The sequence below is a fragment of the Lentzea aerocolonigenes genome (assembly GCF_000955955.1).
GTDB classification, from domain to species: domain Bacteria; phylum Actinomycetota; class Actinomycetes; order Mycobacteriales; family Pseudonocardiaceae; genus Lentzea; species Lentzea aerocolonigenes_A.
This window is the reverse complement of sequence record NZ_JYJG01000022.1, coordinates 1-44,704: the sequence shown is the minus strand read 5'-3', so window position 1 is coordinate 44,704 and position 44,704 is coordinate 1. Positions and strand designations below refer to the sequence as shown.

The window sequence follows — 44,704 nt, the reverse complement described above, 5'->3', positions numbered from 1 at the left end:
ACTACCCGCACATGATCGAGCGGATCCGGAACGAGGGCCACGTGACCTTCACCGGCAAGATCATCGCGCACGAGGACGCCAAGCCCGCTCCGTCGGAGCTCGCGGCCTCGGCGATGAAGTCGGGCACGGCCTCCGAGAAGGACGACTCGGACCACAAGTAACCTGCGAGTAACAGGTTCAACGATGAGCCCCGGCAGCTGCCATGCTGCCGGGGCTCATTGCGTCTGACGAGGAGACGACGACGTGAAAACGCCCGTGCTGATCACTGTGACCGGCCCCGACAAGCCTGGCGTCTCCTCGGTGTTGTTCGCCGTGCTGACCAGGCACGGAGTCGAGGTGCTGGACGTCGAGCAGGTCGTGATCCGGGGCCGGCTGGTGCTCGGCGCGCTGGTGTCGACCGACCACGACCCCGAGGGCCTGCAGGAGTCGATCGAGCAGGCCATGGCGACCGTCTCGATGCACGTGGAGATCGAGATCGGCGCCGACTCGAAGCGCACCGCCCGCCTGGAGTCCTCGCACGTGCTGATCGTGCTGGGCCGCCCGGTGACGGCGAAGGCGTTCACCGAGGTCGCGCGCCGGCTCGCGTCGCTCGGCGTGAACATCGACGCGATCCGCGGGGTCGCCGACTACCCCGTCACGGGCCTTGAGCTGCGGGTTTCGGTCGCGGACGACACGATGGAGAACGACGCGGAGCTGCGTTCGGCGCTGGCGGACGTGTCGGTGCGGGTCGGGTTGGACATCGCGGTCGAACGGGCCGGGCTGACGCGGCGGGCCAAGCGGCTGATCGTGTTCGACGTCGACTCCACGCTCATCCAGGGCGAGGTCATCGAGATGCTGGCCGCGCACGTCGGGTGTGAGGAGCAGGTGCGCGAGATCACCGAGGCCGCGATGCGCGGTGAGCTCGACTTCGAGCAGTCGCTGCGGCGCCGGGTCGCGCTGCTGGAGGGCCTCGACGAGAAGGTGCTGGACGAGGTCGGGGCGTCGCTGGAGCTCACGGCCGGTGCGCGCACGACGATCCGCACGTTGAAGCGGCTCGGGTTCTACTGCGGTGTGGTGTCCGGTGGGTTCACGTCGGTGATCACGCCGTTGGCCGACGAGCTGCAGCTGGACTTCTGCGCGGCGAACACCCTCGAAGTCGTGGACGGCAAGCTGACCGGTCAGGTGATCGGTGAGATCGTCGACCGGCCGGGCAAGGCCGTGGCGCTGCGGCGGTTCGCCGAGGAAGCCGGTGTGTCGCTGGCGCAGTGCGTGGCTGTCGGTGATGGTGCGAACGACATCGACATGCTCGGAGCGGCCGGACTGGGCATCGCGTTCAACGCGAAGCCCGCGTTGCGCGAGGTGGCGGACACGGCGCTGTCGCACCCGTTCCTGGACGCCGTGCTGTTCATCCTCGGCGTGACGCGCGCCGAGGTGGAGGCCGCGGACGCCGCGGACGGCCTGGAGCTGACCCGGCTGTGATGATCCTCGACCTGATCGCTTCCCGGAACTACGCCGAGGAGTCCGAAGTCCGCGCGATGCCGATGGTGTTGCGGATCGAACGGGTCGATCCGCCCGCGCGGACGGCGTTGCTGGAGGCTGCGGCGGCTTCGGCGGTCGCGGTGTGCCTCGACCCGCGGGCGGATGTCGGCGGTGAGTGGCACGAGGCCGTGCGGGCGTGGGTGGCCGGGCGGATTCGCAAGGTGTCGCGGCGGGCCCGCGGTGTGCAGTGGGACGCGGTGCAGTCGTTGCCGGGCGTGACGATCACCGTCGACGGCGCTTCCGTGCGGTCGTTGCTGCCGGTGCTGGTGTCCGAGACGCCGCGTGAGGTCGCGAAGCTGCAGATCTCGGGCTCTGACCTGCCGGAGGACTCGCCGGGGCCGGTGCCAGAGGGTGCGCGGCTGCTGTACGTGAACCCGCGGGTCGAGATGTCCGCTGGGAAGCTCGCGGCGCAGGTCGGACACGCGTCGATGTTGCTGGCGCCGCATCTTTCGGTGTCCGAGCTGAAGGCGTGGGCCGCGTTGGACTACCGGTGTGCGGTGCGGACACCGTCCGTGGCCGAGTGGGACTCGTTGATCCACCGCGGCGACGTCGTGGCCGTGCGGGATGCGGGTTTCACGGAGGTGGAGCCGGGTACGACGACCGTCCTGGCTGTTTGAGAACGGTCTGAACGGGCAAATCCCCGGCTCGTGGGCTTACTCGACGTGCTCGACGCGCGGCTCGGTGACGGGCTGGAGAACGTGCTGTGCTCCCATCACGGTCGCCGGCTGCGGCGGCTGGGGTGGGGCGAGGTGCTGGACAGCGGCGACGCGGGGTGGTTCACCCCGCGCCGGCCCGTCCAGCACGGCAACAAGATCGAGGTCCTGATCGACGGCGCGACGGCGTTTCCCGTTGTGGCGGAGGCGATCGAGAACGCGCAGAAGTACATCCACATCGCGAACTGGCACGCCTCGCCGGACTTCCAGCTGACCCGCGAGCCGGGTGCACCGCAGCTGCGTGAGCTGCTTTCGGCTGCGGCGGAACGGGTTCCGGTGCGCGTGCTGCTGTGGGCGGGCCCGCCGATCCCGTTCTTCGAGCCGACCCGCAAGCGGGCACTGGCCGCGCAGAAGGCCTTCTGGGACTGCGGCGCCGTCCGGTGCGAGCTCGACGCACGCGAGCGAACCCTGCACTGCCACCACGAGAAGGTCGTGATCGTCGACGACGTGGCGTTCGTCGGCGGCCTGGACATGACCGCCGTCGAGGGCGACCGGCACGACTCGCCGGAGCACCCGCCGCGCGACCTCGGCTGGCACGACCACGTGGCGCGGCTGGAGGGGCCGGTCGTGGCGGAGGTGGCCGGGCACTTCGCCGCGCGGTGGCTGGAGATCGCGGGGGAGACCCTGCCCGCACCCGAGGTTCCTCCCGAGGCCGGGCCGTCGTCCGTGCAGCTGGTGCGGACGGTTCCGGAGAAGACCTACGATTTCGCACCGCACGGCGACTTCAGCCTGCTCGACTCCTACCTGCGGGCGCTGCGGGCGGCTCGGTCGTTGATCTACCTGGAGAACCAGTTCCTGTGGTCGCCGGAGATCACCGAGGTGCTGATCGACAAGCTGTGCCGGCCGCCTTCGCCCGAGTTCCGCATGGTGCTGCTTCTGCCGCAGAAGCCCAGCAACGGCGCCGACACCACCCGCGGGCAGCTGGGCCGGTTGATCGACGCGGACGTCGACCGGCGGCTGGTCGCCGCAACCCTTGTCGCACACGGTGATGCTCCGGTCTACGTACACGCCAAACTGGCCATTGTGGACGATCAGTGGCTCTCGGTCGGCTCGGCGAACCTCAACGAGCACTCGCTGTTCAACGACACCGAGGTCAACGTGGTGACCGACGACGCGGCGGTGGCGCGTTCCACCCGGCTGCGGCTGTGGGCCGAGCACCTGGGCGCGGACGTGTCCGGTCCGGTGGACGAGGTGGTGGACACCGTGTGGAGGCCCGCTCTGGAGGGGCGCTCGCGGGTCACCACGCTGCCAGGGGTGTCGAGGCGGGCCGGAAGGCTGCAAGGACCGTTACGTGGATTGCTGGTCGACGGCTGATCTCTGGGTCTAGCGTGGCTGCGTGGCCAACGAGGTGACGATCCCGCTGCTGCCGTGCGCCTCCATCGACGAGGTGGCCGAGTTCTACGTGATGCTCGGGTTCACGGTCACGTATCGGCAGTACCGGCCGAACGCGTACCTCTCGGTGCGGCGCGAGGAGATCAACCTCCATTTCTTCGGCATCCCGGGGTATGAACCTGCTGAGTCGTACAGCTCGTGCTTGATCCAGGTCGAGGATCCGCGGGAGCTGTACGAGGCGTTCGCTCTGGGGATGCGCGCGGTGTACGGGCAGGTTCTGCTGACGGGCATTCCGCGGATGACCCGGCCGCGGCGGGACGGGTTCCTGTTCGTCGATCCCGGGGGCAACTGGATCCGGGTGGTCCCGGCGGTGCGGGAGCGGGAGCCTTCGCGGAACGGGCTCACGCGGGCGTTGCGGAACGCGGTGACGCTGGCCGGGTCGCACGGGGCTGAGCGGCAGGCGTTGAAGATCCTCGAAGGGGCGTTGGTGCGGGAGACGCACGCCTCGGAGGAGGAGCGGGAGTCGGCGCTCGAGTTCCGCGACGAACTGCTTGAAAGGCTGGGCCTGCACGGCTGACCGGCGCCTGCAAGTACCGCCAACTCAACATCAACAGGCACTTTTCCGCACCCAAAATGTTCGTCGATCGACGAACAGGTTGGGTGTGGTTGTGGGCGATTCGATCATGAGTTGGTGGTACTTGCAGATGCTTAATCTACATAGGTAGTATTGGTGGTGTGGAGCCACTGCAACGCATCGGCAAGGCCACCGTCGACGTGCTCGAAGTGCTGCTGGGTGCTGATGAGCCGCGGTGGGGGCTGGAGATCATCAAGCTGACCGGAAGGCCGTCGGGCAGCGTTTATCCGTTGCTGGACAGGCTGGAGCGCGCGGGCTGGGTCACGTCGGAGTGGGATGACGACGCGGAACGGCGGGGGCCTCGGCGGCGGATGTACCGGTTGACGGCGGACGGGGCTGCTGAGGCGCGGAAGGTCGTTGCGCGGGCTGCTCCGGAGCCTCGATTCGTGCCCAGGACCGCGCAGTGAGAGCGGCCCAGATGAAGGTCGGACTGTTGGTGGTGCGGTTCGCGGCGGCGGTCCTTGGTGATGAGCGCTATCGCGAGCAGTGGGAAGCGGATGTTGTCGGGGCGCGCGAACTCGGCATGTCGCCGTTGATGGTGGCGTTCGGGGCGTTGCGCGCTGTTGTCGCTATGCCGTCGAAAGGGGCTGTTGTGGCTGGGATCGGGCCGTTGGGCATGGCGTTGAGGCACGCGGGGACGCCGCGTGGGCGGGTGCTGGCGATTGCCGTGGTGTCGGCGTTGCTGATGCTCGGCGGACTGGCACTGCTGTTCGCTTGAGCAAATTGCTCGGTGTCGTTTTGGCGTGACCGGGCTTAGCTTCGGGCGGTGGCGAACGAACTGACGATTCCGCTCCTGCCCTGCAATTCCATCGACCAGATGCAGTCGTTCTACGAGATGCTCGGCTTCTCGGTCACGTACCGGCAGATGAAGCCGAACCCGTACGTCGCGATGCAGCGCGAGGACATCAACCTGCACTTCTACGGGATGCCCGGTCACGTTCCGGAGCAGTCGCACAGCACGTGTGTGGTCATCGTGCCGGACACGAGCGAGATGTACGAGGCCTTTGCGGCGGGCATGCGGGCCGTGCACGGCAAGGTGCTCGTCACCGGCATACCGCGGATGACCCGGCCGCGGCTGCGCAACGACAGGTACACCGGATTTGTCGTCGTCGATCCCGGCGGCAACTGGGTTCGGTTCAGCCGTGCCACGCAAGAGCCCGAGGCGACGACCAAGCTCGCCAAGGCCATGGAGAACGCGGCACGGCAGGCTGACGCCCGCGGTGATGAGCGGCAGGCGTTGAAGATCCTCGAAGGCGCGTTGAAGCACGCCGACGGATCGGAACCGGAATTCGTGGAAGCTCAGGCGTACCGCGACGAGTTGGTCGAGCGGATCACGGGGTCTGAGCCGCGTCCAGGCGTTTGAGGGCGGCCCTGACCACGTCGGGGTCGTAGGTCGTCCAGAACGGGGGGAGTGAGGCGCGCAGGAAGCCGCCGTAGCGGGCCGTGGCCAGCCTCGGGTCGAGGATGGCCACGACGCCCTTGTCCGACATCGAGCGCAGCAACCGGCCGGCGCCCTGGGCGAGCAGCAGGGCGGCGTGCGTGGCGGCGACGGTGAGGAAGCCGTTGCCGCCACGTGAGTTGATGGCCTTCTGGCGGGCGGAGGCGAGCGGGTCGTCCGGGCGCGGGAACGGGATGCGGTCCATGATCACGAGCTGCAGGGACGGGCCGGGGACGTCGACGCCCTGCCACAGCGACAGGGTGCCGAACAGGCACGTGCGCTCGTCCTCGGAGAACTTCTTGACCAGCAGGCCGGTCGCGTCGTCGCCCTGGCACAGGATCGGGTAGTCGAGCTTGTCCCTCAACGCTTCCGTGGCCGCTTTGGCCGCGCGCGTCGAGGAGAACAGGCCGAGTGCGCGGCCGCCTGCCGCGTTCACCAGGCCCTCGATCTCGTCGAGGTACTCCGGGGGCAGGCCGTCGCGGCCCGGTTGCGGCAGATGCCTTGCCACGTAGAGGATGCCGCTGCTGCCGTGTTCGAAGGGGCTGCCGACGTCCAGGCCGGTCCACTTGGGACCGTCGATGTCCTTGTCCGTGGCCGCGCCCTCGATCTTGCGGACCTTCTCCGACGGCGGCAGACCCCACTGGCGGGCCATCGTGTCGAACGCGCCGCCCAGCGTGAGTGTCGCGGAGGTGAGGACAGTGGTGCGCTTGGCGAACAGGCGTTCCCGGAGCAGCCCGCCGACGCCGAGCGGCGCGACCCGCAGCACCGGTGACTTCTGGTTGAAGTCGCCCGACACCCACACCACGTCGTGTTCCTCGCCGAACGCGTCGAGGATCCGCACCGCGCAGTCGTGGACCTCTTCGAGCAACGCCAGCGCGAGCTTGCGCGCCGTCGCGCCGTCCGGGTCCTCCTTGCGCTCGGACCCCAGCGCGGACATGCAGTTGTGCGCGGCGTCGCGGGTGGCCGCGAGTGCGCCGGAGAGCGCTCGCGGAAGTGCGTCCAGGCGGCCAGACGGCATGTCCTCGAGGATCATCGCCAGGCCGTCGCCGGCCTCGGCGAGGCGGTCCGCGACGTCCTGGTCGATCAGCCGGCCGCACCTGCGCGCCGCCATCGCCACGGATGCGCCGCTCAGCTCCTCCGTGGCCACCGACGTGACGCGGTCGACCAGGTCGTGCGCCTCGTCGATCACCACCACGTCGTGGTCCGGCAGAACCTGGTAGCCCTCCAACGCGTCGATGGCGAGCATCGCGTGGTTCGTGACCACCACGTCCGCCTTGCCGGCCTGCGCCCTCGCCTTCTCCGCGAAGCAGTCGGCGCCGATCGGGCACTTCGACACACCGAGGCACTCGCGCGCGGTGACGCTGACCTGCCGCCACGCCTGCTCGCTCACGCCGGGCACGAGCTCGTCGCGGTCGCCGGTCTCGGTGTCCGACGACCACTCGTTCAGCCGCTTCACCTCACGCCCGAGCTTCGACATCGCGAACGGGTCGAACAGCACGCTGTCGTCCGGCTCGTCCGGCGCGCCGTTGTGGACGCGGTGCATGCACAGGTAGTTCCTGCGGCCCTTGAGGATGGCGAACGTGGGCTCGCGGCCGAGCTCCTTCTTGAGGGCCTTGGCGAGGCGTGGCAGATCCCGGTCGACCAGCTGCCGCTGCAGGGCGATCGTGGCCGTGGAGACGACGACCGTCTCGGCCTCCGCCACGGCGTGCCTGATCGACGGCACCAGGTACGCGAGCGACTTGCCGGTACCCGTGCCCGCCTGCACCGCGAGATGCTCGCCCGTGCGGATGGAGTGGTCGACGGCCTCGGCCATCTCCACCTGGCCAGGGCGCTCCGCACCACCGACGGCGTGGACGGCGGTCTCGAGGAGGCTCAGGGTGGGGGGAACTTCAGGCACGAGACAGACCGTACCCGGCAGGTCCGACAGTCTCCGCCAGACACCGCGGACACAGACCCGCCCAGTCGGCGCGGACTCAGTCGCCGCCGCCTCCACCGCACCCGCCGCCGCAGCCGCCTCCACCGCAGCCGCCACCGCTGTCACCGCTGCCGCACGAGCTCGACGAACAGCCACTGCCGCAACTGCTGCTGGACGAGGTGTCACGCGCGGGCAGCAGCCCGACCATCACCGGCGTCAGCCCCAGCATCCCGGCGATCGCGACCCGGCCGACCTTGCCGCGCAGTCCGCGAGACGCGACCGCGCCCACCGGGTCCTGGGTGCTGACCCGCAGCTGTGCCCGCTTCGCCAGCTGGTAACCGGACCTGGTCCGCAGCCGGCCGGGGTCACGCGCCTTCAGCACCGAAGCCCAGACGAACACCACCACGCCGGCCGCGAAGAAGTACCAGGGCGGGTACTCGGTGATGTCCGGCACCGGGAGCTCCCGCAGCAGGTCCGGCACCACGATCCGGAAGAAGCCGGTCAGCACGAGCGCCGCCCCGAGCAGGAACAGCCACGGGTACAGCCTGGGACGCCACGACCGGTGGTGCCGCAGCAGGCCGCGGTCCGCGAGGTGGTGGCGCAGGCCCTCGGCCTCAGGTGAGGTGGCCGTCTCCCGCAGCACGTCGTGCAGGTACCTGCCCACCTGGACGCTGTTCAGGATCCGCGCTTCCAACGGCGTGAGGCGGCCCGGGTTGCGGTGGACCGCCGTCACCACGCCGTCGCGGGAGATCCGGACCGCGCCGGCGTGCAGCAGACGGGCCAGGGCGACCTCGGCGGCGCGGGAAGGGCCGCCGACGAGACAGCCCAGCTCTTCCGGGGTATGCGTCGTCACGCGGATTTCTCGGGCGAAAGCCTCAGGTCGTTACGTCGGCCAGGATTCGGTCGAACAGCTCCAGCGAAGCCCGGCCGTGGTCCACGGTGAGCTGGACGTCCCCGCCTCGGCGCGACGCCACCAGGTCGAGGATCGGTGGCGCGAGGTCGGGCCACCGCTTGGCGGCCAGCTCACCGGCGCGGGACTTGCCGATGATCTCGCCGGTGTGAATGGTGTGCCAGAGCCGCGCTGGTCCGAGCCCGACCCACAGCAGTGCGTCCCGCGGTATCACCTTGCGCGGGTCCAAGGTGGGCAGAACCTCGCGGAACCGGTCGAAGTCCAGCTTCCAGTAGCTGACGAGGTTGTCGCGGCAGTACGCCTCGACGTCAGCAGCAGTGCCCGGACATGTGGGGCGTGCGCCGCGCACGGTTTGACCGACGGTTCGCAGCTGTTGCCACAGCACCGGAGTGATCTCGCCGGCCAACGGCGTCACGTCGAAAACCGGCTTCTCCAGCGACCCGGCCAGAACCACGGCGACGTCGGCACCTTCGAACGACGGCAGCTCGGCCGGCGAGGACAGCTCGATGACGATGTCCAGGTCCGAGTCCGGAACGACGTCGTCCAGCACGCGCGAGCCATGAAGATGCGCGCCCACCACGAGACCTGGCAGGCGCGCGTCCAAGAACGACAGATATTCCCCAGGCGTGATCACCTGGTCCAAGCTACCGACGACGGACGAGTGCCCAGGCTCCCGGCAGCACGCCGGCCGCCAGCGCGATCTTCAGGGCGTCGCCGAGCAGGAACGGGACCACGCCGACGGCCACGGCCTTCGAGAGGGACATGCCGGTCATGGCCATCAGCCACGGCACGCCGACGGCGTAGATAGCCAGGTTGCCGAGCACCATGGTGCCGACCACGCGCAACGGCGTGCGATCACCACCGCGCCCGGCAAGCGCACCAACGAGAGCACCCGCGAACACGAAGCCCACGACGTAGCCCAAAGACACCGGCACGCCCGACGAACCGCCCTGGAACCACGGCACGCCCGCGACGCCCGCGATCAAGTACAGGAGCATCGAGGTCGCGCCGCGCTGCCAGCCGAGCGCAGCGCCGACCAGCAACGCGGCGAACGTCTGGCCGGTCAGCGGCACCGGGCTGCCGGGAACCGGCAGGGCCACCTGGGCGGCGAGGCCGGTGACGGCGGCGCCGCCCACCACCAGGGTCAGGTCGCGGACGAGTGCGCCCGGCACGAAGTCGGCGAGCACGGTGCGACGGGGCGCGAGTGCGAGAGCCACGTTCCCTCCCTGGCGGATAGGCGAGTGAACTGAGGTTAACCAGGGCGGCTCGAGAACGTCTTCGTCCGCTGTCCACAAAGTGACAGGTCACACATCAGCGGTGACCTCGCCGGCACCGGCGACTAGGGCGTCCGCAGGATGTTGCACTGCTGCGTGGATCCGTCGGGGATGCTCTTCTTGAGATGACAAGAGCCTTCCAAGCCGGCGTTGGTGGCCGAGATGTAGATCTTCAGCCACTGGTCCTTGGCCCAGTAGGCGTCCCTCGACGGATGGCTTCTGTAGTCCCGCACCTCCAGGCATTCCGATGGCAGGAGCCGGAGCGCGGGGCCGACGCGCATCCACTTGCCGTTCACGTTCAGTCCGCCGACCTCGGCGCCCGAGTCCTTGTTGGTCTTGTTGCAGAGTTTGACCTTGATCCCAGTGGGAGCCGCCCCGGCCGATCCTGGCGCCACGACACCGGTGACCATGATCGAACCAAGCAGTGCCATGACGGCGGCACGCCCGAATCTGTACATTGTGGACTCCTTCGCTGCGCGGGTGGGTCCGTCCGCATCCGCTCGACCAGTAAAGCTGCGGCTCTGTCCCGGATCCACCCTGAGTCCGCCGTTTCCTCCGGTCAACCAAGAGGTTTCATCACTTCGACGATGGCCGGGTCACGAGTCCAACGCGACCTTGCCCGCCGCCCTCTCGGTGTTGCGGCGGGTCTTGGTCCAGCCGTTGTTGCCGCGCACCAAGCGGATCAGCGCGCGCCACGACGTGATGTAGAAGGTGTAGATGTACAGCGCGTAGCCGAACCCGTACCCGATGGACTTCCAGAACGACACCGGCACACAGCGCGCGCGGTACACCGGTCCCCACAACACGAACGGCAACAGGCCGAACGCGCCGTACACGGTGAAGAGGATCCACGCGCCGTCGAAGAACCACGCGACGACTTCACCAGGCGACACCACGAACCGGTACGCCATCATGGCCATCGGAATCGGGTAGATCAGCGTGCCGAGCAACTGCATCCACGGTTGCGCCAGGTAGTACATCATCTCGGCGGCACCGAGGGTCGTCAGGTGCTCGGAGTCCCAGATCCGCCGCAGGTACCGCATGCACTGCATTGTTCCCTGGCCCCAACGGGTGCGTTGGGCCAAGAAGCGGCGCAACGAGTACAACGCCTCCTGGTTCACGTGCGTGTCCAGCGAGAAACCGGTGTGCCAGCCCGCGGTCAGCAGGTGCACGCCGAGCTCGAAGTCCTCCAGCAACGAGCCGCGCCACGGCGAACCAGTGGGTCCCGCGATCGAGTCCAAAGCGGACAGCCGGGTGAACTGACCGTTGCCGCCCATCGAAATCGTGCCGGTGGCGCCGCGCGACATCTGGATCGCCGCGATGGCCGTCCGGAACTCCAGGTCCTGCATCCGCACCAGCGCGGCACCGAAAGTCCGCCGCCACAAGGAAACCCCGGGCTGGCGCAGGCCCGCGTTGATCATCCGCACATCCACCTGCACGGCACCGATCCGCGGGTTGCCGAAGAGATGAGCAGCCGCACAGACTTCCAGACAGTTAGGAGCAGGCCGTCCGTCAGCGTCCACGACCACGATGATCGCGCGGTCCGTGTCCGCCCGGCGGCCCATCCACAGCTTCAACGTCCTGTACGCGTCGTTCAACGCGTTGCCCTTGCCGGTGCGGGCATAGGGACGTTGGCGTTGCACGAGGTGGATGTGTGTGTCGCGCACACCGCCGTTGCGCTTCAGCGTGCGCACGACACCGGCCGTGCGGTCGTCGGAGTCGTCGTCGATCACCCACACGTGTGCGATGGGGAAAGTGCCTCGCAGATACCTGATCGTGTCACCGATGACGGCCTCTTCGTCGCGGCACGGCACGAAGAAGTGCCACTCCAACGACGAAGGATCACCCAGAGGCGCCGGTTTGCGCCGCAGGTACGGCACCACGATGAAGAACACGTACGTCACGAAGGCGACGCTCATCGTGAGAGCGAGCGCCTGCGTGAACCCGAGGACGAGGTCGAGGCTCACTTGCGCGTGGCCAGCCAGACGAACGCGACCAACGCGGCCGCGCCACCGAAGACGCTCACCATCGAGCCCAGCAGCGTGTGACCCCAGTAGTAACCGGTGTCGACACCCAGCCACTGCACGAGCCCGACCAGGGTCAGCACGCGGAACTGGTTCACGATCACGACCGCCAGCGCCGCGACCCCGAGTGCGAACAGCACGCGCGACTGGATGCGAGGCCTGAGAGCGATCATCACGGCGCCGACGACGATCAGCGGCAGCACCAGGAACGCGGACGTGCACTCCGGCGTCATCCGCAGGCCCAGCGGCGTGTCCGAGCCCAGTCCGAAGTAGACGGTCTGCCGATCCGGGATCACGTCCACGCCGTAGGAGCTGATGACGCTGAGAATCGCGCCGGACAGCGAGATCTCCGCCGTGCGGTACAGGCGGTGTGCGAACACGAGTCCCGCGGCAACCCCGAGCAGGACGGCCACCGTCACCCGGCTCGGGAATGCGGTGCGGCGCACGGCAAGCGTCACCCTTGGATCCTTTCCACCGATTGAGGGAGCGCCCAGACGGGCTACCTGACGTTCCATCGGTAGACGCAACGTCAGCCCTCACCCCCGGATCGGGTGACGCCGTAACCGGAAATTGATCAAAAAGCACACGATGAGTGGCGCCGACTGGGCGAGTTGGGTGGTCGTGTCGCCCGATACGGGGAGTAACCCTCAGTTCCCTCGAAAGAAAGCCGATGCCGGTAATTGCCCCCGGAAAGCGTGAAACCAGATTGGTATCGGCGCGCCCTGGGGCCGGAGGAATCAAGGGAAGGAGTTTCATGCGTGTCCGAATGACGGGACTGGCAGGAGTCATCGCGATTGCCGCACTCCTGGTCGGTGCCGCACCTGCTTCGGCCGCTCCGGGGGACGCCTCGGCATACGGTGCGAGGCTCGACGTGACGCTGCTCGGCAACCCGGCGGTCCACGCCGAACCGTTCGCCGCCGCCAATGCGAACGGGCCGACCCAGAACACGTTCGTCGGCGTTGACCTGCCCGGGATTCTGAAGACCGGTGTCATCAACGCCTCCGCGTCGCGGGACGACAAGTCCGGCGGCGTGTACTCGCGGGCGAGCACCGCGGACGTCCGGGTCGACCTGCTCTCCAAGGTCACCGGCAAGATCTCCGCCGAGCTGGTCGAGGCGGAGTGCGCGGCGACCCAGAAGGGGCTCGTCGGCAAGTCCAAGCTCGCGGGCGTGAACCTCGGCAAGCTCGGCCAGGTCAACGCCGACCCGGCGCCCAACACGGTGCTGAACGTGGAACTGGCGGGCATCAAGATCGCCGAGGTCATCTTCAACGAGCAGTACAAGAACAACGACGGCAGCCTCACCGTGAACGCGATTCACGTCAAGCTGCTGCAGGGCAAGCTCGGCTCCCTCGGCACCGGCGACGTGATCCTCTCGTCCGCCACCTGCGGACCCGCCGGCCTGCCCATCCCGATGGCGTCGGGTGCGGGGCTGTGGATCGGCCTCGGCCTGCTCGGTGTCGTCGCCGCTCCGGTCGCCTTCGTGGCGCTGCGTCGTCGCGCTGCTTTGAACGCGGCTTAAAGAGGAGCGGCAGATGTACAAGGTCCCCGGTACCGGCATCGGTGTCGGCACGGGTGTCGGAGCCCTCGCGGTCACCGGCGCGGACGTGACGTGGTGGATCGTCGCGGGAATCGTCCTCCTGCTCGTGGGCGCGTTCCTGCTGCACAGCACGCGCCGCAAGCGCGTGCCCGCCACGGCGAAGGCCAGAAACCGAGCTGGCTGACAAGAGCCCGCCTGGGGTTGCCCCCGGCCCCAGGCGGGTCTCCCGGTCTCCCCGAGAGAGGACAACGGTGAGCAAAGAAGTTCTGCTGGTGGCCGGTACGCGCCCAGAAGCAGTGAAGATCGCACCCGTCGCCATCGCGTTGAAGGGTCACCCCGCCCTCCGCCCCACGATCGTCCACAGCGGACAGCACGCCGGCATGGTCGAGCAGGCGCTCGGCGCGTTCGACCTGGTGCCGGACGTGCGGCTGGACGTGCCCAGGATCAACGGCACCCAGGCCGAGCTGGTCTCCCGGCTGTTACCCGAGTTCGACGCCGTGCTGGAGGAGCGCGACCCGGCGGTCACCCTCGTGCAGGGCGACACCACCACCACGCTGGCCGCGGCGCTCGCCTCGTTCTGGCGCGGAATCCCCGTGGCTCACCTCGAAGCCGGTCTGCGCACCGGTGACCTCTACGGCCCGTTCCCCGAGGAGGGGAACCGGCAGATGATCTCCCGCATCACCTCGCTGCACCTCGCGCCGACCGACGACGCCGCCAACGCGCTGAACGCGGAATCCCTGCCGGACAGCCACATCGTCGTCACCGGCAACACCGTCGTGGACGCCGTGCAGCGCGTCGCCTCCGCAGACCTCCCCGCGTCCAGCCCGGATCTCGTTGCGCTGGAACGAACTCTGGACGCCACGGGTGGCCGGCTCATGCTCGTCACGGTGCACCGCCGCGAGTCGTGGGGCCGCCCGTTGATGCGCGTGCTGAACGCCGTGCGCTCCATCGCCGACCGTCACCCCGACGTGCACGTGCTGATCCCCGCGCACCCGAACCCCGGTGTGCGCGAACAGGTCGTGTCACTCCTGGGTGGCCACGAACGCGTGGTCATCACCGACCCGCTGGACTACCCCGACCTCGTACGGGTGCTGCGCCGCTCGGCCCTCGTGCTGACCGACTCCGGTGGCATCCAGGAGGAGGCGCCGACGTTCGGCGTCCCGGTGCTCGTGCTGCGCGAGACCACCGAACGCATGCTCGCCGTCGACGCCGGGTGCGCCTGGCTCGTCGGCACGGACACCACCCGCATCCTCGCCGAAGCGGGCTGGGTGCTCGGCTCCCGGCTGCGGCTTCCGCTGGGGCGCAACCCGTTCGGCGACGGGCGTGCCGCGGTCCGGGTGTGTTCCGCGCTGGAGAGGCTGGCGGGCCTGCCGACCGCTCTGCCGCGCCGGGAGCCGTTCGCCACGCTGGCCGGTGTCCGCTGACCAACAGTTCGCCTGTCACCCGGTCGTGTAATTGCGAATTCACTAATGGGTGACATGGGGTGCCGAGCTGTTATCAGCGCCACGCAACACAACCATTATCGGGCGGTGGGAAATCGAGCCATAGGGGAGAGAGCAACAGTGCGCAAGATTGTGGTCGCAGGGGCCGTGGTCGCGCTGGCGTTGGCGACCGGAGCTCCCGCGCACGCGAGCAACCCGCCCGGCACGGCCAGTTCGGGCTCCGCCGACTTCGCCAAGGCGGACCAGACGTTCAAGGTCGAGCCGCTCGCCGTGTGCGACGTGAACCCGGAGCAGGCGGGCACGGTCACCGGGTCCAGCCCGGCCGTGAGCAAGAACGGTTTCAAGGTCGGTGAGACCAGCTCGGCCTGCACGACCGAGGTCGTGAACCCGGCAGAGCTGCTCACCAAGACGACGTCCGTGGCCAAGGGCAAGGCGTTCGAGCTGTCCGCGCTCGTCGCGAAGAACGGCCCGCGGCTCAAGATCGGTGAGTGGTCCATCACCTGCACCGCGGACGAGAAGGGCACGTCGGCGGGCTGGGAGCTCAAGGGCATGTCCGGCTGGACCGGGCTGCCGCAGAACATCCCGTCCGGTTACGTGCACGAGGTCAAGGCGAGCAACGGAACCGTGCTCGCCAAGGTGAAGTTCACCGACACCGTGTTCCCGGTGCCGAACGACGGCAGCATCAGCATGACGCTGCTCAAGCTCACGTTCGAGCCGTCGTCCGGCTACACCGGAAGCATCACCGTCGGCACCACGGCCTGTTCACCGACGCCGTAAAACCGTTAGGACACAACGACACCCGCGGCGCGCAGCTCGTCCAGAGCGGCGTCGCGGGTGGTCTCGGCCACGGCCGCGGTCAGGTCCGCCAGAACCGTGGTGCGGAAGCCGTTGCGTTGCGCGTCGAGAGCGGTGGCGCGGACGCAGTGATCGGTCGCGATGCCGACGACGTCCACCTCGGTCACGCCGTTGTCCGTCAGCCACCCGGCGAGGTCGTTCTCCGCCTCGAAACCCGAGTAGGCGGCGGCGAACCGGCCCTTCGAGAACACCTGCTCGATCCCGGCCACGTCGAGCTCCGGGTGGAACGACGCACCGGGCGTCCCGGCAACGCAGTGCACCGGCCACGTGTCGATGAAGTCCGGCGTCTCCGAGAAGTGCGAGCCCGGATCCACGTGGTAGTCCCGAGTCGCCACCACGTGGTCGTACGACGAAACCGCGATGTGCTGCGAAATGGCCGCCGCGACGGCAGCGCCACCAGCGACGGCCAGAGAACCGCCCTCGCAGAAGTCGTTCTGCACGTCGACGACGATCAAAGCCTTGGTCATGTCAGCCCTCCAGGTAGATCGTCGGGATCGCGGGTTCACCGCGCGAGAGCTTGAGGCCCTCCCACGGCACGCTCACCAGCGCCGCGCGCAGGCGTTCGCGGCTCTGCTCCAGCGTGGGGACCTCGGGCGAGATCTGTCCATCGCGCATCAGCGGGATCTGCACGAGCCGGTCGCCGGGGCCGAGCTCGGGCTCCGCGGAGGCCTGGAACACGACCTCCTCCAGCGCCGTGCCGGTGTCCTTGTGCCGCCGCAGCGCCTTCTTCCAGCCACCGCGCGACTGCTTGGACGTGCTGCGCTTCTCGACGTGCTTGCCGTTGACCTCGACCAGCTTGTAGACCATGCCCGCGGTCGGTGCGCCGGAACCGGTCACCACGGACGTGCCGACGCCATATGCGTCAACGGGTTCGGCGCGCAGGGCGGCGATCGCGTACTCGTCCAGGTCGCTGGACACGACGATCCTGGTGTTGCGGGCGCCGAGCGAGTCGAGCTGGTCGCGCGCCTGCCTGGCCATCACGCCGAGATCACCCGAGTCGATCCGGATCGCGCCGAGATCGGGCCCCGCGACCGCGACGGCCGTCTTGATCCCCTCGGTGATGTCGTAGGTGTCGACCAGCAACGTCGTGCCCACGCCCAACGCCTCGACCTGGCTGCGGAACGCCTCTTCCTCGGTGTCGTGCAGCAACGTGAACGCGTGCGCGCACGTGCCGGCCGTCGGGATGCCGTGACGGCGGCCCGCTTCGAGGTTCGAGGTGGCGGTGAAGCCCGCCAGGTAGGCCGCGCGGGCGCACGCCACGGCGGCTTCCTCGTGGGCGCGCCGCGAGCCCATCTCGATCATGCGGCGGCCGTTCGCGGCGGTCACCATGCGAGCGGCGGCGGACGCGATCGCGCTGTCGTGGTTGAGGATCGAGAGCACGAGCGTCTCCAGCACGACCCCCTCGGCGAACGACGCACGCACGGTGAGGATGGGCGAACCGGGGAAGTACAGCTCCCCGTCCGGGTATCCGTCGATCTCGCCGCGGAACTCGTAGTTCGCCAGCCATGCCAAAGTCGAATCGTCGACCACGGCGTTGCGGCGCAGCTGGTCGATCTCCTCCTCGCCGAAGCGGAAGTCCTGGATCGCTTCCAGCAGCCTGGTCACGCCCGCGACCACGCCGTAGCGGCGGCCGTCGGGAAGCCTGCGGGCGAAGACCTCGAACACGCACGGACGGTCACCAGTGCCGTCACGCAGCGCGGCCGCGAGCATGGTCAGCTCGTAGTGGTCCGTGAGCAACGCCGTCGAGTTCATGGTCGCCAACCCTAAGGTCGCATCCGGTTTACCCGCACGCGGTCTCCGCCACTGCGGCGAACATGACACCATTGGCGGTATGACCACGCCCGTCGAACAGGAACGGACGCAGCCGGAGGCCGTCGGCGAGGAGATCGCCGCCGAGGACCGACCCTGGCAGACCGTGGTCTGGAACGACCCGGTAAACCTGATGTCCTACGTGACGTACGTGTTCCAGAAGCTGTTCGGCTTCAGCAGGGACAAGGCGACCAAGCTGATGCTCGACGTGCACCACAAGGGCAAGGCGATCGTGACATCGGGCACCAAGGACAAGGTGGAGGCCGACGTGGCGAAGCTCCACGCGGCGGGACTCTGGGCGACCATGCAGCGGGCCTCGTGAAGCGGTGGATCCGCGACGGTGACGTCGTCATCGGGAGACTCGACCGCCAGGAGGCCGCAGTCGTGCGGGGTCTGGTCAGCCAGATCCAGGACATGCTGCTGGCCCGCGCCGAGGAAGCGCCCCAGGACGAGCTCGCCGAGCTGACCGGTATTCGGACAGGGTCGTCGGAAGCGCCCGACGATCCGATCCTGGGCAGGCTTCTGCCCGACTTCCATCGTTTGGACGACGACGCACCGGACCCGGACGAGGTCAACTCGGCGGCGGCGCTGCGGTCGTTGCACGAGCCCGAGCTTCTGGACCACAAGACGGGTGCGGCCGAGATCGTGCTGCAGACCTGCTCGCCCGACGGCGGGGAGATCCGGCTGTCGATCGGCGAGGCCGAGGCGTGGCTCGCGTCGTTGAACGACGTGCGGCTCGCGCTCGGCACGGCTTTGGACGTCACCGAGGACATGCCGGACGAACTGCCGCCGGAGGACCCGCGCTCGCCGCACCTCGGCGTGTACCACTGGCTGACCTGGGTGCAGGACACGCTGGTCGAAGCGATGATGCCGTGATTCCCGGCGTTCTGGTCGGGCATCACCACCGGATCGAGCCCGGCTGGGCCACCGGCACGACAGTTGTGCTCGTGCCAGAAGGCGCTGTTGGTGCCGTGGACGGCCGCGGTGGTGCTCCCGGTACACGCGAAACGGACCTGCTCGACCCCGCGAACCTCGTCCAGCAGGTGCACGCGATCTGCCTGAGCGGTGGTTCGGCTTACGGGCTGGCGGCCGCCGACGGTGTCATGCGGTGGTTGTCGGAGCGGTCGATCGGGTTCCAGGTCGGGGCGCAGCCGCACCACGTCGTGCCGATCGTGCCGGGCGCGGTGATCTTCGACCTGCCGATGTCGGAGTGGGGCAACCGGCCGGACTCGTCGTTCGGGTACGAAGCTTGTTCCAACGCCACAGCGGAATTCGCTCTCGGTTGCGTCGGCGCGGGTGCCGGTGCGCGCGTCGGTTCGCTGAAGGGCGGCGTCGGGACCGCGGCCACCAAGGTCGGCGAGCACCACGTCGGGGCGCTGGCCGTCGTGAACGCGGCCGGTGAAGCTGTCGACCGCGCAACGGGTCTGCCGTGGTTGCCGTCGCTCGGCACGTCGGCCGTGGCGTTGCCCGAACGCAAGACCGAAGGCCTCAACACCACGATCGGTGTGGTGGCAGTCGACGCGGCACTGTCCAAAGCGGAGTGTCAGCGGCTCGCGATGGCCGCGCAGGACGGGCTCGCGCGCGCGATTCGGCCCGCCCACACGATGTTCGACGGCGACACGGTGTTCGCGCTGGCCACGGGTGCCGTGCCGCTGGCTGAGCCGCGGGCGTTCGCGCTCGACGCGTTGTGCACGGCGGCAGCGGAGATGTTCGCGGAAGCCGTGGTGTCCGGTGCGCGTGAGGCCACGTCGCTGAACGGTGTGACCGCTTTCCGCGACCTCTGAGTGGGTACCCCTCCGGCATGGCCGATGTGATCGATCAGGCAGCAGGTGTCGTGTCCGAGCTCGTGCCCGGCGGAGTGGCGAGGCGTCCGGTTCCTGGCAGGGAGCTCGTGGTGGTCGTGCCGGCAGGGCTGTTCGTCCTGTCGTTCCTGGTGCCACCAGGGGTCGGGCGGGTGCTCATGAAGCTCGGTGTGGCCGTCACGCCGTTCGCGACGTGGGCGGAGCTCGCCGCGTGGCGAGGGCTCGACCAGGCGCAACGGCGGCGCGGGGTGGCGTTGCTCGCCCTCTACCTCGTGGTGGTGCTCAGCAGGCGTCGATGAACGCCCTCGACCCTCATCCGAGCACCCCGGCCCATTCCCCCGCGATCTGTTCCGCCAGCTGGTGTGCCGCGGCCAGGTCTTCCGGCGCGGATGCGGCGATCCAGTCGAGGGCGCGTCCCTCCGGCAGGTCGCCGGCGAGGTACTTCTCCATCGCGATGAGCCCCAGCTCCCACCCGGCGCCGGTGCCCGGCACGAACTCACCCGGCATGGGGGAGTGCGTCAGCGTGAGGATCGTGGCGTCGCCGTCCGCTTCGAGCCGCACGAGCACATCCGTGTTCATCTCGCCGATTTCCCACGTCAGGCCGATTTCGCTGGGCTTGTCGCAGCGGATGATCCGGCCGCCCGCGTTGCCCTCGAGCTGGTACCGGCCGCCGGGCCGCAGCTCACCTGAGATCGGCAGGAACCAGCGGACCAGGCGTTCCGGTGAGGTGATGGCGTCCCAGACGTCCTCCCGGACGGCCTTGTAGTGCCGCCGGATGACGAGTTTTCCGTCCTCATAACTGCGGTCGGTCATGGTCTTCCTCCTCTTGAAGCCGGCGCTCGCGCTTCCCCCTGGCGAGTTCGGTCGAGAGCGCGTCGAGGTGCGGTTCCCAGAACCGCCGGAAGTGGTCCAGCCACGCGTCGATCTCCTGCAGCGGGTCCGGCACCACCGCGTACACCCGCCGGGTGCCCTCCGGTCTGACCTGGACGAACCCGTTCGACCGCAACACCTTCAAGTGCTGCGAGACCGCGGACTGGGTGATCCCGAACTCGGCCTGGACCGTCGAGCCGACGTCACCGGCCGACCGCTCGCCACTCGCGAGCAGCTCCAGGATTCGGCGGCGGACCGGGTCGCCGAGTACGTCGAACGCGTGCACGAAAGGCACTGTAGTAGCCGTCACTAATATTAGCCAGAGCTAAAACAACCTGCTTGACGCGGGTATCTCGCATACCGAGACAACTCTCGCCAGCCCGTAGGATTGAGCACGTGCTGGTGATTCGCCGTGACCTGGTGGACGCGATGGTGGCCCACGCGCGCCGCGACCATCCCGACGAGGCGTGCGGGCAGATCGCGGGGCCCGAGGGCTCCGATCGGCCTGAGCGCATCATCGAGATGGAGAACGCGGAGCGGTCGCCCACGTTCTACCGGTTCGACGCCGCCGAGCAGCTCAAGGTGTACCGCGAGATGCAGGCCAACGACGAGGAAGCGGTGGTCATCTACCACTCGCACACCGCGACGGAGGCCTACCCGTCCCGCACGGACATCAAGTTCGCGAACGAGCCCCAGGCGCATTACGTGCTGGTCTCCACGCGTGATCCGATCGAGTACGAGCTGCGGTCCTACCGCATCGTCGACGGTGTCGTGACCGAGGAACCGGTCAAGATCATCGAGTCCTGAGTCGCATTTCCCCGGAGGTAGAACCATCATGGCCGTCACCGTGTCGATCCCGACCATCCTGCGCACCCACACCGGGGGCGAGAAGTCGGTGTCCGCTGCCGGTACGACGCTCGCCGAGGTCATCGACGACCTGGAGAACAACCACGGCGGCCTCAAGGCCCGCCTGGTCAAGGAAGGCGCGCTGCACCGCTTCGTCAACGTCTACGTCAACGACGAGGACGTGCGCTTCTCCGGTGGCCTCGAAGCCGCGGTGAAGGACGGCGACAACGTCACCATCCTCCCGGCCGTCGCGGGCGGCTGATCTTCTGATGGCCCGCTACGACTCGCTCCTGGACGCGCTCGGCGGAACGCCGATGGTGGGCCTGCCGAACCTGTCGCCGTCGGAGAACGTGCGCATCTGGGCGAAGCTGGAAGACCGCAACCCGACCGGCTCGATCAAGGACCGGCCCGCGCTGGCCATGATCGAGGCGGCCGAGCGGGACGGCATCCTGCGTCCCGGCGCCACGATCCTGGAGCCGACGTCCGGCAACACCGGCATCTCCCTGGCCATGGCCGCGAAGCTCAAGGGCTACGGCCTGGTGTGCGTGATGCCGGAGAACACCTCCACCGAGCGCCGTCAGCTGCTGCAGGCGTACGGCGCGCGGATCGTGTTCTCGCCTGCCGCCGGCGGGTCGAACCAGGCCGTCGCGACGGCCAAGGAGCTCGCCAAGCAGAACCCGGACTGGATCATGCTCTACCAGTACGGGAACCCGGCGAACGCGGAGGCGCACTTCCGCGGCACGGGGCCGGAGATCCTCGCCGATCTGCCTTCCATCACGCACTTCGTGGCCGGCCTCGGCACGACGGGCACGCTGGTCGGCGTCGGGCGGTTCCTGCGCGAGGCCAAGCCTGACGTGCAGATCATCGCCGCCGAGCCGCGGTACGGCGAGCTGGTCTACGGCTTGCGGAACCTGGACGAGGGCTTCGTGCCGGAGCTGTACGACGAGTCGGTGCTGACCGGGCGGTACTCGGTCGGTTCGTACGACGCGTTGCGCCGCACCCGGCAGCTGCTGGAGTCCGAGGGGATCTTCGCCGGCATCTCGACGGGCGCGATCCTGCACGCGGCGCTGGCCGTGGCGCAGAAGGCCGAAGTGGCCGGGAAGACGGCCGACATCGTCTTCATCGTGGCGGACGCGGGGTGGAAGTACCTGTCCACCGGTGCTTACGCCGGGACTTTGGACGAGGCGGCCGCCCGGCTCGACGGCCACCTCTGGGCGTGATCCTGCTTTACAGGGTTTTACAGGGCACCCTTCCAGGCGTGATCTTCACTCATGTTGTAGCTCCCCCAGGCGCTCATCAACTGAAGTTGAGATCCTAGCCTGCAAGGGTGCCTTTGAGCAGCGAATATGCGGGCGCAGTTAGCCGTTGAAGGCGACGCCCGGCAGACCAGCGCCGACGCCGGGCAGCACGAGCACCGAGCCGTTCAACTGCCGTTGCGTCAACACCTCGTCCGACAGGCCGACGCGCGCTGACGTGACGTAGAGGTCGGTGAAGTCCTGGCCGCCGAAGCAGCACGCGGTCGGGTTGTCGACCGGCAGCTCGATCTCGCGGTCGAGTTCTCCTGCCGGCGTGTAGCGGCGAACGGCGTGCCCGCCCCACAGCGCGACCCACACGCAGCCGTCGGCATCCACGGTGAGCCCGTCCGGCCAGCCCTCGGTGTTGCCGCCAGCCCTCGGTGTTGCCGACGTGGGTGAGCGCGCGGCGGTTCGCGACGGTGCCGGCGGCGTTGTCGAAGTCGAACACGTCGATGCGGCGGGTCGGGGTGTCGATGTAGTACATGAGCCTGCCGTCGGGACTCCAGCCGACGCCGTTGCTCGTGTTCACCTTGTCCACCATGACCTTCGCGGCACCCTCGCCGGAGATCCTGGCGAGCCATCCCTCGTCGGCGGCCTGGTCGTAGCGCATCGTGCCGGCCCACAGACGGCCCGACGGGTCGATGCCCGCGTCGTTGCCGCGCACGCCGTCCCTCGCCCAGTAGACGAGCCACGACTTGGTGCCGTCGCGGTCGATCAGGGCGATGCCGTCGCGCAGGTTGCAGACGAGGCCACCGTGAGAGCGCGGCTTGGCGGCGCCGACGTGCTGGGGGAGCACGAGCACCGCGTCGTCGTCCCGCGCGGGGGCGTAGCGGTGGACCTCGGACGCCAGGATGTCCACCCACAGCAAGGTGGAGCTGCTGTGGTCCCACGTCGGCCCCTCGCCGAGCTGCGCCGATGCGCGCACCGCTACTTCAATCGCCACCCGATCACTCTATGGGCACGTACGCTGGCACCGTGGACCGCACCGCCCTCGCGAAACGGGTCATCCCGCCGCACCCCGTGCTGTCGTTGCTCGTCGTGGCCGGGTTCGTCGGCTTCCTCTACCTGGTCGAGGCGTACGACGTGGCGACCGGCAGCTCGCTGGAGAACGACGGCGTGCACCCGCGTGACTTCAGCGAGTGGGACAACCTGCTGTGGATGCCGCTGATCCACGGCGACTGGAGCCACCTCACCGGCAACGCGGTTCCGTTGCTGCTGCTGGGGTTCCTCGCGACCTCCGGCGGGCTCAAGCAGTTCTTCCAGGTCACCGCGGTCATCTGGCTGACCTCCGCGCTCGGCGTGTGGGTGTTCGGCACCCCCGGCAGCCACATCGGCGCGTCCGGGCTGGTGTTCGGGTTCCTCGCGTTCCTGCTGGTGCGCGGGATCTTCGCGCGCTCGTGGCTGCAACTGCTCATCGCGGTCGGGGTGTTCGCGTTGTACGGCGCGGCTTTGTGGGGTGTGCTGCCCGGCCAGCCGGGTGTGTCGTGGGAAGGCCACCTGTTCGGCGCAATCGGCGGCGTGCTGGCCGCGTGGGGTGTGTCTCGTGACAACCGGCGCACCCCGGCACCGGCTACATTCACGGCGTGACGATCGGGATCATGGACTCGGGCGTCGGCGGCCTGACGGTCGCCCGCGCGATCATGGACCAGCTGCCGGGCGAGTCGATCCACTACATCGGCGACACGGCCAACGGTCCTTATGGGCCACTACCGATCGCGCAGGCGCGCAAGCACGCGCTGGAGGTCTGCGACCGGCTGGTCGACGAGGGCTCGAAGATGCTGGTGATCGCGTGCAACACCGCGTCCGCCGCGTGCTTCCGCGATGCCCGTGAGCGCTACGACGTGCCGGTGGTAGAGGTGATCCTGCCTGCCGTGCGCCGAGCGGTTCGCACGACTCATTCCGGGCGCATCGGCGTGATCGCGACTCAGGGCACGATCAACTCGCACGCCTATCAGGACGCCTTCCAAGCCGCGCGCGACGTGACCGTGACCGCCGCGGCGTGTCCTCGGTTCGTGGACTTCGTCGAGCGCGGCATCACCTCGGGACGGCAGGTGCTCGGGCTGGCGCAGGCGTATCTGGAGCCGTTGCAACGGGCTGAGGTCGACACCGTGGTGCTGGGCTGCACGCACTACCCGTTGCTGACCGGCGTGATCCAGATCGTCATGGGCGAGTCCGTGACGCTGGTGTCGAGTGCGGAGGAGACGGTGAAGGACGTCGTGCGGCTGCTGACCGAGCGCGACGAGTTCGCCTCCGACGAGCCCGTCCACCGGGTGACGTGCACTGGTCCGCCCGAGCGATTCGCGAAACTCGCGGCCCGGTTCCTGCCTACCTTTGAACAATGGGGCTGACGTGCTGCTGACCGTGCTCGGCTGCTCCGGCAGCATTCCCGGACCCGGCGCGGCCGCGTCGGGTTACCTGCTGGAGGCCGACGGGTTCACGTTGGCGCTGGAGTTCGGGAACGGGGTGCTGTCGCGGTTCCAGGAGGAGCGCCCGCTGTTCTCGATGGACGCCCTGGTGTTGTCGCACCTGCATCCTGATCACTGCATCGACGTGTCCTCGCTTTACGTGGCGCGGAAGTACCACCCGGTGCCGCCTTCCGGGCCGTTGCCGGTGTACGCGCCTGCTGAGGCTCACTCGCGTTTTGTGGCTGCCTATGCGCCGAACGAGGCTGAGCGGTCGTCGTTGGACTTCAGCGATGTGTTCTCGTTCCACGGGCTGGGCTCGCGAGTCCGGATCGGACCGTTCACTGTGGACTCCGCGGTGGTCGCGCACCCGTGCGAGGCGTACGGGTTCCGGATTTCTCGCGGTGGCGTGTCGTTGGCCTACACGGGTGACAGCGGGCCTTGCGCGGCGCTGGACTCGTTGGCCGCCGGGGTCGACGTGCTGCTGAGCGAGGCGAGCTGGACGCACGCGCCGGACCGCCAGGCGGATCTGCACATGTCCGGGCGCGAGGCGGGAGAGCTGGCGGCACGAGCGGGTGCGGGGCGGTTGCTGATCACGCACGTGCCCCCGTGGACGTCGCGTGAGGACGTGCTCGACGAGGCCAAGGCCGCGTTCGGCGGGCCGTGTGAGCTGGTCGTGCAGGGCGGCCGGTACGAGGTGGGGGAGTAGCCGTGATCGAGCTGGAGAGAGTCGGCGAGCACGAGTTCGTCGCTTCCAACGGGCGTGGCGCGTCCGTGCGGATCGGCCGCAAGGGGCAGGAGGGCTCGTTCAGCCCGGTCGAGCTGCTGGTGGCGGCCGCGGCGGGCTGCGCGCTGGTGACCTCGGAGACGCTGATCCTGCGCCGGACGGGTGGCGAGACGTTGACGGCGGTCGCGGACGCGGTCCAGTCCGAGAGCGGCAACGAGGTGATCTCCATCCCGGTGACGCTCTCGTACGACCTGTCCGCGGTGGACGACCCGGAGGCGCTCGAAACCGTCGTCCGCCGCGCCGTGGAGCAGTTCTGCACGGTCACGCGGACGTTGAAGCAGTCGGCGACGGCGCCCCTTCAGCTGCCGACGCCGCTCCAGACCACCTCGGACCCGCTGTGACCGGTGCGCACCGTCTGGTAGACGGTGCCGACCGCGAGCAGGACCACCAGCACGGACACCACGACTGAGATCACCCGCCACGTCTTCGTGGTGGGTGCCTCCGCCTGCCGCTCCCGGTCCGCGAGCCTGCCAGCGACCAGCAGCGCGATGACCGCGACCCCGAACCCGAGCGCGATCGGCAGCAGCGTCGTGCCGAAGTCCGCGTGAGCCTGGATGGCGGGGTTGGGTCCGACCTTGGCTTCCAGCGAGGCCATGAGGTCCTCACCGGCCTGTTTGGCCACCGGAACAGCAGCGACACCGGCCAGAGTGACCCCGAGGACGGGCCACGCGTACTTGCGCCTCCATGCGGGGACCAGCGCAATCGCGACCGAGGTGAGTGCTGCGAGAGGCAGCAGCACGACCACCGCGTGCACGAGCAACGGGTGAAGCGGAATACCGTCGATCGTCAGCATGTCTCTCCCTACGCCACTGCGCTCCGCAGGGTTCACTAAGGTAGCGGCCGTGGTGCGAAGCGACGGCCGAAACGACGACGTGTTGCGTGACATCCGGATCACGCGTGGATATCAGACCTGGCCCGCCGGCTCGGTCCTGATCGAGTTCGGGAACACCCGTGTGCTGTGCGCCGCGAGTGTCACCGAAGGCGTCCCCCGGTGGCGGCAGGGCTCCGGCCTCGGCTGGGTGACCTCCGAGTACGCGATGCTCCCGTCCGCGACGCACACCCGCAGCGACCGCGAGTCCGTGAAGGGCCGCATCGGCGGCCGCACCCACGAGATCTCGCGCCTGATCGGGCGTTCGCTGCGGGCTTGTATCGATCTGGCTGCTCTCGGCGAGAACACGATCGTCATCGACTGCGACGTGATCCAGGCCGACGGCGGCACCCGCACCGCGGCCATCACAGGCGCCTACGTCGCTCTGGCCGACGCGGTCACCTGGCTGGGTGCGGCCGGTCGCCTGGCCGACCCGTCACCGCTGTCCTGCGCGGTGTCCGCCGTGTCCGTCGGTGTGGTCGACGGGCGCGTGCGGCTGGACCTGCCGTACGAGGAGGACTCGCGCGCGGAGGTCGACATGAACGTCGTCGCCACCGACGCCGGCACGTTGATCGAGGTCCAGGGCACCGGCGAGGGCGCGACGTTCGCCCGGTCCACTTTGGACCGCATGCTGGACGTGGCGCTGCTGGGCTGCGCGGAGCTGAACCGCATCCAGGCGGCGGTGCTTTCCGAGCCCTACCCCGGTGTGCTGCCGGAGCCCAAGGCGAGCCGGCGATGAAGCTCCTGCTGGCCTCGCGCAACGCCAAGAAGCTGCGCGAGCTGCAGCGCATCGTGGCCGCCGAGGGCTTGGACGGCATCGAGGTGCTGTCGCTTTCGGACGTGCCTTCTTTTCCTGAGGCTCCGGAGACCGCGCCCGACTTCGAGGGCAACGCACTGGCCAAGGCCCGCGACGCCGCTGCCGCCACGGGCCTGGTGTCCGTCGCGGACGACTCCGGGCTCGCGGTCGACGAGCTGAACGGCATGCCCGGTGTGCTGTCCGCGCGGTGGTCTGGTCGTCACGGCGACGACGACGCCAACCTGGACCTGCTCCTGGGGCAGCTCGGCGACGTGCCGGACGAACGTCGTGGTGCCGCCTTCGTGTCGGTCGTGGCGATGGTCGTGCCCGGCGGCGAGGAGGTCGTGGTGCGCGGCGAGTGGCGTGGCACGTTGCTGCGGGCTCGGCGCGGGACCAACGGGTTCGGCTACGACCCGATCTTCGTGCCGGAGGGGTACGAGATCACGTCGGCCGAGATGACGGCCGAGGAGAAGGACGCGGAGTCGCACCGCGGCCGCGCCCTCAAGCTCCTGGTCCCGTACCTGCGCAAACTGGTCTAGCCGACCCAGTCGATCGTCACGTCGGGCCCGAGCTGATCGAGCCCGACGTGACGCTGGCGCCGGTTCAGGCTGAGCCGCAGCGCCGTCCCGGCGAGCGCCCGCAGGTCGATCCCGACGCTGCTCCGGAGGGTGAGGAGGCCGACGTCGGGCAGTTCGGGTAGACCACTGAGGTCCACAGTCGCGTCCATGTCGACGATCGCGAGCTCCTCGACCTCCGGGAGACTGGCGAGCGCGTCAAAACTCCTCCAGCCGCGGCATCCGAACATGTCGAGTTTCGGCATGTCCGACAGCACGCTGAGATCGCAGGTGTCCGCAACCTGGCTGAAATCGATCCTGGCGTACCCGCGGTCCCTCAGAAAGTCGAGGTCGTTCCACAGCTCGGTCTGGAACAGCCCCAAGGTGTACAACTGGCGCGGCAGCCGGTCCGGCTCGAGGAAACGATCAGCTCCGAACAGGTACAGCACCTCCAGGTCCTCACAAGACTCGAGAGGACCGAGAGCGGTGGGCCCGGCCACGTGCGCGTACAGGTACTGCAACGCGCGAACGGCCGGGGCGAAGGTGAGATCAGGCAGGACCTCGTGGTTGCGCACCGAGATTTCCACCGTTTCGCAGCGAAGACCCGCGACGTGGGGAATCAGGCGTGCGGCGTTGATGGAGACCCGCCCGGCCTCCAGCGGGGCACGCGCCATGACCTCGTCGGCATAGCGCTTCGGGTCGAAGTGAGTCCACGCCGTAACGAGTTCGTCCAGCACGTCCTGCCGTGGATCGCGAGCGTAGAGGGCGAGCCGGCTCATTGCCTCTGGCGATCCCACCAGCCCGGCACAGCGGACGGTGGCCCTGGCGGCCTCGTCCGTCAGCTCGTCCAGGCTCGACGGGAGATAACGCAGGACGCGGTGCCCGACCGTCGCCAGTGACTCGGCCTCTTCGTTGCCGAGGGGCGGAACCAGCTGCTCTTTGATCATCCGGTCGACTCTGTCGTGGATCGCGGCGCCGAGGTCCCGCGCGGTCTCCAGGCAGGCGGCTGCCAGCAGGCGCAGCTGCCGGGAGTACTGCGGTTCACGATCGGCTCGGTCGAGGATCTCTGCCAGCAGTTCGCTCACCTGCGTGCGCTGTCCGTGTCCGCAGGCCAGCACGATCGTCTGCGCCCACGAGTCCTGATGAGCGTGCGCCACCAGGGTTTCGACCTGGCCGTCGTGCATCGCCTCGGCGCCGGCCAGGTACTCCTGGAACGTCCTGTGCACGAAGTCGACCTGGCCCGGCACCGGTTCGCGGATGACGCCACTGCGTTCGAGCAGGTGCTTCACGATCGCGTCCGGGTCGTCGTGCACGTTGGGCATCGACCGGATCTTGCGCGCCACGTGTTCGCGGAACTTGGTCGTCGCCAGCTGGCTACGGCCACCGAGGGTGAGGCGCCAGGCCAGATCACCCAGCAGCACCGTCTTGTCCGAGGTGGTCAGCATGCGGGCGATGCCGCGTTCGGCGTCGCGGAGGTCGAGCAGCATGGTGAGCGCCGCGGCGTACAGCTCCATGCGGTTGTGCGGCAGCTCGGACACCCGGCCGAGGTTGAGCGCGCACAGCATCGCGCACAGCAGGGGTGACGAGGCCAGGGCACGCAGATGCGGCCTGCTGCCGAGCTGGCTCGTCAGCCGTCGTTGCACCTCCTCGGGCGCGCCCACGGCTTCATGCCACCGGTGGAGGAAGACCCTCACGTCGGCGGGGGACATCTGCTCGAGCTCGACCGAGGAGAAGTCCAGCTCCGCCAGCCATTCGGAGTCGGCCGCGGCAGGACGCGCGGTCACCACGACCTGCGCGGAGGGGAATGCGGTCAGCAAGGCGCGCAACCACTTCCGCACGTTGCGGCGGTTCTGCGGTGGAATCTCGTCGACGCCGTCCACCAGCAACAGGCCCTTGCCCGCACGCAGAACCCGGTGGACCCAACCCGCGGGCATGATCCCGGCCAGCCATCCGATGACGAACTCCTCCGGCTTCTCGGGCAGCGGGGAGTCGGCGTACGCGCGGAGGCGGACGGGGAACGGAATCAGGCCGTTCCACGTGCACAGGTCGCCCACGAACCCGCCTCGTGCCGCGGTGACCGCGAGCCAGTCGAGCAGCGTCGTCTTGCCGGAGCCTGCCTCACCGAGCACCAGCGAGCGGCTGACGAGTGCCGACTCGACTCGCACTCCGGACGACGGGCGTTGCTCGACATCCCCGAACCAGGCGCCGCGTTGTTGCTCCTGTCGTCGCTGTCTCAGGTCGGTGACCGTCAGACTCAGATAGGCGACGCTCAGTGCCAGCCGGGGTTTTTCCTTGGTGGACAGGCCGAGCAGCTCCAGCGAGTCCAGGTTCGCGGCGATGTAGCGGAGGTACTCGTCGCGGAACTCGTCGTCGTTGTCGGTGCCTTGCGGGGCGTACAAAGACGTGCGGGGCAGGCGGGACAGGACGTCTTCCAGCAGAGCGGTCTGGGCGGTGGCTCGGGAGAGGACTTCAGCCAGGGCCCTGGGTTGGAAGGACGGCAGGTGCCTGAGGATCTGGACCAGGTAGCGGCAGGACTGATCCAGGGCCACGTCGTAGCAGCGGCCCAGGTCGGTGCGCGGGAGTGAGCGGCGGATGCGCTGGGCCAGGACCTCGGGGTCGGCGTCGTCGGCGAGCAGGGCCTCGTCGGACAGGTCGATGGACGACAGCGCGGCTTGCACGGCGGCGACGGCGGTGGTGATCTCGTCGGCCGGGAAGCGGTCCAGGACGGCTTCCAGTTGCTCGGTCACCTGGTGGCCGATGTGCTGGACCAGGGTGTCGAGTTTGGCTCGTTGGGTGGGCTTGGCGAGTTCCAGGGCGGCCAGGTCGGACAGCGGCAGGGTGCGTGTGTCCGGGGTGGCCAGCCATTCGGTGGCGGCGCGGAGCGCCACGGACTGGCCTAGCTTGGAGACTGCGACGATTTCTAAGCCCACCCAAACGAGGTTAAACGGTGGCGTGGGCGTGTGAGGCCACGGACACGACGCAGACGCCGGCCGCGATCAGGGCCATGCCGCCCAGCATCGCGAGGTTCAGCGGGTCGGCGAAGAGCACGCGGCTGGTGATCGCCACCAGTGCGATGCCCGCGCCTGCCCAGATCGCGTAGGTGATGGCGACGGGGACTCCCATCCGGATCACCACCGACTCCAGGTAGAGCGCGGTGAGGAAGCCGAAACCCAGGCCGGCTACCGGCCATGGTTTCGTGAAGCCGTCCGAGTATTTGAGACAAAGGGTCGCGAAAACCTCCGCGCCCACGGCGACGGTCAGCAATATCCACTTGAGCATTGAATTTTCCCAGCACGAAATGCACGTACGCGAAACGCACGTGTTTGACTACGAACGGACGACGGGGCTGATCAGCCCAGGTCAACCGCCTCGCGTCGGGAAGTGGACGCGCAAGACGAAATCAGACGGGATGTCGGGACCGCGAGGTGCCGTCAAGCGACACACGGTGTATCACCCTCACCGGAACAAGGGGCGGCATTTGTTGCACGCCCTCACCTCGACCATACCCGAAGAAGGGGCCGCCGACGCAAGTCAATGCGACGGCGGCCCCCGAAAGAAGTCAGGCAGGGAGTTCGCGGAGCAGCTTGGCGACGTGGCCGGTGGCGCGGACGTTGTACATGGCCTTGACGATTTTGCCGTCGGGGCCGACGAGGAACGTCGAGCGGATGACGCCCTGGACGGTGCGGCCGTAGTTCTGCTTCTCGCCGTACGCGCCCCACTCGACCAGAACGGTCTTGTCCGGGTCGCCGAGGAGCGGGAAGTTGAGACCTTCCGAAGTGCGGAACTTGGCCAGCTTCTCCTGCTTGTCGGGCGAGATGCCGACGACCTCGTAGCCGGACTCGGCGAGGACGCCCAGGTTGTCGCGGAAGTCGCAGGCCTGCTTGGTGCAGCCCGGCGTGCTCGCGGCCGGGTAGAAGTACACGACCACGGACTTGCCGAGGTAGTCGGACAGGGATACCGGCTTGCCCTCGCTGTCGGGCAGCGTGAAGGCGGGCGCGGTGTCTCCGGGTTCGAGACGAGTCATGCCTGCAGACTAGGCCTGGCCTTCGAAAACGGTCGCCACGTCCTGGCCCTGGCCACCCGGCTGGATGGTCAGCCGCATCTGCACGGGCAGCTCGGACACCGCGAACGCCACCTGGATCTGGGTGTCGCGGCCCGGTGGAAGCTCTGCCACCGCGCCGGCGAGGCCGTTGAGGCCCTGGACCGAGTCGACCAGCTCGGCAGCCGGGGAGTCGTCGGTCGTGGCGCGCACGGACAGCTGGGACGGGCGGTACGAGGTCTTGGAGCCGTTGTAGACGGTGATCGTGAAGACCGCCGTGCGCTTGGCCGGTGGGATGGCTGTTGCCGACGGGGCCAGCGAGCGCGGGGCGGACACGACGACGGACAGGCCAGAGGCCCACACGCGCTGGGAGCCGAAGGCGGCGGCACCGGACGCGCTCGGCGTCTCGGCTCGCTGTTCGACTGTCAGGTTCTCGTTCGGGGTGACGGCGACACCGGGGCCCGCACATCCCGCCACGGCCAGCAGCAGGCACAGGCCCGAGGCCGATTTGGCGAACTTCACGAACTCCCCTTTCCCACCCCGGCGGTGGGTGTGAACGACTCCCGTCAACTGTGACGGTGCCGAAGGGGTGGTGGGGACCGAAAAGGGGCCTTGAAGCGCACCTGGTGCCGGGCCGTGGCCGTCTCGTGATGGGCGACGTGGGCGGCGCCACACAGTGCGCCTGCCCCACGTCGTCCTGCGGCGGCGGCCGCTTGGTGAAGCTAGGGAGCGCGTCGGGGGGCGTGCGCGCTCACACCGATCATCGCCCACAGTGTGTCTGGCGCTACAAGCGGAGCCGTTTATCACCCGTTCAGAGCAGCGTCAGTCGTACAAAACGTGAAGGTCAGGCGTGAACGACTCACGTATGTGCGGCTGAACGGCCCAGCGACGGCGTCCGTTCGGCCACCTCGCTGAGCAGTTCGAAGGAACAGAGGCGGTCTTCGTGGCCGTGGACGATCGTCGTCACCATCAGCTCGTCGGCGGCCGTCGACTCCATCAACTCGTCGAGTCCCGCGCGGACCGTTGAGGGGGATCCGATGATCTGGGTGGACATGCGGTCCTCGATCACCAGCTCGTCGATCTCGGTGTACGGGTAGTCCGCGGCCTCCTCGGGCGTGGACAGCGGCGCCGGCTTGCCCTGGCGCAGCCGCACGAACGACAGCGCGCCCGGACCGGCGATGTACCGCGCGTGCTCGTCGTTGTCCGCCACGATCACCGACGCGCAGACCATCGCGTACGGCTCCTGGAGGACCTCCGACGGGCGGAAGTGCTTCCGGTACAGCTCCAGCGCCGGCAGCGTGTTCTGCGCGCTGAAGTGGTGGGCGAACGCGAACGGCAGCCCCAGCAGACCCGCGGCCTGCGCGCTGTAGCCGGACGAGCCGAGCAGCCAGATCGGCGGCTTGTTGCCCGCGGCGGGCACGGCGTTGAGCTCGGCGGTGCCCTCGAAGTACTTGATCAGCTCGGTCAGCTCCTGCGGGAAGTTCTCCGCGGAGAGGCCGGCTTCGGTGCGCCGCAGCGCCCGTGCCGTCTTCTGGTCGGTGCCGGGTGCGCGGCCGATGCCGAGGTCGATGCGGCCGGGGTGCAGCGCTTCGAGCATGCCGAACTGCTCCGCCACGACCAGCGGCGGGTGGTTCGGCAGCATCACGCCGCCGGAGCCGACGCGGATGGTCGACGTGGCGGACGCGATGTGCTCGATCAGCACGGCGGGCACCGACGACGCGATGCCCGGCATGTTGTGGTGCTCGGCGAACCAGTAGCGGTGGTAGCCGAGCCGTTCGGCCTGCTGAGCGAGTTCCCTGGAGTTCCGCAACGCGGTCGTGGCGTCCGACCCCGACGTGATGGGAGCGAGGTCGAGAACGGACAGCGGAATCTCACTGAGGCGGCTCATACATCGATCAACACCGATACTTGGCGACTTCTTCCGTGACGCGGGTAACTCGTTTCGCGGAGAAGAACCGGGGCGCGCACGTGGTTGACGTGTACGTGACGGACGTGGTGGTGATCGGCGCGGGACAGGCGGGCCTGTCCGCCTCCTACTTCCTGCGGCGGCGGGAGGTCGACCACGTCGTGCTGGACGCGAACGACGCTCCCGGCGGCGCGTGGCTGCACCGCTGGCCCTCGCTGCGGATGCGGACCGTGCACGGCATCCACGAGCTGCCCGGCATGCCGTTCGAGCAGCCCTCGCCGGACGAGCGCGCCAACGAGGCCATCCCGGACTACTTCGCCCGGTACGAACAGCTCTTCGACCTCCCGGTGATCCGCCCGGTCAACGTCACACAGGTGCTCGACGACGGCGAACTGCTCAAGGTCGAGACCGACAAGGGCGTCTGGACCACGCGCGGCCTGATCAACGCGACCGGCACGTGGCGCCGCCCGTTCTGGCCGTACTACCCCGGCCAGGAGACGTTCCGCGGCCGCCAGGTCCACACCGCCGACTACCAGGGGCCCGAGGAGTTCGCGGGTAGGCGGGTCGTGGTGGTGGGTGGAGGGGCCTCCGCGACGCAACTGCTCATGGAACTTGCTCCTTTCGCTTCGGAGACCCGGTGGGTCACGCGGCACGAACCGGTGTGGCGGGAGGGCCCGTTCACCGAGGACTACGGCCGCTGGGTCGTCGGTATGGTCGACGAACGCGTCCGCAAGGGGCTGATCCCGCGCAGCGTCGTGAGCGTGACCGGGCTGGCGTTGAACGACCAGACGCGCGCCGCGATCAAGGACGGCGTGCTGGACCGCAAGCCGATGTTCGACCGCATCACGCCGAACGGTGTCGAGTGGGCGTCCGGCGAGCACTTCGACGCCGACATCATCCTGTGGGCCACGGGGTTCCGGCACGACCTCGACCACCTCGCGCCGCTGCACCTGCGTGCGCCTGGCGGTGGCATCAAGGTCGACGGCACCCGTGTGGTGTCGGATCCGCGCATCCACCTCGTCGGGTACGGGCCGTCGGCCAGCACGATCGGGGCTAACCGCGTTGGTCGGAGTGCTGTTCGTGAGTTGCTGAAGCATCTCGGTGGGGAGAGGGTCGCGGCCGGGAGCTAGTGCTTGGTCCGCGCGGGTGTAGGGCATCGGGTTGTGGGCGGGCGTTGGCGCGAGGCTTTTGACCGCGATCGGCGCGTCGTTTTGGGACTCGGGTGATCGTGTCGGGCGTGACGGGGTCGTCGGCCAGCACGATCGGCGCTAACCGCGCTGTTCGTGAGCTGCTGAAGCATCTCGACGCCGAGAAAGTGCCGGCCGGGAGCTAATGCTTGGCCCGCGCGGGTGTAGGGCATCGGGTTGTGTGCGGGTGTTGGGGTGGGGCGATGTTCGTGTGGAGCGGGGTGGGCGGGCCTGGTGTTCATGGGCTGCCGAGGGGCGTTGGCGCGAGGCTTTTGAGCGCGATCGGCGCGTCGTTTTGGGACTCGGGTGATCGCGTCGGGCGTGACGGGGTCGTCGGTGATCGGGGCTAACCGCGCTGGTCGGAGTGCTGTTCGCGAGCTGCTGAAGCACCTCGACGCCGAGAAAGCCGCGTGATCACGAAGATCACGACCGCGACGACCGCCAGGCCCAGGACGACCTTCGAGGCGAGGCCGACGTACTGCTCGACCAGGTGCCAGTTGTCGCCCAGCAGGTAGCCCGCGAGGATCAACGCCGTGTTCCACAGCAGGCTGCCCGCGGCGGTGTAGGCGAGGAACGGGGCTAATCGCATGCGCTCGATGCCGGCCGGAATCGAGATCAGGCTGCGGAACACCGGGATCATGCGGCCGAAGAAGACCGCGCGATAGCCGTTGCGCAGGAACCAGGCCTCGGTCCGGTCCACATCGGACACCCGGACCAGCGGCATGCGGGACGCGATGCGGCGCACCCGGTCGCGGCCCAGCAGCGCGCCGATCCAGTACAGGAGCAGGGCGCCGGCGACTGAGCCGAACGTGGTCCACAGGATGGCGTCGAACAGCGACATCTTGCCCTGCGCCGCGGTGAAACCGGCCAGTGGCAGGAAAACCTCGCTGGGCAGCGGCGGGAACAGGTTCTCCAGCGCGATCGCCAACGCCGCTCCGGGTGCGCCGGCCGTGTGCATCAGGTCGGTGACCCAGTCGACCAAGTTCATGGGGTCCAAGTTACGGAGGGGGAGCTGGGGGGACATCGGGGTGAGCCGTAGAGATGGGGTGGGGAAAACCCCACCCCAGTCCCTGCGGGAAACCGCTAGGCGCAGCGAATCCTTGCGTCGCCCCAAGAAGCGTGGTCGTTCTGCGTGCCGTCGCCGCCGTCGAGAACGCGCAGGGTGAGAGTGCTCACGCCGGTCACGTCCACGGCCAGGTCGCGGACAGGAGAGCGCACGCCGAGCACACCGGTGTCGGCCAGGACCCTGCCGTCACCGACCACCTGGAACGACACGGTGCCACCGGCCTTCTGACGCGCCACGTCGAGACCGGCCTCGTCGTCGACACCGACCGAAGCCGCGAAAGCCGAGCAGGAGCCCAGCGCGTAGGTGATCTCGGACGAAGCGTGCGTGCCGAGGCCCTTGCCGAACGTCGTGCGGCGGATCGCGATGCCCCGGCCGTCACCCGCGGCGGCGTTGCCGTTGGTGATGTCCTTCTCGACCGGACCGTCACCACCCACCGCCGACACCCACGGCCGGTCCGACACGTATGACCAGCCATCGGACAACGGCTTCACCAGATGCACGCGGGCGGTCTTCTCGGACTCCACGCCACCGTTGAACGACGCGACGACCGGGATGTCGAAGTAGCCGTAGGACGAAGGCCGCGCAGGAGGCACCAGAGTCCACGAGCCCGACAACGCCTGGCCAGGACGGACGTTGCGAGCCTTCACCGGCCCGCCCTGCACCGACCACCCGGCCGGCACGCGCGGCGCCAGCGTCACGCCCCGCACGTCCTCCCGAGTCGTGAAGAGCCCGGTCACCCTGAAACCACTGACAGCGGTGGACACCGACGTCGAGGGCACCGCGGAAACCGGCCGCTCACAGGTCCGAGAGCCAGCCCGGCAAGCGATTGCGGCGAAACCACCGTTGGCCGCCACGTCCAAGGTCAACACGTCCCCGGAACGCACGGTCCGTGACTCGCGCACGAGCCCGGCGGGACCATCGCGGGTGATCTCCACCAGCCACCGCCCGGAAGGCAGCGAGAAAGGAACGGAAACCGTCCGCGCGGCACCGGAGTACCCGCCGCCGATGAACCACCGGTCACCCGACCGGCGCGCGAACACCGAGTGGTCGGCAGGACGTCCGGACAGCAGCCGCGTCTCGTCCCACGCGGTCGGCACCTGGTCGATGAACCGTTCGGCGACCGGCCGTGCCGCGTAGTCCTCGGGCTTTCCGGCGAGGTTCGCGAGACCCGACTCGTAGATCACGGTCAACGCCAGCTCGTGCGCGTCGGACGTGGTGCGCGAAGGACGGTGCCAGGCCAATGGCGTGTAGTCCATGCCACCGACGACGTTGCGCGTGAACGGCAGCGAAGTCAGGTGCGTCCCGGTGAGACCCGAGGACTTCTCGCCACCGTGCACGGCTTCCATCGTCATGACCTGCGGCCACGTGCGCTGAAGTCCGTGCGGGATCGTCGAACCGTGGAAGTTCACCAGCAGGTGGTGCTGGGCGGTCTCCGCGAGAATCCTGTCGTACCAGCGGTAGCGGTCCTGGCCGTCGGAGTCCATGAAGTCGATCTTCACGCCCGCGATGCCCCACTTCTCGAACAACGCCAGGCGGGCCGCGCTCTCAGCGGGCGTGTCGAGCTCGTCGTAGTGGATCCACAGATGGATCTTCACGCCCCGTGCGGCGGCATAGGAGACCAGCGAAGGAATCCACGACGTCTGCTCCCAGGACGGGTCGTAGTCCCAGTTCGGGTCGAAGTACCAGCCCGCGTCGACCAGCGCGTACGGCCAGCCGTGCTGCGCCGCGTAGTCCACGTACTGCTTCTGCATCGCGAGGCTCTGACCGGCTTCCCGGTCGCCCGCGAGCCAGCTCCAGAACACCTTGCCCGGCTCGATCCACGACGTGTCGCGCACACGGGAAGCAGGCGCGAGGTCGTCCACCAGAGTCGACGTCGACACGTCCGCCAACGACCCGATGATCGCCGTGCGCCACTGCGACTGCCACGGTCCGTCGACGAGCACCTGCTCGTCCCAGTACTTGATCGAATAGACGCCCGAACCGGCGGTGTGCACGAGATGCGCACCCGAGTGCCGACCGTCCACAGAGGACTCGGTGAGCAGCGAGTAGACGCCCTGGTTCTCGAACAGCGCCGGGTGCAGGTACTCGGCCGACTCCGCGGCAGCCGCGTTGGTCTGCACGAACGGGTTCTCGTAGTCGCGCCGGTACTTCGCGATCCACGCGGTCGCGGCGGAAGGAACCACGAACGCCGACGTCTCCCGCAGCACGTTGCCGAGGTCACCGGGCAGTTCGTAGCGGTACGCGACACCGTCCGCCGCGGTTCGCACCACAAGATCCAGACGGGCCGCACCGGAGAACGTGTAGCGCTCCTCCTTGTGCGACACGTTGCGCTGCCGCTGCTTGCCCGACGACGCGGTGTAATGCGCGAAAACGCGTCGCTCGGAATGGCCGACCAACTTCAGTCCACCAGAAAGATCCGCTCTTTCCGTCACCACACCCAATGGGCTCGGCTCCAGCACGGTCGTGCCGCCACGGGTCACCGAGAGCGTCGGCACGCCGTCCGACAGCTGCACGACAGCCTTCGGCCAGACGCCGGTTGCCGCTGGTTCTGCTGCTGCTACAGGGGTTTCGACGCTCGCTGCCAGTGTGACGAACAGTGCTCCAGCCGCGCGCCAGCGCACGGGGATCAACCGCATGTCCAGTCCTCCCAGAACCTCGGTCGCGGCGGCGACAGATCCGATGTATACGCGTTGATGGGCCATTGGTCCACAACATGTCGGGAAAGGCCTTTCCGCCCTGTAATCGTTTGACTACGATGCGTTCGATGGCCGAACAGGTGGGAACGTGTGCGACCTGCGGCGCCGCGACCGCCACCTCCCGGCGCAGACACGCGCGGTACTGCTCGAACGCCTGCCGTCAGCGGGCTTACCGGCAGCGCGCGAACGAGCCCGTGACGGCGTTGGACAGCTTCATCGGCCGCGCCGGCGAACTCGATCGGCTCGCGGCGTTCACGGACGCCCGCGTGCTCACGCTCGTCGGCCCGGCCGGAGTCGGGAAGACCAGGCTGGCCAAGGAGTTCACGCACGGCGAGGCCGAATGGGTCGAGCTCTCCTCGGTTTCCGGCCAGGTGGCGCGGGCGTGCGCGACGGCACTGGGCATCGGCGAGGTCACCCGCGAGCCCGTGCTGAGCACCCTGGTGCACGCGCTGGCGAGCCGGACGATGGTGCTGGTGCTGGACAACTGCGAGCACGTCGCCGCGGAGTGTGCGGCGCTGCTGGAGCCGCTTCTGCTCGGCTGCCCCGGAATCCGGGTGATCGCGACGAGCCGCGAACCGCTGCGGGTACCGGGCGAGGTGCTGTTCGCGGTGCAGCCGTTGCCGATCACGTGCGCGGTGGAGCTGTTCGCCGACCGCGCGCAGGCCAACCAGCTCGGCTTGAAGTTCGACGATGAGCAGGCGTTGCAGACGTTGTGCGCCCGGCTGGACCGCCTTCCGCTCGCGATAGAGCTCGCCGCACGACTCGTGACGGTGCTGCCGGTGCAGGAACTCCTGGCGCGCCTGGACGACCGGCTGGAGCTGCTCAACCGCGGCAACCGCACCGCCGCCGAACGTCACCAGAGCCTGCGCGCCGCGATCGAGTGGAGCTACGACCACCTCGGCGCCGACGAGCAGCACGCGTTCCGGTGCCTCTCGTTGTTCCCCGGCGGCTTCGGGCTCGACGTGGCGGTGGCGGCGTGCGACCTGCCAGCGGACCGGGTGCTGTCGCTGCTGTCGTCGCTCGTGGCCAAGTCGCTGCTGACGTTCTGCGGGGCGGGCCGGTTCGAGCAGCTGGAGTCGGTTCGGTTGTACGGCAGGGAAAAACTCGCTGAACAGTCGGACGTGGTGCTGGCCGGAGTCGCGCGCTGGTTCGCGCAACGGTGGGTGCGGTTCAGCTCGACGGTCTTCACCACCCCCGAGGTGGTCGACCCGTTGATCACCGAATGCGGCAACCTGCGGTGCGCGGTCGACTGGGCCGCGCGCACCTCCGACCTGAGCTACCTGAAGCTCGCCACGATGCTGTCCGTCGCGTGGCGCGACCAGGGACAGGTGTCGCAGGGACGGTCGCTGTTGGACGCGGCGGTGCGCACGGCGGAGGCGGACCCGGCGGTGCGGTGCCTCGCCTTGTGCCACCTGGCTTATCTCGCGGGCACCGAGGACGGCGACGGCATGAGCTGGGCCGAGCAGGCCGTGGCGCTCGGGCGTGAGCTGGGCGAGCCGGTACTGCTCGCCCAGGCCCTGAACGCGCTGGCCGGAGAGCACGTCCGGGTGGACCGCAACGGCGAGGCCCGCAAGTACTACGAAGAGGCCATCGCGCTGCTCGCCCCGATCGCGGACCCGCTGGACCTCGCGATCATCGAGCACAACCTGGCCTGGGCGGCGTTGCGTGCAGGCGACGCCGAGTTCGCGGACGGACTGATCGCCGACGTTCTGCCCGTGTACCGGCGTCTGGCCTCACCGCGCAGGTTGTCGGTCTTCCTGCACACGGTCGGGGTGCGCGCGCTGCAACGAGATGAGCTCGCCGTGGCCGCGGAGTCGTTCCTGGAGTCGCTGCGGTCGTGGCACACGGGGTTCTGGGTGGCGGACGTGCTGGAGGGCCTGGCGTTGATCGCGTACCGGCGTGGTGACCCTCGCCGGGCGTTGCGGCTCGTCGGTGCGGCCTCCTGCCTCCGTGAAGGGGCCTTCGCGGCGGACCTGGTGTGGCACGCGGACGTCATCGAGGTCGTGCGGGCGTCGCGGGTCGCGTTGCGCGGCGCGGACATGTGCCTCGCCGAGGGCAGGGAGATGACGCGCGAGCAGGCGGTCGCCTACGCGCTGGCGGACGAGCCTCCCGAGCTGAGCGACCGTGAGCGGCAGGTCGCCGCGTTGGTCGCAGCTGGTCAGACCAACGTGGGCATCGGTGAGGAGCTGCGAATCTCGCAGCGGATGGTCGAAACGCACCTGCAGCGCGTGCGGCAGAAGCTGGACCTCACGACACGCGAGCAGATCGCGGCCTGGGCGGCTAACTCGCAGGAGGCTCGCCGCGGGCCGGATCGCTAAACGGGCGGACCGGCTGCGGGGGTCCGGGGGTGCAGCCCGCCGGGTGGGGCCTGGGGGCTTCGCCCCCAGAAAACACGACGAGATGGCCTGGTGAGCGCGTTCCGCGAACAGTGGTAGCCCACCATCGAGTGAGGTCGGGGGGACTCGAACCCCCACTGGCTGGGACCTAAACCCAGTGCCTCTGCCAATTGGGCTACGACCCCTCACGTGGAAGCCTATAGGCCCCTCATGTACTCGCTCTCCCGGGTCGCTCGAAGCCGCGCCTCCGACCGTCCACTACGGTTGGCCCCAGAACCGCTGCTAGGAGGACATGTGGCCCGCGATCCCGACACCATCCAGCGCGAGATCGAGCAGGCTCGCACCGCGCTGGCCGCCACCCTGGACGAGCTCAGCGAGCGGGCGAACCCGCAGAAGCTCGTCGAGCAGGGCAAGTCGTCCGTGCTCGACGTGCTGAGCCAGCCCAAGGTCAAGTACACGCTGATCGCGGTCGGCGCCGTCGTCGGCTTCGCGCTGGTCCGCAAGCTCTTCCGTTAGGCATGCACCAACGGTAAGAGGACCTGCTCGACGACCTTCTCCACGAACGGCTCGTCGAGCGGGTCACCGGTGAGCATCAGCCGGTAGATCAACGCCGCGCCCGCGATCTCGACGGCCATGCCGCGCGGGGCGTCGGCCTTCAGCTCGCCCCGTTCGGCGGCTCGGTCGAGGATTCCGCGCAGTACGTCGCGCTGCGAGATCAGGAACGTCTCCCGGAACGCCGCCGCCAGCTCGGGCTCGTGCGGCAGTTCGCCGACGAGTGCCTGGGCGGCCTTGCCGATCGGTCCGGAGAGGAACGCGGCGAACGACGAGAGGAACTCGCGCAGGTCGCCGGCCAGGGAGCCGGTGTCCGGTGCCGCGAGGTTCTGCGTGGCGAGCTGGGTGCACGTGTCGATCACGAGATCGAGCTTCGACTCCCAGCGCCGGTAGATCGTGGCTTTGCCCGCCCTCGCGCGAGCTGCCACGGCGTCCATGGTGAGGGCCCGGTATCCGACCTCTGCCATCACCTCGAGCGCTGCCTGACGTAATGCGTCGTCCCGGCTGGCGTCGCGAGGACGGCCCCGTTGGGGGACCCTGCCCTCGTTGTACGCCGCTGTCGACACGGCCATGCCACCTCCCAATAGCAAGGGCACGGCTCGTGCGACTCTCCCCGCCCCTTTGGCGGGACATCCTAGGCGTTCTGCCCATCTCAGAGGAGCAACAGCACCCGGTTGTTGCTTCGTGTTGCGTGTAGTGGGGTCTTGCGCGATGTGACCCAGAACTCCTACCTTTCCCGTTGTCTGGACCAGGCTGCACCGCCGCGCAGCAAGACGTGAGGGTTCGTCATGCGCGGACGAGGAGTGGGCAATGGTCTTGGGTAGGCGGGGTTTTCTGGGTGGAACCACAGCAGCGGTACTGTTCGCCCAGACGGGTGTAGCGGCCGGGAAAGAGACCGTGTCCTCGGATGTTTTCGACTGCGATGGCATGTCGGAGCGGGACTGGGAAAAGTTCATCGGGGCGCAGGATCTCGTTTGGCAGAAACCTCCTACCCAGTACGGGCAGGCGCCGTTCCTCGGTGACGGCCGGCTGGGCAGCGTCGTGTACGCGGAGGGCAACACGGTCCGCTTCACCGTGCAGCACGCGGATGTGCAGGACCACCGCACCACGGGCGGCAGCCAGTTCGGCGTGTGCAGACTCCCGGTCGGCAACCTCAAGCTGACCGCGGCCGGAGTGGTTTCGGCCGTCGACTGGCGGCTGGACCTGTGGAACGCCGAGCTGCGTGGAACCGTGACCACGTCGCTGGGCGTGATCTCGTTCATCGCCTACGTCCACTCCACCCGCTCGGTGCTGTCGTTGCAGGTCACGGCCTCCGGTGACGAGAAGCCGGTGCTGGAGTTCGTGCCGTCCAAGGCGATTCCGCCGCGCGCGGACTTCAACCCGCTGCCGGACGGGTACGTGTTCAACCCCGATCCCGTGACGAAAGCGGACGGCCGCGAGACGCTAGTGACGCAGGCCCTGAACGCGGGTGGGCAGACGGCAACCGCTTTCCGTCTCATCACGACCGGGCGGGCGCAGCGGCTGTTGCTGTCGGTCGCGCACACCTATCCCGAGGTGGACGCGGACAAGATCGTGCTGAAGGCCGTGCGCGAGGCCGCGGTGCTCGGCGGGCTGCTGACCCGGTCGCACCGCAAGTGGTGGAACGCCTTCTACCAGAAGAGCTTCCTGTCGTTCGGCGAGCAGCGGCTGCAGTCGTTCTACTGGATCCAGCTCTACAAGGTGGCGTCCGGATCGCGTGCCGGGAGTCCGGTGATGGCGACGACCGGGCCGTGGCTCGAGAAGACGCCGTGGGCCGCCGCGTGGTGGAACCTCAACGTCCAGCTGGAGTACTGGCTGATCCACGGCTCCGGCCACCTGGAGCTCGATTCGATCACCAGCACCCTGAAGAACAACCAGGAGCAGCTGGCCCTCAACGTCAAGGAGCCGTACCGGAACGACTCGGCGGGCGTCGGCCGGAGCACCGACTCGTCGACGTCGAACGCCGGGACGCTGTACGAGCCGGGCACGGGCGGCACCGGGGTGAAGGAGCTCGGCAACCTCACGTGGGCGCTGCACAACGTCTGGCTGTCGTACCGGCACAGCATGGACGTCCGGATCCTCGCCGACGTCGTGTTCCCGTTGCTGCGCCGGTCGATCAACTACTACCTGCACTTCCTGAAGAAGGGCAACGACGGGAAGCTGCACCTCGACGTCACGACCTCGCCGGAGTACGGCGACGCGCCGGACTGCAACTACGACCTGCAGCTGATCCGGTGGGGTTGTCAGACGTTGATCGACTCGGCGAAGCTGCTCAAGATCAACGACCCGCTGGAACCGAAGTGGCAGGAGGTCCTGCGCGACCTCACGCCGTACCCGGTGGACGCCAACGGGTTCATGATCGGCGCTGGGGTGCCGTTCGCGGTGTCGCACCGGCACTTCTCGCACCTGCTGGCCACGTTCCCGCTGATGACGGTGAACTGGGAGCAGCAGGAGAACCGCTCGTTGATCGAGAAGTCGTTGCACCACTGGATGTCGCTGGAACCCGCGCACCGCGGCTACAGCTACTCCGGGTCCGGCTCGATCGCGGCGCGCATGTTCCGCGGTGACGAGGCCTACGGGTACTTCGTGAAGATGTTCGACACCACGAAGCGATATCCGGTGCTCGAGAACACCATGTACACCGAGGCCGGACCCGTGGTGGAGACGCCGTTGTCCGGTGCGCAGACGATCCACGACTTCGTGTGCCAGAGCTGGGGTGGTGTGGTCCGGGTGTTCCCGGCCGTGCCGTCCGCGTGGCCGGACGTCGTGATCGCTGATCACTCCTGCGAGGGCGGGTTCTCGGTGACCGCTCGGCGTTCTGGTGGCAAGACGCAGTTCGTGCTCGTCCGCAGCCGTGCGGGTGAGCCTTTGGTGCTGAGGCACGGAATCGACGGTCCGGTGTCCGTGGTGACGCCGTCCGGTCGCCCGGTCCGGTACCACGACCGCGGCGACGGGACGTTCGAGATCCCGTTGCGCCGCGGACAGGAAGTCCTGGTGCATCCCAGGGGCCGCCGCCCCGACCTGGCCGTTCGGCCGGTCAGCATCACGACCCCGGGCAAGCCCTGGGGTCTGCCAGCGTGACCCCCTCGAGAGGAATTCCCATGCGCACCCTCGCCTTGGCCGTGCTGTCCACAATGGTCAGTGCGGTCCTGGTAGCTCCTGCCGCACAGGCGCTGCCGGACGGACTGGCCCTGACCCCGCCGATGGGCTTCAACAACTGGAACACCACCGCCTGCCGCGCGGAGTTCAACGAGGCGATGGTCAAGGGCATCGCCGACATCTT

Annotated in this window: 49 protein-coding genes, 1 tRNA gene and 2 pseudogenes; 29 read left to right on the top strand and 23 right to left on the bottom strand. The window is 68.6% G+C overall.

Annotated elements, in window-relative coordinates; all coding sequences use genetic code 11:
* Positions 1-243 precede the first annotated feature (243 nt).
* The 7 genes from serB to UK23_RS05385 all read left to right on the top strand — a co-directional run bounded on the left by serB (position 244) and on the right by UK23_RS05385 (position 5,560).
* Positions 244-1,458 (top strand): phosphoserine phosphatase SerB, encoded by a 1,215-nt coding sequence (gene serB / locus UK23_RS05415; RefSeq protein ID WP_045310242.1) that lies wholly within the window; start codon positions 244-246, stop codon positions 1,456-1,458.
* Positions 1,458-2,135 (top strand): peptidyl-tRNA hydrolase, encoded by a 678-nt coding sequence (locus UK23_RS05410; RefSeq protein ID WP_045310252.1) that lies wholly within the window; start codon positions 1,458-1,460, stop codon positions 2,133-2,135. The genes serB and UK23_RS05410 overlap by 1 nt, the downstream gene beginning before the upstream one ends.
* 30 nt (positions 2,136-2,165) lie before the next feature.
* On the top strand, positions 2,166-3,545 hold the full coding sequence (locus UK23_RS05405) for a phospholipase D-like domain-containing protein (RefSeq protein WP_045310241.1): 1,380 nt from the start codon (positions 2,166-2,168) through the stop codon (positions 3,543-3,545).
* 22 nt (positions 3,546-3,567) lie between these two features.
* Positions 3,568-4,140: a bleomycin resistance protein gene (locus UK23_RS05400; RefSeq protein WP_045310240.1), complete on the top strand. Its 573-nt coding sequence runs from the start codon at positions 3,568-3,570 to the stop codon at positions 4,138-4,140.
* 158 nt (positions 4,141-4,298) lie between these two features.
* The gene (locus UK23_RS05395; protein ID WP_045310239.1) at positions 4,299-4,604 is read left to right on the top strand and encodes a helix-turn-helix transcriptional regulator; all 306 of its coding nucleotides are present in this window, start codon (positions 4,299-4,301) and stop codon (positions 4,602-4,604) included.
* An 11-nt stretch (positions 4,605-4,615) separates the two neighbouring features.
* Positions 4,616-4,915: a hypothetical protein gene (locus tag UK23_RS05390; RefSeq protein ID WP_156212799.1), complete on the top strand. Its 300-nt coding sequence runs from the start codon at positions 4,616-4,618 to the stop codon at positions 4,913-4,915.
* A 48-nt stretch (positions 4,916-4,963) separates the two neighbouring features.
* Positions 4,964-5,560 (top strand): hypothetical protein, encoded by a 597-nt coding sequence (locus tag UK23_RS05385; protein WP_045310237.1) that lies wholly within the window; start codon positions 4,964-4,966, stop codon positions 5,558-5,560.
* Here UK23_RS05385 and UK23_RS05380 read toward each other — a convergent pair.
* From UK23_RS05380 to xrtP, 7 genes are all read right to left on the bottom strand, one after another.
* On the bottom strand, positions 5,529-7,448 hold the full coding sequence (locus UK23_RS05380) for an ATP-dependent DNA helicase (RefSeq protein ID WP_156212802.1): 1,920 nt from the start codon (positions 7,446-7,448) through the stop codon (positions 5,529-5,531). The two genes, UK23_RS05385 and UK23_RS05380, sit on opposite strands and share 32 nt — an antisense overlap.
* 160 nt (positions 7,449-7,608) lie before the next feature.
* On the bottom strand, positions 7,609-8,403 hold the full coding sequence (locus UK23_RS05375; RefSeq protein ID WP_045310236.1) for a TIGR04222 domain-containing membrane protein: 795 nt from the start codon (positions 8,401-8,403) through the stop codon (positions 7,609-7,611).
* A 22-nt stretch (positions 8,404-8,425) separates the two neighbouring features.
* A complete protein-coding gene (locus UK23_RS05370; protein WP_196777615.1) occupies positions 8,426-9,094 on the bottom strand; it encodes a nucleotidyltransferase domain-containing protein in 669 nt (222 codons plus the stop codon).
* A 10-nt stretch (positions 9,095-9,104) separates the two neighbouring features.
* On the bottom strand, positions 9,105-9,677 hold the full coding sequence (locus UK23_RS05365; RefSeq protein ID WP_045310234.1) for a biotin transporter BioY: 573 nt from the start codon (positions 9,675-9,677) through the stop codon (positions 9,105-9,107).
* 122 nt (positions 9,678-9,799) lie between these two features.
* On the bottom strand, positions 9,800-10,192 hold the full coding sequence (locus UK23_RS05360; protein ID WP_045310233.1) for a hypothetical protein: 393 nt from the start codon (positions 10,190-10,192) through the stop codon (positions 9,800-9,802).
* A 138-nt stretch (positions 10,193-10,330) separates the two neighbouring features.
* Complete coding sequence (locus tag UK23_RS05355) at positions 10,331-11,653, bottom strand: glycosyltransferase (protein WP_045310250.1); 1,323 nt, start codon at positions 11,651-11,653, stop codon at positions 10,331-10,333.
* 44 nt (positions 11,654-11,697) lie between these two features.
* On the bottom strand, positions 11,698-12,216 hold the full coding sequence (gene xrtP / locus UK23_RS05350; protein ID WP_419503866.1) for an exosortase P: 519 nt from the start codon (positions 12,214-12,216) through the stop codon (positions 11,698-11,700).
* 296 nt (positions 12,217-12,512) lie between these two features.
* Here xrtP and UK23_RS05345 point away from each other — a divergent pair, with 296 nt between their 5' ends.
* The 4 genes from UK23_RS05345 to UK23_RS05330 all read left to right on the top strand — a co-directional run bounded on the left by UK23_RS05345 (position 12,513) and on the right by UK23_RS05330 (position 15,514).
* A complete protein-coding gene (locus UK23_RS05345; RefSeq protein WP_045310232.1) occupies positions 12,513-13,277 on the top strand; it encodes a choice-of-anchor P family protein in 765 nt (254 codons plus the stop codon).
* A 13-nt stretch (positions 13,278-13,290) separates the two neighbouring features.
* Complete coding sequence (locus tag UK23_RS05340) at positions 13,291-13,479, top strand: LPXTG cell wall anchor domain-containing protein (protein WP_045310231.1); 189 nt, start codon at positions 13,291-13,293, stop codon at positions 13,477-13,479.
* A 67-nt stretch (positions 13,480-13,546) separates the two neighbouring features.
* Complete coding sequence (gene wecB / locus UK23_RS05335; RefSeq protein ID WP_045310230.1) at positions 13,547-14,719, top strand: non-hydrolyzing UDP-N-acetylglucosamine 2-epimerase; 1,173 nt, start codon at positions 13,547-13,549, stop codon at positions 14,717-14,719.
* 138 nt (positions 14,720-14,857) lie between these two features.
* Complete coding sequence (locus UK23_RS05330) at positions 14,858-15,514, top strand: hypothetical protein (protein WP_052684371.1); 657 nt, start codon at positions 14,858-14,860, stop codon at positions 15,512-15,514.
* Positions 15,515-15,519: 5 nt separating this feature from the next.
* On the opposite strand, the gene UK23_RS05325 is transcribed toward UK23_RS05330, so the two are convergent.
* The gene (locus tag UK23_RS05325; protein ID WP_045310229.1) at positions 15,520-16,059 is read right to left on the bottom strand and encodes an isochorismatase family protein; all 540 of its coding nucleotides are present in this window, start codon (positions 16,057-16,059) and stop codon (positions 15,520-15,522) included.
* A 1-nt stretch (position 16,060) separates the two neighbouring features.
* A complete protein-coding gene (locus UK23_RS05320) occupies positions 16,061-17,344 on the bottom strand; it encodes a nicotinate phosphoribosyltransferase (protein WP_045310247.1) in 1,284 nt (427 codons plus the stop codon).
* Between the two features lie 79 nt (positions 17,345-17,423).
* Here UK23_RS05320 and clpS point away from each other — a divergent pair, with 79 nt between their 5' ends.
* From clpS to UK23_RS05300, 4 genes are read left to right on the top strand one after another with little or no spacing between them, the layout of a single operon-like run.
* On the top strand, positions 17,424-17,723 hold the full coding sequence (gene clpS, locus UK23_RS05315) for an ATP-dependent Clp protease adapter ClpS (RefSeq protein ID WP_045310228.1): 300 nt from the start codon (positions 17,424-17,426) through the stop codon (positions 17,721-17,723).
* Positions 17,720-18,277 carry a DUF2017 domain-containing protein gene (locus UK23_RS05310; RefSeq protein WP_082114422.1) on the top strand — a complete coding sequence of 186 codons (558 nt, stop codon included), beginning with the start codon at positions 17,720-17,722 and terminating at the stop codon, positions 18,275-18,277. The genes clpS and UK23_RS05310 overlap by 4 nt, the downstream gene beginning before the upstream one ends.
* The gene (locus UK23_RS05305; RefSeq protein ID WP_045310226.1) at positions 18,274-19,185 is read left to right on the top strand and encodes a P1 family peptidase; all 912 of its coding nucleotides are present in this window, start codon (positions 18,274-18,276) and stop codon (positions 19,183-19,185) included. The genes UK23_RS05310 and UK23_RS05305 overlap by 4 nt, the downstream gene beginning before the upstream one ends.
* A 17-nt stretch (positions 19,186-19,202) precedes the next feature.
* Complete coding sequence (locus tag UK23_RS05300; protein WP_045310225.1) at positions 19,203-19,502, top strand: hypothetical protein; 300 nt, start codon at positions 19,203-19,205, stop codon at positions 19,500-19,502.
* 13 nt (positions 19,503-19,515) lie between these two features.
* Here UK23_RS05300 and UK23_RS05295 read toward each other — a convergent pair whose 3' ends face one another.
* Both UK23_RS05295 and UK23_RS05290 read right to left on the bottom strand, forming a co-directional pair.
* On the bottom strand, positions 19,516-20,016 hold the full coding sequence (locus UK23_RS05295; RefSeq protein ID WP_045310224.1) for an SRPBCC family protein: 501 nt from the start codon (positions 20,014-20,016) through the stop codon (positions 19,516-19,518).
* Positions 19,997-20,359 carry an ArsR/SmtB family transcription factor gene (locus tag UK23_RS05290; RefSeq protein ID WP_045310246.1) on the bottom strand — a complete coding sequence of 121 codons (363 nt, stop codon included), beginning with the start codon at positions 20,357-20,359 and terminating at the stop codon, positions 19,997-19,999. Before UK23_RS05290 ends, UK23_RS05295 begins: the two co-directional genes overlap by 20 nt.
* A gap of 110 nt (positions 20,360-20,469) precedes the next feature.
* Here UK23_RS05290 and UK23_RS05285 point away from each other — a divergent pair, with 110 nt between their 5' ends.
* From UK23_RS05285 to UK23_RS05275, 3 genes are read left to right on the top strand one after another with little or no spacing between them, the layout of a single operon-like run.
* On the top strand, positions 20,470-20,880 hold the full coding sequence (locus UK23_RS05285) for a Mov34/MPN/PAD-1 family protein (RefSeq protein WP_045310223.1): 411 nt from the start codon (positions 20,470-20,472) through the stop codon (positions 20,878-20,880).
* A 28-nt stretch (positions 20,881-20,908) separates the two neighbouring features.
* Complete coding sequence (locus UK23_RS05280) at positions 20,909-21,181, top strand: MoaD/ThiS family protein (RefSeq protein WP_045310222.1); 273 nt, start codon at positions 20,909-20,911, stop codon at positions 21,179-21,181.
* 7 nt (positions 21,182-21,188) lie between these two features.
* Positions 21,189-22,139 carry a PLP-dependent cysteine synthase family protein gene (locus UK23_RS05275; RefSeq protein WP_045310221.1) on the top strand — a complete coding sequence of 317 codons (951 nt, stop codon included), beginning with the start codon at positions 21,189-21,191 and terminating at the stop codon, positions 22,137-22,139.
* Between the two features lie 138 nt (positions 22,140-22,277).
* Here the strand turns inward: UK23_RS05275 and UK23_RS54505 are convergent, their stop codons facing one another.
* Entirely contained in the window at positions 22,278-22,532 is a 255-nt protein-coding gene (locus tag UK23_RS54505; protein ID WP_269112243.1) for an SMP-30/gluconolactonase/LRE family protein, read from the bottom strand.
* A 121-nt stretch (positions 22,533-22,653) separates the two neighbouring features.
* A pseudogene (locus UK23_RS54500) lies at positions 22,654-23,073 on the bottom strand (SMP-30/gluconolactonase/LRE family protein); the annotation flags it as partial.
* 116 nt (positions 23,074-23,189) lie between these two features.
* Here UK23_RS54500 and UK23_RS05265 point away from each other — a divergent pair.
* From UK23_RS05265 to UK23_RS05250, 4 genes are read left to right on the top strand one after another with little or no spacing between them, the layout of a single operon-like run.
* Positions 23,190-23,801: a rhomboid family intramembrane serine protease gene (locus UK23_RS05265; RefSeq protein WP_231114388.1), complete on the top strand. Its 612-nt coding sequence runs from the start codon at positions 23,190-23,192 to the stop codon at positions 23,799-23,801.
* 11 nt (positions 23,802-23,812) lie between these two features.
* A complete protein-coding gene (gene murI, locus UK23_RS05260; RefSeq protein WP_045310219.1) occupies positions 23,813-24,562 on the top strand; it encodes a glutamate racemase in 750 nt (249 codons plus the stop codon).
* A gap of 1 nt (position 24,563) precedes the next feature.
* Entirely contained in the window at positions 24,564-25,325 is a 762-nt protein-coding gene (locus UK23_RS05255) for an MBL fold metallo-hydrolase (protein ID WP_045310218.1), read from the top strand.
* 2 nt (positions 25,326-25,327) lie between these two features.
* Positions 25,328-25,744, top strand: coding sequence for an OsmC family protein (locus UK23_RS05250; protein ID WP_330769856.1), 417 nt, complete (start codon positions 25,328-25,330; stop codon positions 25,742-25,744).
* Here UK23_RS05250 and UK23_RS05245 read toward each other — a convergent pair.
* Positions 25,702-26,196 carry a DUF2231 domain-containing protein gene (locus UK23_RS05245; protein ID WP_045310217.1) on the bottom strand — a complete coding sequence of 165 codons (495 nt, stop codon included), beginning with the start codon at positions 26,194-26,196 and terminating at the stop codon, positions 25,702-25,704. The two genes, UK23_RS05250 and UK23_RS05245, sit on opposite strands and share 43 nt — an antisense overlap.
* A gap of 49 nt (positions 26,197-26,245) precedes the next feature.
* On the opposite strand from UK23_RS05245, the gene rph reads away from it, so the two are divergent.
* Positions 26,246-27,010, top strand: coding sequence for a ribonuclease PH (rph, locus tag UK23_RS05240; protein ID WP_045310216.1), 765 nt, complete (start codon positions 26,246-26,248; stop codon positions 27,008-27,010).
* On the top strand, positions 27,007-27,606 hold the full coding sequence (gene rdgB / locus UK23_RS05235; RefSeq protein ID WP_045310215.1) for an RdgB/HAM1 family non-canonical purine NTP pyrophosphatase: 600 nt from the start codon (positions 27,007-27,009) through the stop codon (positions 27,604-27,606). Before rph ends, rdgB begins: the two co-directional genes overlap by 4 nt.
* Here the strand turns inward: rdgB and UK23_RS05230 are convergent.
* From UK23_RS05230 to UK23_RS05210, 5 genes are all read right to left on the bottom strand, one after another.
* Complete coding sequence (locus UK23_RS05230) at positions 27,603-30,551, bottom strand: NACHT domain-containing protein (RefSeq protein ID WP_045310214.1); 2,949 nt, start codon at positions 30,549-30,551, stop codon at positions 27,603-27,605. The two genes, rdgB and UK23_RS05230, sit on opposite strands and share 4 nt — an antisense overlap.
* Before the next feature lie 10 nt (positions 30,552-30,561).
* On the bottom strand, positions 30,562-30,900 hold the full coding sequence (locus UK23_RS05225) for a DMT family transporter (RefSeq protein ID WP_045310213.1): 339 nt from the start codon (positions 30,898-30,900) through the stop codon (positions 30,562-30,564).
* 280 nt (positions 30,901-31,180) lie between these two features.
* Positions 31,181-31,645: a thioredoxin-dependent thiol peroxidase gene (gene bcp, locus UK23_RS05220; protein WP_045310212.1), complete on the bottom strand. Its 465-nt coding sequence runs from the start codon at positions 31,643-31,645 to the stop codon at positions 31,181-31,183.
* 9 nt (positions 31,646-31,654) lie between these two features.
* Complete coding sequence (locus UK23_RS05215) at positions 31,655-32,182, bottom strand: hypothetical protein (RefSeq protein ID WP_045310211.1); 528 nt, start codon at positions 32,180-32,182, stop codon at positions 31,655-31,657.
* A gap of 337 nt (positions 32,183-32,519) precedes the next feature.
* Positions 32,520-33,548 carry an LLM class flavin-dependent oxidoreductase gene (locus UK23_RS05210; protein ID WP_045310210.1) on the bottom strand — a complete coding sequence of 343 codons (1,029 nt, stop codon included), beginning with the start codon at positions 33,546-33,548 and terminating at the stop codon, positions 32,520-32,522.
* Between the two features lie 80 nt (positions 33,549-33,628).
* Between UK23_RS05210 and UK23_RS05205 the strand changes: the two genes are divergently transcribed.
* Positions 33,629-34,696: an NAD(P)-binding domain-containing protein gene (locus tag UK23_RS05205; protein ID WP_045310209.1), complete on the top strand. Its 1,068-nt coding sequence runs from the start codon at positions 33,629-33,631 to the stop codon at positions 34,694-34,696.
* Between the two features lie 403 nt (positions 34,697-35,099).
* Here UK23_RS05205 and UK23_RS05200 read toward each other — a convergent pair whose 3' ends face one another.
* Positions 35,100-35,741 (bottom strand): DedA family protein, encoded by a 642-nt coding sequence (locus UK23_RS05200; protein WP_052684369.1) that lies wholly within the window; start codon positions 35,739-35,741, stop codon positions 35,100-35,102.
* A gap of 95 nt (positions 35,742-35,836) precedes the next feature.
* Positions 35,837-38,455, bottom strand: coding sequence for a glycoside hydrolase family 97 catalytic domain-containing protein (locus UK23_RS05195; RefSeq protein ID WP_045310207.1), 2,619 nt, complete (start codon positions 38,453-38,455; stop codon positions 35,837-35,839).
* Between the two features lie 128 nt (positions 38,456-38,583).
* On the opposite strand from UK23_RS05195, the gene UK23_RS48275 reads away from it, so the two are divergent.
* Entirely contained in the window at positions 38,584-40,833 is a 2,250-nt protein-coding gene (locus tag UK23_RS48275; RefSeq protein ID WP_156212795.1) for an ATP-binding protein, read from the top strand.
* A 129-nt stretch (positions 40,834-40,962) separates the two neighbouring features.
* Here UK23_RS48275 and UK23_RS05185 read toward each other — a convergent pair.
* Positions 40,963-41,036 (bottom strand) — tRNA-Leu (locus UK23_RS05185).
* A 109-nt stretch (positions 41,037-41,145) separates the two neighbouring features.
* On the opposite strand from UK23_RS05185, the gene UK23_RS05180 reads away from it, so the two are divergent.
* Positions 41,146-41,367 carry a DUF3618 domain-containing protein gene (locus tag UK23_RS05180; RefSeq protein ID WP_030469566.1) on the top strand — a complete coding sequence of 74 codons (222 nt, stop codon included), beginning with the start codon at positions 41,146-41,148 and terminating at the stop codon, positions 41,365-41,367.
* Here UK23_RS05180 and UK23_RS05175 read toward each other — a convergent pair.
* On the bottom strand, positions 41,364-41,975 hold the full coding sequence (locus tag UK23_RS05175) for a TetR/AcrR family transcriptional regulator (RefSeq protein ID WP_231114387.1): 612 nt from the start codon (positions 41,973-41,975) through the stop codon (positions 41,364-41,366). The two genes, UK23_RS05180 and UK23_RS05175, sit on opposite strands and share 4 nt — an antisense overlap.
* A 355-nt stretch (positions 41,976-42,330) precedes the next feature.
* Here UK23_RS05175 and UK23_RS05170 point away from each other — a divergent pair, with 355 nt between their 5' ends.
* Together UK23_RS05170 and UK23_RS05165 are read left to right on the top strand one after the other, a co-directional pair.
* Positions 42,331-44,502 carry a glycosyl hydrolase family 95 catalytic domain-containing protein gene (locus tag UK23_RS05170; protein ID WP_045310206.1) on the top strand — a complete coding sequence of 724 codons (2,172 nt, stop codon included), beginning with the start codon at positions 42,331-42,333 and terminating at the stop codon, positions 44,500-44,502.
* 20 nt (positions 44,503-44,522) lie between these two features.
* Positions 44,523-44,704 (top strand): annotated as a pseudogene (locus UK23_RS05165) (alpha-galactosidase); the annotation flags it as partial.

Coding starts and splice junctions, on each gene's coding strand:
- UK23_RS05340 (WP_045310231.1), top strand. CDS start 13,291: ATGTACAAGGTCCCCGGTACCGGCATCGGTGTCGGCACGGGTGTCGGA.
- UK23_RS05245 (WP_045310217.1), bottom strand. CDS start 26,196: ATGCTGACGATCGACGGTATTCCGCTTCACCCGTTGCTCGTGCACGCG.
- UK23_RS05175 (WP_231114387.1), bottom strand. CDS start 41,975: ATGGCCGTGTCGACAGCGGCGTACAACGAGGGCAGGGTCCCCCAACGG.
- UK23_RS05295 (WP_045310224.1), bottom strand. CDS start 20,016: ATGACCGACCGCAGTTATGAGGACGGAAAACTCGTCATCCGGCGGCAC.
- clpS (WP_045310228.1), top strand. CDS start 17,424: ATGACCACGCCCGTCGAACAGGAACGGACGCAGCCGGAGGCCGTCGGC.
- UK23_RS05275 (WP_045310221.1), top strand. CDS start 21,189: ATGGCCCGCTACGACTCGCTCCTGGACGCGCTCGGCGGAACGCCGATG.
- UK23_RS05210 (WP_045310210.1), bottom strand. CDS start 33,548: ATGAGCCGCCTCAGTGAGATTCCGCTGTCCGTTCTCGACCTCGCTCCC.
- UK23_RS05320 (WP_045310247.1), bottom strand. CDS start 17,344: ATGAACTCGACGGCGTTGCTCACGGACCACTACGAGCTGACCATGCTC.
- UK23_RS05410 (WP_045310252.1), top strand. CDS start 1,458: ATGATCCTCGACCTGATCGCTTCCCGGAACTACGCCGAGGAGTCCGAA.
- UK23_RS05195 (WP_045310207.1), bottom strand. CDS start 38,455: ATGCGGTTGATCCCCGTGCGCTGGCGCGCGGCTGGAGCACTGTTCGTC.
- UK23_RS05280 (WP_045310222.1), top strand. CDS start 20,909: ATGGCCGTCACCGTGTCGATCCCGACCATCCTGCGCACCCACACCGGG.
- murI (WP_045310219.1), top strand. CDS start 23,813: ATGGACTCGGGCGTCGGCGGCCTGACGGTCGCCCGCGCGATCATGGAC.
- UK23_RS05380 (WP_156212802.1), bottom strand. CDS start 7,448: ATGGCCGAGGCCGTCGACCACTCCATCCGCACGGGCGAGCATCTCGCG.
- UK23_RS48275 (WP_156212795.1), top strand. CDS start 38,584: ATGGCCGAACAGGTGGGAACGTGTGCGACCTGCGGCGCCGCGACCGCC.
- UK23_RS05325 (WP_045310229.1), bottom strand. CDS start 16,059: ATGACCAAGGCTTTGATCGTCGTCGACGTGCAGAACGACTTCTGCGAG.
- UK23_RS05355 (WP_045310250.1), bottom strand. CDS start 11,653: ATGAGCGTCGCCTTCGTGACGTACGTGTTCTTCATCGTGGTGCCGTAC.
- bcp (WP_045310212.1), bottom strand. CDS start 31,645: ATGACTCGTCTCGAACCCGGAGACACCGCGCCCGCCTTCACGCTGCCC.
- rdgB (WP_045310215.1), top strand. CDS start 27,007: ATGAAGCTCCTGCTGGCCTCGCGCAACGCCAAGAAGCTGCGCGAGCTG.
- UK23_RS05390 (WP_156212799.1), top strand. CDS start 4,616: ATGAAGGTCGGACTGTTGGTGGTGCGGTTCGCGGCGGCGGTCCTTGGT.
- UK23_RS05170 (WP_045310206.1), top strand. CDS start 42,331: ATGTCGGAGCGGGACTGGGAAAAGTTCATCGGGGCGCAGGATCTCGTT.
- UK23_RS05345 (WP_045310232.1), top strand. CDS start 12,513: ATGCGTGTCCGAATGACGGGACTGGCAGGAGTCATCGCGATTGCCGCA.
- UK23_RS05300 (WP_045310225.1), top strand. CDS start 19,203: ATGGCCGATGTGATCGATCAGGCAGCAGGTGTCGTGTCCGAGCTCGTG.
- UK23_RS05225 (WP_045310213.1), bottom strand. CDS start 30,900: ATGCTCAAGTGGATATTGCTGACCGTCGCCGTGGGCGCGGAGGTTTTC.
- UK23_RS05360 (WP_045310233.1), bottom strand. CDS start 10,192: ATGTACAGATTCGGGCGTGCCGCCGTCATGGCACTGCTTGGTTCGATC.
- UK23_RS05200 (WP_052684369.1), bottom strand. CDS start 35,741: ATGAACTTGGTCGACTGGGTCACCGACCTGATGCACACGGCCGGCGCA.